We start from the raw sequence: 57,671 nt of genomic DNA on the forward strand, positions 1-57,671 counted from the left end.
GTCGCTTAGCGATCAGGTTGTGCTGGGCGTTCATCGCCGCGCCAAATATCTGCTGATTGAATTAACCACCGGGTGGATCATTGTTCATCTGGGCATGTCCGGCAGTCTGCGTATCCTGCCTGAGTTCATTGAGCCGGGTAAGCACGATCACGTTGATTTGGTCCTGGATAGTGGTAAGGTGCTGCGTTATACCGATCCGCGCCGCTTTGGCGCCTGGTTATGGTCCAACAATCCGCAAGAGAGCCCGGTGCTGGCGCATTTGGGACCGGAGCCGCTGAGTGATGATTTTTCCGGTAACTACCTGTATCAGAAGTCGCGAGGCAGGAAGACGCTGGTTAAGCCCTGGATTATGGATAATAAGGTCGTGGTCGGCGTAGGGAACATCTATGCCAGCGAGTCACTGTTTACGGCCGCAATCAGGCCGGACAGGGCTGCCGGTTCGTTGAGTGAAGCTGAAGCAATGCTGCTGGCGGACACCATTAAACGGGTTCTGTTGCGTTCAATTGAGCAAGGCGGGACAACATTGCGTGATTTCCTGCAATCGGATGGTAAACCGGGGTACTTTGCTCAGGAATTACAGGTTTATGGTCGTAGCGGCGAGCCTTGCCGGGTTTGCGGCACGCCGGTAGAGGTTGCGAAGCATGGACAGCGAAGCACGTTTTTCTGCCGCCGCTGCCAGCGTTGATTTCATTGCAATTGATACATAGAGTAGCCGGCAGAGTAAAATTTCTTTTTGATTATTACAGCCCGACTGTTCCAATTTATTGAGTATATATTCTAAATAATTCGAGTTGCGGGAAGGCGGCGGCACAGCGAATAAGCAACTTGAAGTATGACAAGCATAGAGAAGTAAAAGGGTAGATATATGCATCGTATATTGGTTATACGAATTGATTTTCTTGGCGATATGGTTTGTTCTACTTCACTTATTCATTCATTAAAACAGCGCTGGCCGATGGCTGAAATTCATGTTCTGGCGAATAAGTACAATGCACCGGCATTGGATAAAAATCCAGACGTTCATGCTGTTCATTATTATGTTTATAGTAAAAAATTTGAAAAAAACCGGCGGCCTGGCAGATTAAATGCGTTTATCGATCGTTTTAAGCTGATTTGTAAATTACGTAGCCTTAATTTCGATCTGCTGATAATACCTAATGGTGGTATGAATAAGAGTTCTATTCAATTCGCCAAGTTTCTGAATGTTAATGATTGCCGCTGGCACACGGAAGACAGTGGATTTGATGATAGAATTGAATCACACATTAATAAACGTGTAATGAAGCATGAAATTTTATCTGGCTATGAATTAGTTCCAGAGTTAGGGCAAGTAGAGATAAATAAGTTGAAATTATATGTCTATCCCGACCATTCATTACAAAACAAATGGATTAAAATTCTTGGGGAAAAGCATAACCCTCGAATTGGTTTATTCATATCGAATAAATCGGATGCCCGACGCTGGTCATGGAATAAATGGCATAACCTGTCGCTAAAATATGGTAAAGATATTGATTTTATTATTTTTTATGCGCCGGGAGGTCAACCCGCCGCCGAGCAGTTAAATGATATCAACGCTCGCTGTGTATCAACAGATACCGTGTCGGATTTGATAGCAGCGATGAGCCAATTGGATGTGATCGTATCAGCAGATAGTGCCCCGGTACATATTGGCGCGGCGCTACAAATACCGGTTATCGCTTTATTTGAATCAAGGCCGGAAAAATATTTACGTTGGTATCCATTGGGGGTTAAACATATTTTAATTCACGAAGGACCTCGGGTTGAGGATATTAGCGTGGAGTCAGTGAAAGGCGCCATAGACTTATTTCTCAAGGAGTTGCGCTAGCCTAATCGGCCTGTTTCAACTTCTTTTTTAGCGCGTCAGCATGGATCTGGGGAGAAAATGTGAGACATCATCGCCGTGACGAGCCAGGGATGATGAAATAAAGGACCATTCTTGCGAAGGCATACGAAACACGCTTTCTCGTGTCGGCATCAGATGGTGGTTATCCCTGACGAACCAGACGTGGATCGATAAAAAAGCTCTCTATTGTGACAGAGTTAAGTGCAAGGGCCGCGGCAGGATGGGTGATATTGAGTAGCGCATTCCATTCGCCGGTAATAGTGCTGGGAACCTGCAGCACCAGACCATTCGCCGGATTGCTGAGCCATTCGTCTCCAATGCGTTGCGTGGAGTGGGGCGCGGGGTCGGTCTGCCAGTCATCCGGCAGCGCATTGCCATCCAACGAAGAGACAAGCTCCTCGGGAACCCGAATTCTGAGCATACAGTATCCCTGGGCGATATCTTCGAGTTCGAGGTGCACCAGATTCTCCAAAACGCACAATGCCTTAGTGCTGCCCAGATAAACGCAACTCTTTCCTGGGGAATTCCAGCGTCCGCCGTAAATTCTCGCACCATACCCATCAAAGGCCGTTGCCGCATACCGCTGTTTTACCAATCGATAGAAGCTTAGCTCGGCCATTAACTGATGACACCGTACTCAATCTGACCGATAAGCGTCAGAACGGCTTCCGCCCCGGTTGGTGTGGAAAGCAGATCGGCAGGTTTTTTACCGCCAAGTCCCTTGGCGGGTTTATTCAGCCACGCCGCCATGCGTTCCGAATTACCGTTGAAAAGCTGACTGGCTGCGGCAATCGTCCGGGCGAGCAGGTAAATCCGGGCGCTTTGTTCTGGAGAAAATCGTTTCTCAGGGCTTTTTACCCGCCGGTTGTATGTGGTCCGGTCGATACCCGCCATACGGTAAAGTTGTTGCTCATCAAAATGTATAAGGTCCGCCATGTCTTTGAGTAGTGACACGTTCAACCCTTCCGTAATGCGCTCATGAGCATCCACGGCCATTTCTGGTAGGTTCAAATAAACCATCAGCGATTTTGGCGCATGTTCTGGTGATTTGGGCGTAAAAATGGAAGTCGTCATATTGCCCTCCTGTTCATATGAACAAAATTATAGCGCATATGAGTGGAAAATGAAGTGATGAATTTTCCTACGATTTTTGGCTAAGGGAATTGATGGCTAGTTATAGCGTGTTGTGAACGGGGATGAGGCATCAGTCCTGATGATGGGAAGACTGCGCTAGGGGAACGATGCCGGCGTTTACCAGCATACAAAGGCGGGAATGGCGTCACCATTTGCATAACGGAATCATTGGGGACTGAGATTCAGGCCAAGGCCAGTTTCTTTTTCAGCGCGGCAGCTATGGATTTGGGGAGAAAATGTGAGACATCACCGCCGTGACGAGCGACTTCCTTAACCAGGGATGATGAAATAAAGGACCACTCTTCCGAAGGCATAAGAAACACGCTTTCTAATGTCGGCATCAGATGGTGGTTCATTTTTGCGAGTTGAAGCTCGTACTCAAAATCAGAAACCGCGCGCAGTCCGCGAACCAGAATGTTGGCTTTTTGGCGTTGCGCGAAATGCACCATCAGTTCGCTGAAGCCGATCACTTCCACGTTTGGCAAGTGTTGCGTGACCCCTTTCGCCAGCGTCACGCGTTCGTCGAGCGTAAATAACGTATTTTTGCTGGGGCTGGCGGCAATCGCCAGCACCAGATGGTCGAACATGTGCGATGCGCGGCTAAGCAGATCCAGATGACCATTGGTTAGCGGATCAAAAGTACCGGGGTAAATGGCTTTGGTTGTCATGATGCTCCTCTGCTTCTGTGCTCAATACCACGGTCAATTAGTGAGTCCGGGGCGGCAGATAGGGTTCCAGTAATGAGAGTAACTTCTGCAGAGCCCCTTGATTTTGATGCAATACCTCAACGGCATGTCGGCCATAATAGCGGCGGTAGTCTTCATCGGCGAGCAGATTTCCAACTTCTTTGATCAACGATGCGGTATCGGTAACCGTAATCAGTCCGTCTGCTTGCTCAAGTTTGTTGCAGATATCTTTGAAGTTAAAAGTATGCGGCCCCATCAGCACGGGAATGGCGTGAGCGGCGGCCTCAAGCGGATTGTGTCCGCCTCGCTCGACCAGGCTGCCGCCGACAAATGCCAGATCGGCGATGCCGTATAACAACATGAGTTCGCCCATGGTGTCGCCAACAATCACCTGCGTGCCGGCAGACGGTGGTTCGCCGCTGCTGCGCAAGATATAGCTGAACCCCTGATTTTGCGTCAGCGCTTGCGTCGTAGCGAAACGTTCCGGGTGCCGAGGCACCAGGATCAGCAGCAGCTCGGGAAAGCTAGCCAGCAACTGACGATGAGCGGCTAAAATAATGGCCTCTTCGCCTTCGTGAGTGCTGGTTGCGATCCAGACCGGCCGGTGCGGCGCCCACTGACTTCGCAACGTCACGGCGCGGGCAGCCAGTTCCGGGGTAACGGAAATATCAAACTTAAGGCTGCCGGTGATTGCCAAACTTGAACGTTTAAGACCGAGATCGATAAAACGTTCGCCGTCTTCCTGGTTTTGCGCCGCGACCAAAGTGATGCGCCGCAACATATGGCGGGTCAAACGCCCTATCTTTTTGTAGCCGGCGGCTGAGCGCGCTGACAGTCGAGCATTGGCGATCACCAAAGGAATTTTACGCTGGTGGAGTTCCGCAATCAGATTCGGCCATAGCTCGGTCTCCATGATGATGACGACCTTGGGGCGAACCTGGTTAAAGAAGCGCTTCAAGGCGCAGGGTAAATCATAGGGCAGATAGACATGATAAACCGAGTCGCCGAATGCCGAGCGTACGCGTTCAGACCCGGTTGGCGTCATGGTGGTCACGGTGATCGGCAGGTTAGGGTAGCGATGGCGTAATGCCCGAACCAGAGGGATCGCCGCCAGTGTTTCGCCCACGGAGACGGAATGCAGCATGATGCCATCGGGTTTTACTTTTTCCGCACAGAATCCATAGCGCTCGCTCCAGCGTCTGCGATATGCGGGGGCTTTGCGACCGCGTAGCCACAGCCGAATCCATATCAGTGGCTGGATAAGGTACAAAAGAACGGTGTAAAGGGTTTGTAGCATGCGTTTTACTATTTTTGTTGGTGTTGAACGTAATATTATATAGCTGTGATTATATTTTAACAATTCTATATGGTTTGACGTTTTTAAGTGGGTGTTCAATAAAACTTTTTTATTCTGTCACCAATAATGCTTCTTTACGATCTTTATTTGAGAAATTATAGGTATTCTTTATATTTATTGACATAGTCATCTAGCCCGGATTCTTGATATTTTAAGATATCTCTGTTTAGCTGCTCAAATTTTTTTGAATAATAAGGACCCGCGGCGTGGAAACATTTTATTTTTTTTATTATACCGAATTTTTTACCGCGTTTTTTCATGGTTTGACATAAGAAATTATCCTCTCCATTCTGAAAATTAAATTTATTAAATATCTTAAATAAGAAAGGTGTTATTTTTACATCCTCTTTTTTGAAGCATGAACACCATCCTCCCGTCGGACCATTTTCAATAATCATTCCATCGCGTTCTATCTCGGTATAATATTCGGCTCCAGGTTTTGCTCCGTCAGTATGTTCATTCTGGATAACGTTTAAAGCGAGATAGCCATATTCTGGGAAATTTTCCATGTAATCGTCGAATATAGTGTCTAAATTATCTGGGAATTCTAAAACATCATCATCAACTTCAACAATATATTCCGCATCAGCTTTTGAAAAAAGTGTTATATATCCATTAAGTCCAGTATTTCTCTTATTAAATATGGTCTTAATAGAAATGTCATTTTTTTCTCTTTGAAATTCGTTTATGATGTCTTTTGTGTTATCAGTAGATGCATTATCCAATATTATTATTTCACAATTATTTTTATTTTTAATTGCTGCATGTAATTTGGTAAGACATAATTCTAACATTTTGGATCTATTCCATGTTAGGATCACGAATGACATTTTTTTCATCTTTCCCTCTATAGATATATATGCTGTGGTTTCTGTTTTTGGGGGATTAAAAATTATAATGCGCTACTGTTTTTTTAATTAGAGTGCGTAGGGTTTATATTGTTATGTATTTCCAGTTCTGAACGAGGATGCGTATTTTTTAATGTGAATTTAATAAGATTTTTGGTTCTATAGAAACTGTTCTTACCTCTAAAAAAGTCCCTCATGCAAACCCAAAGGGTACTTGCTTTTGATTTTTTCTGATATTCATTGCGTATGAAAAATTTAAAATAAAACATTTCCATTAGTCGGAATTTATTCTTTGCCTCTTCCGGATTGAATATAGCGAATGAGTGATAAATCGTATTGGCACAGTATATATTGAATGGTTGCTGAGCGTCTGACATCATATTAATGATCCTGAATAAATCACTGTCAATACCATAAAACGCCAGTTTTTCTTCAAAAACGTAGCCTCGGAATACCTCAATTTTTTTTACAGCTTTTTGAGATATGGCGAGACCGGACATAATAGAGTCGATTTTTGTATTGACCTTACCTTCCTGGATCATAATTTTCGAGTCCCCATATAGATGAGGATCTGTTTGCATCATTACCCCATTTTTTTCAGCAATTATTTGAGGAGCTATAATTTCTGCATTACTATGGCTGTTTATATTTTGATAGTAATCGATAGGTAAGTGAGAGTCTTGATCTAGTATTGTGATAAAATCAAACGATTTATTTTTGATAAAAAAGTTATATATTTTAGATAATGATATATTTCGTATATCCTGATATATATTTACTTTTATTTTCTTGTCGTCACATAAAGAAAAGAAACTTAAAATATCTTTTTCGTTAAGAAAATACGGACCGTTATTCCAAATGCAGATTTCCAAATTTATCCCATCAAGATGGCAATTCTTGATACTCTGTAATGTTTCGGATTCTTCTATTTTTGAGTTGTAAATAATTACAACAGATGTTATTTTCATGTATTAATTACCGTAAATTGCATTAATTATTGTTGTTCTGTTTTTCAATAAGGTATTTTATTCTGCTAACGATTCCTTTTATATATTTTCTTTTTTTCATTTCATGTTTTGACTTTTTTTTCCATTGAAGTGGCGTTATAGGCTCAGCAAGGGGAATATCGCACCATGTTGATTGATTATAAGCCTGAGTGAAAAATAGCGTTGAAGGATATTGTCCCCATTCACTCCACGGCTTAGTCGTACCCACATAATGAATAAATACGCTTTCATCATTGATGATTTTTTTATAGGCTTGATGTGTCTTATCTTTCAGTTCGCTTTTAATGCTATAGATGCAATTGAATTTACGAGGCAGAATAATGGTCTTTTCGTGGAGAAGCACATTAAGCGCATCCTGATCGGGATATTTAAGTGCTGTATTTTCTTTTATAAATGATAATGTCTTTTGCGTTAATTGATTGAATTCCCAGTTTTTTAAATGGGTAAACATAACGCCTGAATTGAAATAATGCTCTTTAATATCCGGCCTTCCCAAGCGAATCGAGCATTGCTCCTGTGTTTCGCTAATGTCAGGAACGATCGCACAGATGGAGGATTTAAAGTCGAGTTGTTGCAATTCAGAAAGATTGCCTTTGCACATCACATCAGCGTCTAAATATAATAGGGTATCAATGGTATCACTTAAATAATCAAAAGCGATAAGCCTGAAGTAAGCTGAGCACGGCCATCTGTTTTGAGGAAGGTCGTCTAACTGTTTTATGTTTACTTTATATATATAGATATTGACGTGGAATTTGCTCGCCATAGACTTGAATCTATGGATGATATCATCATCAATATAGTCAGTAAAAAAGTGAAAGGATAAGTGTATTTTATTGTTAATGATTATCGATGTTGCAGAAATTGCTGCGCCGAAAATGAAGTTTTTATCTATACCATAAGCAATATTAAAAAAAACACTGTCAGTCTTATCACCTATGATTTCTATTGTTCTTTCGATGATCTTATCTTTATTAAAATACATTTTCTTCTCTTAAATGTTATCGTGTAAATAACTTCTTTATGAAGTATTTAAGGTAACTGATAAACGATGATATGATTCTTTTCTTATGGAAGTAATGTTTGGCGCAATATCTGAGTTGATTCGTTGATATCGCTTTTTCCAGAGGAACGCACTTCCATGGTGAGTTATCCTTGGCGATATAAAAATAACGTGAGCTTGGATATTCCGCCCATTCATGCCAAGGCTTAGTCGGTCCTATATAATGAATAAATATGGTGCTATTATTTATAGGATGAGGATAGGTCTCACCGGATTTACATTTCAATTCATAGTTGATGCTGAACTGAGTATTATATTTTTTATCAAGAAATAAAATATGGCCAGGGAGTAGAATATTCAAAATATCCTGATCGGGATAGGAAATCTTGCCGGCAATATCTTTATCTGTCAGCATGAGCATCGTTTTCTTAGTGATATCGTTCCTGTGCCAGTTATCTACATTAATCAACAAAAAACCAGAGTTAAAATAACCGTCTTTGATTGCGGGAGTTTCCAGTCGACGGGCGCTTTTTTCCCACCAGGCGCTCTCACCCTCAGTAACCGCAGCAACAATATAATTATCTATATCCAGCGTGGCTAACTGCTGGAGAGAACCGTTGCAGACTATATCCGAATCCAGGTAGACGATTTTATTTAGCTGATTATAAAAATAATCAATGGCAATAAAGCGAAAATAGATGGCGTATGACCAGTTCTTGGTGCTCGGGAGACGCTTCAACCAGCTGCAGTTAACGACATATAGTGTAATCGACGTATTATATTGCTTTGCCAGCGCGTTGAATCGATCTCGGTTTTCTTGATCAAGCGTGTCTGTAAATACATGAAAAACCATAGACCGATCGCTATTCTTTAGGAGAATAGACGCAATCGAAACCGCACAGCCAAATAAGAAGTTTTTATCCGTGCCGAAAGCAATATTCAAGGCATTATTATCAGGATGTGAAGGCGAAAATGAGAAACTGACGATTTCTGTAATCACATCATCTTTTTTGAAATACATAACGAGTCCAGCTTACGATTATCGGATAGTCCGATGGTGAATAACGGCATCGATGTTTTCTTTCATCGTCTGGTAGTACGTCGCGTCGTAAAAATGGTGTATGGAGGCTTTTATTTGTTCTGCTGTCGGCATGGGCTCCTGACTAACGATGGTTTGCAACGCATCGCGCAGAGAAACCGTCGAATTAGGCGGATAGAGTTGTCCGTTAATACCATTCCTGATGATATCTCCGGGGCCGGACGGGCAGTCGCTGCTGATGCAATAGATGCCGTACGACATGGCTTCAAGTAACGTCATCGGGAGCCCTTCAAAAGCGGAACTCATGATAAAAGCGGAGACATTTTTGATATTGTTTTGAATATAGTCCCATGGCGCCGCCTGCCACCCATGCCAGTGAACGCGATCATCAATCCCTAGCTCTCGAGCGTACGCTTTACAGAGGGATGCATCGGAACCATCGCCGATAAAATGGCACGCCCAATTGCCCGTCAGACCGGAAAGCGCGTCAAGCATGTCTTTCAAACGTTTCTGGCCTTCAAATTTCAGGCGTCCCACATAGATAAAGACGGCTTTTTCTGTACTGGCAGGACGAGGAATTATGCTGCTTTGCGGCGTTACCGGATTAAAAATCACGGAGATGCGTTCTTCCGGCACGCCTCGCTGGATTAACTGCTGTTTTATTCCAGAGCTAATTGCCAGGTGATAATCAGCATGAAGCACCTGCTCCGCGTGTTTTTTGTGATCGAGTGAATAATGCAGCCACGATATAAGTGGAATGGTTTTCTGGCTATGTCGGATGGCCTGCGAAGCGATGCGACAGGAGGGCGAGTCGAATGCGATCACCACATCTGGCTTATTTTGCTTGATATAGCGGGCCAGCGCGAACGTATGGCTGAGTCGTCTCAGGAAAGAAATTTTGATTCCCGAACGATGGCAGACGCTATGTTTTCCCTGTAACCAGGTTTTATCCATACGATCATCCCGGCACAGAAAGTACAGCGTGTAATCGTTTTGTGTTTCGCTGTCGCTTGCTAAAAAACCGGTCACTTTTTTAAGTACGGTTTCAATACCGCCAAACCCGGAAACGGCTTCTCCAACAAAAAGTATATTCATAAAGTTAATCTGGCCGTGAATTACAATGCCTTGCGTTCCGTTCTCTCGCGTATTTTCTCTGCTTTAATACCAGCTTCCTGAAACAAACGTTGTTCCTGTTGCAAGGTGGTACGTAGTGATTGATGATCAAAATAGATCGTTAAGAACCAAAGTAGATCGCTTCTCGTTAAACCGATATTCAGCGATGAAAAATAGAGACCGATCAGATCCTTATTACGCCAGCGCAGTGGAACTTTGCTGCGGATTTGCGCCCGATGTAAATCAATCACCGAAATTTTCAGCTGAGTATCCGTGGGGTGATAAGGAAGATGAAGCAGGAAGTGGCAAATATAGCAATCGCGATGATTGACGCCGCCCGCGTGCATCTTTCTGACCATTTCCGCGACCCGTTGAATAAGGCGCCGTTTTTCTTTCACCGACGGCGGTTTTTTCAGCCAGTTTGCACAGTAATCTTCCAGGCTGATCGCCGGGTTGAGATCTTCCGTGATAATAAAGGAGTGGCGACGCAATGGGTTTAAACCGCGTTGACCAAAGCCAACACCCCTCAGGGTATCGACGCCCAGTTCAGCCAAGCGGTGAATAGCATGCCATTCGCGATCGGCGCCCAATACCGGTAGCCTGAGTGAAATCAGGTTTTTAAGCGCTTCTTTCAGCGTGGTGCCGCGATGTATTTTAATAAAATAAGCGCTATCGCCCACGGTAAAACGCAGCGTCCGGCGGCTTTCAAGCGCACGAAATACGTCGCCGTCGAGTTTATCGACTTCTTTAAAGGGATCGCTGTTTTTCCATAAGGAAGCGAAGGGTTCTTTTAATTCAATCATTGTTGCTCACCTGTGATAAGCGCAGCCGCTTTTTCCGGCAAGCTGTATAAATCTTCGGTATCTGCAAAATGCCGGGCGTTGGCCGCCCACTGCGCGCGTTCGTCAGGATGAGTCAGCGCGTGTTGTAATGCATTATTCAGATCTGCCTGGTGATAAGGTTCTTTAATCACCGCCCCGGCATTTGCCTGATGAATATAAAAGGCATAGCCGCAGACCTCGGTGACAATAACCGGCAGTCCGGCGGTGAGCGCCTCAAGTAACACGATGCCTGCCGCTTCCTGATAGGCGGGATGGATCAGCACATCGGCCGCGGCCATAAAATCAGGGATATCGTTACGACCGGAAAAGAAACGGACCTGTGAACCGATACCCAGTTGGCTAGCGATTTTCTGATAGCGTTCCGGCTTGTCCTGGCCAACGACCAGGAAAACGGTCTGCTTTCTGTCTGCCGCCGGCAGGCTGGCGATGGCATGAAGGCTGCGTTCAACGCCTTTGCGCTTGAAGTCGGAACCCACTTGCAGCACAACCCGGTTATCGTCAGGGATCTGTTGCTCAAGCCTGAATTTGGCTCTAATTTGTTCTGAGCCGGGGCCGTATTTACGATCGGGCGAAATACCCGGCGGCAGAATAATGAAACGTTCGTCCTGAGTACCGTAATGCTTTTTGAAGTCGTCAATCTGACGATGGGTTAACATCAGCATTTTAGTATGGTTACTGTGTTCAAAAACGGCTTTTTCAAAAGCGGCATAATGTTTGTAACGCGCTGTCAGGCGATAGAGAAAACCTTTTTCCTGCGCAACCTTTTCGGCATAGCAAACATCGGCGGCGTAGTAAAAGTCCAGTCCCGGCATTTTGTTGAAGCCAATAACCCGGTCGACCGGATTCTGCCGCATATGCTGCCGTATCCACTGATAATATTCTTTATTGCGCGCATGATTGGTATGTTTGCGCACCGGAACCTGAATCAACTCAAAATCGTCAACCAGCGGACCTTCCCATGATTGGGTATACACGCGGATATGATGTCCGCGCGCCTGGCAGGCCATTGCTATGCGTAAAAAATCCCGCTGCAATCCGCCGAACGGGAAATATTTGTATAAACAGAATGCGAGGATCATAGTGGCGTCCCGGATTGGTATGTATTTATTTCAGGTTGGGATGTCGCCATATTTTTAGATAGCATCTTCATTGTTGCTTTAGTGACGTCTTTGGCTGGAATACAGGATAGGTATTTATATTGTCTGTCAAGGTCGCTGCGTTGCGGCATGGTCTGGTAATCTCCAGCCCAAATAATGATTTTATTATCACTCCAGGGACGCCAAAACTGATGATCCGTTGCGCCAAACAGGCACACTATCGGCGTTTCCAGCGCAGCAGCCATATGCATAGGGGCGGAATCAACGCCGATAAACAGTTCCGCGTGGTCTATCAACGCCGCCAACTGAGGGAAAGAGGTTTTCCCGGCGAAATCGGTTATGGGAGGAGACTGACACAGATCGGCAATAGATTTTATACATTGCTGATCTTCTTTACCCGGACCCGAAGTCAGAATAACGTTCCATCCGCAGGATTGGATATGATCGATAACTTCAGCAAATTTATCATTATCCCAACATTTAAATATCTGACGTGCCGTCGGTTGTATCACGACATATTTTTTATCGGCATTTAGCTGGATAAGATGGTTATGTATTTCCTCCCAGTGTCGAACATCATAGGCCATCACCGTTTTTGTTTTTAGCGTTGTTATATTCAGCGGCTTTAGTATGGAAAGCGTCTGTTCAACCACATGAGAGCCTGCCGGATTGATGATTTCATCGAAACAGCTTGTCCATAAAAGAGATTGGCGATGAGGAAATTTCAAGCTTATTTTTCTGGGGGATTTTGCAAATCGCAATAGTTGTGCAATAGGCCATTGATCCGTCAGGTTAATAATCAGGTCGTAATGATTTTTTCTAAGAGAAAAAATCAACTTTAAAATATTCTTAATGGCGCTAACTGTCGATTTTTCTTTCCTTTTTATGCCATATAGGTGATGAATATCTTTATTCTCGGATAAAATAGGAATGGTATCTTCATACAACAATACATCGATTTTAGCGTCCGGATAGTTGGCTTTCAGCGTGCTGATCAACGGTGTGGTGAGCAGCATATCGCCGTGGAATCTGAGCTTTGTAACCAAAATCCTTCGGTGATTTTGATAAAGAGTATCCACAACAATTCCTTTATTTCGAATCTGCGGTGCTAGTTAAGGATTTTTCATTTTTACTTTTCGCTAGCACAATGCTAAGGCAATAGGTAAGAATCCATACGATAGATATGTTTTTTTCATAAAAAATAACATCACTCAAACCATAAATCATTAGTGATAATGATAGTGATATAACGGCATAATCTTTAATAAAAAATAAAGAAACATAAATTAATGAAACATAAAATATAAATAAGGCAACGCCACCAAAAATGCCTTTCAGGGAGAGTGTTTCAATGAATTCATTATGCAAATGAACCTCGGTATATTGCGATGCACCAGATAATGAACTATCTTTTTCAGTCTGTTGTTGAATACTAATAGCTCTTGATTCAGCTGATTGTCCCCATGGCGCATCCAGAAAACTTACAATACCTGTTTTGTACATAGCAATACGCGCGCCAACAGATGAGTGGCTATCTGATGAGTCATATCTTTTCAGATCTGAAAACATATTATTTGCTCTGGTATTAATTGTATTATGGCATAAAATTAGACAGGTAATACTGACTATTACGAATTTTTTGATTAAGTTGAAATCTATTTTCTTTTCATTTTTAATGAAAGGGTATAGTAATATTATGTTTAACAAAGGAAATGCCAATATTGCTGCCCGAGTTTCCGTGAGAATTATTAAAATAAAAAAGATAGCATAATTCAGCAGGAAAAGGTTAACCCTTTTTGCTGTTTTCTTTAAAAGAGTAGCCTGTGCGATAACAATTCCGATAAACGTCATCATGTAACCAGACGTTGTTGGTATGCCATCAGATAGCGTGAATCTTCCATTATCAGGGGTAAAATAAAAGTAAAGTAATAATATACTAGGAACTATATGTATTGCAGTGAATAATGGCTTGGTTATTTTATTCTTTGTGGATAATTGAATTGCAAGAAGGATATACATTGAACCCAGAAGTAATATTTTATCTACATTGTAATAAGCGCGATATACTCCCGACACATCGCTGTTATCTACCCTGTACATTAATTCCCAAATAAAATTCACAGCACACAATAATAACATGCTTAATGTTATTATTGTGTTCTTTATATTCATGTCATTTTTTTTGATGACAAAAATCAAATATACTGTAACAATTATTCCGAGATTATTGAATATTTTCACGGATAGTCTTGAGTTAAATATCATGAGGCTTAATGCAATAACGAATCCTATGTATATAAGAGTGGGTAATATATTTTTTGAAGCATTGGGTTGAATGTTTATCATGTTTTTTTATACTAATTTCGTTATTTTTAGGGACGTGTAAAAGAGAGACTCTGTATTTAGTCATGGGTAATTTATATGGATGAATAAAGCTGTTATTTTAGTTGAGCGCTGTCGTATTCCTGATTAGCCACGCTACCGCCCCTGGCTCGACAGCTACCAGTGGACTGAAGGACGTTATCATTAGACGGCATCGTATCTTGTTATATGCCATTCTATCCTGTCATAGTACTAAAACGGGCTCCTCTTCTATCCTGATAACTCATTCAATTTACTACTCTATATGTGGTTATTGCGTGGGTATGTCTGTGATGAGACTGACCGCTAACACGTGGCATTAGCGAACAACCACGGAAAATGGCCTTCGATCACCCGGTAGACAAGGCGTAACTCAGAGCATCGTCTAAAAAATTAGTCATGTGTTTTATTCAAATCGCCGGGAACAGAATTACTCACCACCTGATGCCGTTAATTCTATCATTTTCTCTAATTTTCGACGGACTTCCTCGGCAGTAATTGTGCTCATTTGATGGGTTTCAGACAGTTCCGCAATCTGATTTTTCCCATATCCGCCGATCAACCCCGGATCGGTCGGGCCATACAGCGTGATATTGGGGCGATCCAACGCTGCGGTTAAGTGGCTTAAACCGGTATCGACGGAAACGACGGCTTTTGCGCCGGCCAATACTTCCGCTACCTGTTGCAGCGTAAGACGGGGCAATACTTCAACATGGGGAAATCCTTCAGCCAGACGCAAGGCGCGCTGATGTTCATGTTCGGCCCCCCAGGGAAGCTTAATGCGCAATCCGCTGGACTGTAGCTGGGCGATCAATTCCCGCCAGTGTGCTTCCGGCCAGTGTTTTTCGTCACGGGTGGTGGCATGAAGAAATACCAGGTATTGATTGGCGTCGGCGGGCAACTGTGAAAGAAAACGCTGCGCAATCGCGTAATCTCCCCTTTCTGCCGGTTTCCCATATTGCAGACTGGCGGCAAAAAGCTCGCGTACGCGTTCAACCGCATGTTGCTGACGGCTGACGCGATGGCGATAGTTATAGAACCAGCTCGCCAGAGGTTCACGCGCGCTTTTGCAATCCAACCCATGCTTTTTGCCACGGGCAAGGCGGGTAACCAGCGCGGCGCTTTTTATCAGCCCCTGAGCGTCAATCACCGCATCATAATGCTTTTCCCGCAGCAACTGCTTAAAACGCGCGCGTTCCTGTCGCGTTTGGGCGCTGAACCAGCTTTTTCTCCAGCGGCGGAGGGCCACGGGGATCACCCGGGACACCGCCGGATGCCAACTGGGTATTTGTGCGAATCCCTCTTCCACCACCCAGTCGAATTGAACGCCGGACAGCGCGTGCATGGCATCGGTCAACGCAGGTAACGTATGCAGGACATCCCCCATGGAGGATGTTTTGATGACCAATACCCTCATGCGTTTTCTCCCGGCGCGGTCAGGTATTTTTCCAGCGCATTAAAAACCTGTTCAGGCTGGATGTCGATCAGGCTTTGATGGTATCCCTGTTCGGCATCGCCTTTACGTATCCGGTGATAACCGCTAATTAAGCGAATAACCTCCGCCTGATGTGACAAGGGCGGGGTGAAATCGGGGCTGCTGGGGCCGTAGAGCGCAATCAGCGGACGGTTGAGCGCGGCGGCAACGTGCATTAAGCCCGAGTCATTACTCACTACCGCATGACAGGCGGCAATCAGTACGACGGCCTGCTCCAGCGATGTTTGTCCGGCCAGGTTGGCGCAATATTGTTGCTCATGCTCCGGCAATGCCGAGCGGATATCATCGCCTGCCGGGCGGTCGTTGGCGGAACCAAACAAGGCGACCTGATAACCCCGATCAATCAGCATGTGCGCCAGCGCGGCGTAGTGATAATGCGGCCAGCGTTTGGCCGGGCCGAATTCTGCGCCGGGGCAGAAACCAATAACCGGGCGCGGACTCTTCAGCTTAAAAGTCGCCGTCATTGCGGCCATTTCTTCATCGCCGACCTGTAGCTGAGGCCAGAGTATAGGCTGAGGAAGATCCTGCGCGCGGTGAATGCGGTTGCCATCGTAAGCCAGAGCGACATAGCGCTGCACCATCAGCGGGAAGGCGATTTTATCCAGCACGCGGATGTCATTCAGCAGTCCGTAGCGCATCTCTCCACGCCAGCCTGTTCGCTGTGGGATGCGGGCGAAAAAAGGCACCAGCGCCGATTTAAATGAGTTGGGTAAAACATAGGCGCGGTCATAGCGGCCGCCGCGCAGAGAAACCCCGAGACGGCGGCGTTCCCCTAGCGCCAGCGCGCCGTGGCCCAATGGCATCGCCAATGCCTGGTTGACTTCCGGCATACGGGCCAAAAGGGGACGGCACCACGCAGGCGCCATCACGTCAATGATTGCTTCCGGATGCTCGGCTTTTAGCGTGCGATACAGGCTGTGCGACATCATCATATCGCCAACCCAGGAAGGACCGATGACTACGATCTTCATGATATTGATTTCATACCGTTTATCTATTCCTTACGGCGCACGCCAATAATATACCCGCTATTTTTCCAGTTGCAGGCGTGTCGGCTGTCTTCCCGCATCTTGAAATCTATTGGGCGTATAGGCTGCACGGGGATAACGATACCGGATTAAGCGGTACGGTTTAGCCAGGCCATATATTCAGCGACGCCTTCGGCAACGGTTTTAAACGGCTTGTCGTAACCTGCCGCGCGCAGTTTAGTCAGGTCCGCCTGTGTATATGCCTGATAACGGCCTTTTAGCTTTTCTGGGAATTCAATATATTCCACGCTGCCTTTTTTGTGGAACGCCAGCGTGGCGTCGGCAACGGCCTGGAAAGATTCAGCCCGGCCGGTGCCGCAGTTGAAGATGCCGGACACGCCTTTTTGCCAAAACCACAGATTGACGGCCGCGACGTCGCCGACGTATATGAAGTCCCGTTTGAAGTTTTCGCTGCCGGCAAACAGTTTCGGATTTTCACCCTGATTGATCTGTCTGTTCAGGTGAAAGGCGACGCTGGCCATGCTGCCTTTGTGTCCCTCACGCGGGCCGTAGACGTTGAAATAGCGGAAGCCGCAAATTTGCGACTCGGCCTGCGGCAGAATTTCACGCACGTATTGGTCGAACAGGAATTTAGAGTAGCCATAGACGTTCAGCGGCTGCTCATACTTGCGCTCTTCAATGAAGTTATTGTCACGACCGCCATAGGTCGCGGCGGAAGAGGCGTACAGGAACGGGATATTGCGATCGAGGCAATAGTGCAGCACCTCTTTGGAGTATTGATAGTTGTTATCCATCATATACTTGCCATCCCACTCGGTGGTCGATGAGCAGGCGCCTTCGTGGAAAATGGCATCAATATCGCCCAGATTGTCACCCGCTATGATATTGGCGATGAAATCTTCTTTATCCATGTAGTCTGTAATATCCAGATCCACCAGATTGACGAATTTCGTTCCATCTTTCAGGTTATCGACAACCAGGATATCCCGATAGCCAATGTCATTGAGCGCTTTCACGATATTGCTGCCGATGAAACCGGCGCCGCCAGTAACGATAATCATGGGATCTACCCTTGTTAATCTTGCCGGTGAGGCACCACGCCTCACGCTGTCTATGACCGCTATAATAGCATTTCATTTTACCGCAAGCAGCCCGGCGTTTATTTCTCCGGGATTTCTGCGATCGAGAAAGAAAAATAACGCGGCGATTTACCGTTTAATGTGATTTTTCTGCGGGCGCGACCCAGGTTTGCCAGCGGCGTTTTACGAAGATGACGGCTGCGCTGTCATGGATGTCGTCGCTGAGCAATTTGAATATCGTCGCGCTCGTCACGGGTGCGGGCGGATGTTTCACCATGCACTGCTTTATACCGGGGAAGGGTTTGACGCCACGGACAGGCGGTTGTGGCTTCGTCGCTTTCGGCGTCTCCGGAACGGGTAATGGTTCGTAGTGCTGCGTCGGTTCATTCAACAACTGGCTGGGGCGCACTAAAACAATATCGGATCCCAGCGTGGGCAGCATTTGTTGCAATACTTTAATGGTCGACGGATGCGGGTGACCAATCGCAATGGCGGAGCCGCTGCGTCGCGCTATCTGCACGGCCCGGTTAAACTGCTGGCGGATATCGGCTTCATTCTGCGAGTCATCCAGAAAAACTTTCCGCTTGATGACTTTTACGCCGGTGCCGACGGCGGCCCGGCTGGCCTGGCTACTGCCGATCGTCATACTGTCGAGAAAATAGAGGTGGTAGGCGCTCAACGCCTGCATGACTTTTTGCATGCCGGGAAGGCTGGAGGTCATCGCGCTGCCCATATGGTTATTCAACCCGACGGCGTAAGGCACATTGTTGACTGATTGGCGAATGATGCGCTGAATTTCTTCACTGCTCATATCAGGATGCAGGGTATCGCGCTCCAGCGGCTGCTTGCTGAGCGGCGCCATCGGCAGGTGGATCAGCACTTCACGCCCTTGATTATGCGCTTTGGTCGCCATTTCCCGGGCATAAGGCGCGTTAGGCAAAACCGCCACCGAAATGGCCGTAGGCATATTTAAAACCTGATTCTCATTATGAGGACGATAGCCGAAGTCATCAATCACGATGGATAGCTTACCGGCCGAGATAAACGAAGACAGCGACAATAGGCTGAAAAATAAAAATATTTTTGGTTTTATATGATACAAGACTATCTTCCCAACCAAGGTTGTGGGTTTACCGCCTGCCCTTGGCGGCGAATTTCAAAATAGAGCGCAGGCTGGCTTTGCCCGCCGCTGTTGCCTACCAGCGCGATGGGTTCGCCCGCTTTAACCTGGGCGCCAACGGCAACCAGCGCGCTTTGATTGTAGCCGTATAAACTCATGTCGCCTTTACCGTGCTGAACGACCACGACCAGGCCGTAGCCTTGCAGCCAGTCAGCCATTAGAACGGTGCCGTCGGCGATGGCTTTCACTTCGGTTCCTTCCGGCGCGGCGATAACCATCCCTTTCCAGCGTAACTCGCCTTGCAGCGATTCGCCAAAACGATGCTCGATTCGGCCGCGAACCGGCCAGAAAGCCTGTGCGGCAGGGCGTCCCAAACCGCCGGTACGGGCCATCAGCGACTGTTCGCTTTCCGTTGGCTTATAGCTGCCGCCGCTACGTTTGGCCTGCTGCTCTTTGGCCCGGACCTTGGCCGCTTCCCGCGCTTCGCGTTCAGCCCTGGCCCTGGCTTCGCGCTCGGCACGGGCGATTTGATCGCGCAGCCGGGTTTCATTCTGACGTAATTCGGTGAGCAACCGCTGATCTTTTGCCAGCGAGCTTTCAAGCGTCGTCAGCGTTTGCTTGCGATCGGACTGCGCCTGTTCCAGCGCTTGCTGTTGCTGCTGCTGGTTGGACAACAGGGTTTTCTGCTGATTTTGTTTCTGCTCCAGCAACTGTTTCTGGCTGGCCAGTTCGGTGCGCGTTTGCTGTAACTCATTGATGGATTTCTGCCGCGCTTCGTTCAGATAGCCGAAATAGGCGAGGATACGCTCGCTGCGCTGGCTCTCTTCTCCGCTCAGAATCAGCTGCAGCGCGCTGTGTTGTCCTTGACGAAATGCGGCGTCAAGCTGGCGTGACAGCATGTCCTGCTGCGTTTTTTGCTGTGACTGTAATTTGGCAATGGAGGCGGCGAGCGCGCTCAACTCTTTATTTAAGCTCGACAGCGTATTGCGTGTTTCACGCAGCTGGCGGCTTGATTGAGCGATCGACTGCTCCTGTTTCTTCAACTGCTGGAGCAGTGCGCTACGCTGTTGCTGCTGTTGCTGAACGCTTTTTTCTTTTGCTGCGATATCCTGTTGCAGGTTTTTGAGCTGTTGCTGATTATCAGCGGCCAGGCTGATATCGGAAAATAGCAAAGCGCCGACGCACAACGCGCAGGCGCACCGGGTGAACCGTTTGCGTAACGCCGGAAATGGAACATGGGCGCGGCGGGCGGTTCTCAACTGAACAGATAACGCTTTTTTACTCATAGCGAAGGATTATTCCACGATGAACAGCCGCTTACCAGTCGTCTAATTCCGGATTTCTATTTCTATCCGTGACAACGATACGATGACCTGGAATCTGCGGTAAAAGACATTCGATAATAGATAAATGGGAATGCGTGCGTGTATTCCCCTCATCCTGCAAATTGCGGCGGCGCTGATTTTATTGCCCGGCGTTTTTCCTGGACCCGCCCCCGGTTTACCGCGTTCTCCGCCGTCTGGTTTCCCGAAGCGCCGGGGAATTGATTCGGTTTCGCCTGACTGCATTTTGCAGTCTATTGAGTATAGAATGGTTGCATTACACAATCTGTGTGGTGATTTTACGTATCACGCCGCAGATTCAGTACGCGATGTTGGCTTACTGGCTGTAATTGCTGTATCGCGCAGGTATACTCAGGAACCTTATATTTTTGTCGCTTAACTGATTCGGGAGTCGTTATACCCCATGCAAGAGATTATACCATTCATTAGCAAGCACCCTATATTAAGTGTGGCCTGGGTTGCCCTGTTGGTTATTGTTATCGTGCTTACGGTGAAGAGTAAATTTTCGAAAGTGAAGGAAGTGGTTCGCGGTGAAGCGATCCAACTGATCAATAAAGAAGATGCCGTGATTGTCGATATCCGAAATCGTGATGATTATCGCCGCGGTCATATCGCCAACGCATTTAACCTGTTGCCCAACGATATTAAAAACGGCAGCGTGGGCGAACTGGAAAAGCATAAGGCGCAGCCGGTAATCGTCGTGTGCGCCAACGGCATGTCTTCGCGTGAAGCGGCGGCTAATCTGCTGAACGCGGGTTTTGAACGTGTAATGGTGCTGAAGGACGGTCTTGCCGGCTGGAGTGGCGAAAACCTGCCTTTGGTTCGCGGCAAGTAAACGGCAGTCCTCGGTAAATGACGGGTTCGCCGCAAACGGCTCTTGCAGGATAGCCTCAGGCAGGCTGATTGCAACGCCAAGATTACGTAATCTACTGGTGTCTACCTTCGCTGACGATGGAAGGCGTCAAAGAAATCCAACAAAAGGTATTATTTAACATGTCCGAACAAAACAACGTCGAAATGTCTTTCCAAATCCAGCGTATCTATACCAAGGATATCTCTTTTGAAGCGCCGAATGCGCCTCAGGTATTCCAGAAAGAGTGGCAGCCCGAAGTAAAATTGGATCTGGATACGGCATCCAGCCAACTGGCGGAAGATATTTATGAAGTCGTATTGCGCGTCACGGTAACCGCGTCTATGGACGAAGAGACGGCATTTCTGTGCGAAGTTCAGCAGGGCGGGATCTTCACCGTCGGCGGTATTGACGGAACGCAACTGGCCCACTGCCTGGGAGCCTATTGCCCGAATATCCTGTTCCCTTATGCGCGTGAGTGCATCACCAGCCTGGTTTCTCGTGGTACTTTCCCGCAATTGAATCTGGCTCCGGTCAATTTTGACGCGCTGTTTATGAACTATCTGCAACAGCAGGCGGAAAGCGCCGAGCCGAGTCAGGATGCCTGATGAACGCGTCTGACGCTTCAATGACCGTAATCGGTGCCGGTTCATACGGCACCGCATTGGCGATTACGCTGGCGCGTAATGGTCATCAGGTTGTGCTCTGGGGGCACGATCCCGACCATATTCATGCTTTGCAGGCCGCCCGCTGTAACCAGGCATTTCTTCCCGACGTCCCTTTTCCTGATTCGTTGCGGCTGGAAACCGATTTGCCGCGGGCATTAGCGGCCAGCCGCAATGTGCTGGTGGTGGTGCCCAGCCATGTGTTTGGCGACGTATTACGTCAGATCAAACCGCATCTGCGCGCGGACGCGCGGGTCGTCTGGGCGACCAAGGGGCTGGAAGCGGAAACCGGACGCCTGTTGCAGGATGTCGCGCGTGAAGCGTTGGGCGAAAAGATTCCGCTCGCGGTCGTATCCGGCCCTACTTTTGCCAAAGAACTGGCCGCCGGCCTGCCAACGGCGATTGCTCTGGCGTCAACCGACGGCGAATTTGCCGACGATCTTCAACGTTTGCTGCATTGCGGCAAAAGTTTCCGGGTGTACAGCAATCCTGATTTTATTGGCGTCCAGCTGGGCGGCGCGGTTAAGAACGTGATCGCGATTGGCGCCGGCATGTCTGACGGCATCGGTTTCGGCGCTAACGCCCGTACGGCATTGATCACCCGCGGCCTGGCGGAGATGACTCGGCTGGGCGTGGCGCTGGGCGCGGATCCCACCACCTTTATGGGAATGGCCGGATTAGGCGATCTTGTTTTGACCTGTACGGATAATCAATCCCGTAACCGGCGTTTCGGTATGATGCTGGGGCAGGGCATGGATGTTCAGCACGCGCAGGATAAAATTGGTCAGGTGGTTGAAGGGTACCGTAACACCAAAGAGGTGCTGGCGTTAGCGCAGCGTTATGGCGTTGAAATGCCGATTACCGAGCAAATATGGCAAGTTCTGTACTGTGGCAAAGATGCCCGGGAAGCCGCGCTAAGTTTGTTGGGACGCACCCGTAAAGATGAAAGCGCCAATTTATAAAACCCCTGTTTTTACTGCAATATCAATCATGTCGGTCTGATTTATCCACCCCATGTCCGGGATGGCCCTGACGGGCCGCCAACAGTAGCGCTTAAAAGCGTGAAGGGGAATGGGAATACGGTTAACGTTTGTGGTGTCTCGCTGATGTAGACTGGGGTTCTGACGTAACAGTATTGCAATTTTTACCGGGCTCCATTAATACGGATGGCCCGCGTGCTTTTGTTGCGCGCATGGGGTTGATGGCAAGTCAGTCGTATCTGGATGAGCGGTATTTCGGAGAGTGAAGCAATGTCGACAGAAGAGTTGGAGCAGGTCTGGAAAAATATTAAGGCTGAAGCGCGTAGTTTGGCGGATTGCGAACCTATGCTGGCCAGTTTTTTTCATGCAACATTGCTGAAACACGAAAACCTGGGAAGCGCCCTGAGCTATATGCTGGCTAACAAGCTGGCGAGCCCAATTATGCCGGCCATCGCTATCCGCGAAGTCGCTGAAGAGGCTTACCATGCCGATCCGCAGATGATCGTTTCCGCCGCGCGTGATATTCAGGCGGTCTGCCTGCGCGATCCCGCCGTTGATAAATACTCAACCCCTCTGCTTTACCTGAAAGGCTTTCATGCGTTACAGGCATACCGCATCGGTCACTGGCTTTGGTCTCGGGATCGTAAAGCGCTGGCGATCTTCTTCCAGAACCAGATTTCCGTCTCCTTTGGCGTCGATATCCACCCGGCGGCGACGATTGGTTGTGGGATCATGCTCGATCATGCCACGGGCATTGTGATCGGGGAAACCGCCGTGGTTGAGAATGACGTCTCTATCCTGCAGTCCGTCACGCTGGGCGGTACGGGTAAAACCACTGGCGATCGCCATCCTAAAATTCGGGAAGGGGTGATGATTGGCGCGGGCGCTAAGATACTGGGAAATATTGAGGTTGGCCGCGGCGCTAAAATTGGCGCCGGATCCGTCGTTTTACAGCCTATTCCGCCTCACACTACCGCCGCGGGCGTGCCTGCCCGCATCGTCGGCCGTCCGGAAACGGATAAACCATCAATGGACATGGATCAGTATTTCAACGGCGTGAATCGCGGCTTTGAGTATGGCGACGGTATTTAATATTGTCGGGCGGCGGATCAATAAAAACGGCGCATACCCGCATGAATTCCAGTGGCGGAACGCGGCAAACATTCAGGCAATTTAAAATAAGGGCAGGAAATGATAGACGTACTGGCGGCGTCTTGACGATTTGCCCACATTCACCGCTCGGCGCGCTTCGTCAGCACACTCATGATGTTTTTTACCGGTAAGAACTGTCTGAAACCTTTCCCCCCGTTGCCATTTATTTAACGGCCATTGCCGTTTGTTCCGGCATAATGGCGAACCTTTTTAGGGTTATGTCATCTGTGAAAACAGCATGAGTTGAACTATATATTTTGTTATCCCCTAAATATTTCAAGGCGCGGCAATGTGGTTAACGCGCCGGTAATGGAAATAATGACGGGTATCCGAATAGTGATATTAAAGTTGCTGAGAGTCTAATAATGTATTTAAAGCGTATTTTCGTCATCCTGAGTTTTGTTGTGTCATCCGCTATGCCGATTTTGACTCATGCAACGGACACCCAGAACAATGGCGGCGTGGTGAACGGCGGTACGAATGGCGGCAGTGCCGACGCTACGGCCGTACATGATGAAAGCTGGTGGCAGAGAAGTAAAAATAATCTGTCCAAAACATGGTCGGAATCACCGAACCATGACATCTACATTCCGGCGATTACCTGGCATAACCGCTGGACGTACGATAAAGAAAAGACGGATGAATATAATGAACGCCCGTGGGGCGCGGGTTACGGTGTATCGCGCTTAGATGAGGACGGTGACTGGCACTCGTTATATCTGATGGCGTTCAAGGACTCCCATAACAAATGGGAGCCGATTGGCGGTTACGGATTTGAGAAGCGCTGGCGTCCGACCAGCGATCAGGATTTCCAACTGGGGCTGGGATTTACCGCCGGCGTCACCATGCGCGATAACTGGAACTATATTCCGATTCCGGTATTGCTGCCGCTGGCCTCCATCAGCTACCAGAAGCTCTCCTTCCAGGCGACATATATTCCCGGTACGTACAACAACGGCAACGTCTTTTTTGCCTGGTTTAGATGGCAGATTTAAGATAGCCGATAAATTTCAAGATCCGCTCCGACGGTAGAAGAGATGGCGAACCCCTTTTGAACGATGCAAAAGGGGTTTTATTTTTTGGCCGCATATCCATAAGAATAATATCTCGCTGATAGGGTATTGCGATGAACACTTTGCCGGCCCAAGTGCAGTAAGAATGATTTTTGGCAATGCGATATTGTTTGTTCGCTATTTGTCCGAATGTAAACCATTTTGGTCGAAATTTATTCGCTATCCTCCGTTACAATAACGACTCTTTTTTCTGAGCGGTGGATATTGCAGTGCCATTACTTATCATCACCACAATATTGTGGGCTTTTTCATTCAGCCTGATTGGCGAATATCTGGCGGGCCATGTCGATAGCTGGTTTTCCGTATTGATGCGCGTCGGGCTGGCCGCGCTGGTCTTCTTGCCATTTTTACGCTGGCGGGGTTATGCGCCGCGCGTCATTTTACTCTATCTGCTGGTGGGCGCCTGCCAACTGGGAATTATGTACTTGTTTGTTTTTCAGGCGTATCTCTATCTTTCTGTCCCCGAATTTTTGCTGTTTACGGTTATGACGCCGCTGTACGTCACGCTGATCTACGATCTGCTGCGTCGTGAACGCCTGCGCTGGGGCTACATGTTCAGCGCGCTGCTGGCCGTTCTGGGCGCGGCGGTGATTCGTTACGACGGGGTCAGCCCGCATTTTCTGTGGGGATTGATGCTGGTTCAGGCGGCGAACATCTTCTTCGCCATCGGTCAGGTCGGCTATAAACGGCTGATGGAAGTGCACCCGATGCCGCAACACTGCGCCTTTTCATGGTTTTATCTGGGGGCGCTGGCGGTTTCGGTGGTGGCCTGGCTGCTATTCGGCAACGCCAGCCAATTACCCACGACCTCGTTGCAGTGGGGGGTGTTGGTCTGGCTGGGGGTTGTCGCTTCGGGACTGGGTTACTTTATGTGGAACTACGGCGCCACCCAGGTTGATGCCGGGACGCTGGGCATCATGAATAATTTCCACGTTCCCGCGGGGCTGCTGGTCAACCTGGCTATCTGGCAGGAAAAGGTGCATTGGCCGAGCTTTATCATCGGGGCGATTATCATTATGTCCTCGCTGTGGGTACACCGGCATTGGGTCGCGAAGCGTCCCGCACAAACGGCAGATGTTCACAAGCGTGCCGACGCGCCGAACGAATAAACGCGTCTATCACCGGTTGACGCTGCTCTCCGTCGCGCACGGCGGCGTACAACCGGCTCCACAGTCCTTCTCCCAGCGTCTTGGTCACAATCAGCCCCTGACGCTCGAAACTTTCCACCACCCAGTGCGGCAGGGCGGCGATCCCCATGCGCGCGCTGACCATCTGGATCAGCAACAGCGTATTATCGACGTTTTTCAACGCCGGGCTGACTCCGGCGGGTTGCAGAAAATGCCGCCAGATATCCAGCCGCTGGCGTTGCACCGGGTAAATCATCAACGTTTCCGCACGTAAATCTTCAGGTTCGATGACCTCTTTTTCGACCAGCGGATGCTCCGGCGCCAGCACCAGCCGGACTTCAAAATCAAACAGCGGCGCATAGTGCAACCCGCTGCGCGGCAGGATATCCGATGTCATCACCAGGTCCAGCTCTCCCTGCTGCAACGACGGTTGCGGATCAAACGTGACGCCGGATTTAAAGTCCATTGACACCTGCGGCCAGTTTTGATGAAACTCATCCAGCGCCGGCGTCAGCCATTGAATGCAGCTATGGCACTCAATCGCCAGCCGCAGCGTGGCCTGATGCGGTTCATTGCATGCCTGCAGCGCCTGCTGAATTTGCGGCAATACCTGCTCGGCCAACTGTAACAGGATCTCACCCTGGGGCGTAAAGCGCAGCGGCTGACTCTTGCGCACGAATAACCTGAACCCCAAACGTTGTTCCAGATCGCTGAACTGGTGTGATAACGCCGACTGGGTTTGATGAAGCGCCGCAGCGGCAGCGGCTAACGATCCCGTATTGCGCAGCGCCTGCAGCGTTCGCAGGTGTTTAAGTTCGATCATGAGAGTCCTTCACAGTGACAGTGAATAAATTGCGCTTGTGGGCAATACACTACCTGCGGATTATAGATGTGTAAACATCTGGACGGCTAAATGAGGATAAACGATGACGATTTTAAATCACACGCTGGGTTTTCCACGTGTTGGACTGCGGCGCGAGCTGAAAAAAGCGCAAGAAAGCTATTGGGCGGGTAATGCGACACAGGAAGCGTTGCTGGCCGTTGGACGCGAACTTCGCGCGCGCCACTGGCAGCAACAAAAGGATGCCGGCGTCGATCTGCTGCCGGTGGGCGATTTCGCCTGGTACGATCATGTGTTGACGACCAGCCTGCTGTTAGGGAACGTGCCGGCTCGTCATCAGAATGCCGATGGCTCCGTCGATCTGGATACGCTGTTTCGCATCGGCCGTGGTCGGGCGCCGAGCGGAGAGCCGGCCGCCGCCGCTGAAATGACCAAATGGTTCAATACCAACTACCACTACATGGTGCCGGAATTCACCAGAGGCCAGCAGTTCAAACTGACCTGGACGCAGTTGCTGGATGAAGTGGATGAAGCGCTGGCGCTGGGGCATCGGGTGAAACCCGTACTGCTGGGGCCGGTTACTTATTTGTGGCTGGGTAAGGTAAAAGGCGAGCCGTTCGATCGTCTGTCGCTGTTGCAGGACATTTTGCCGGTTTATCGGCAGGTGCTGGCCGAACTGGCGAAACGCGGCATCGAATGGGTGCAGATCGATGAACCGGCGCTGGCGCTGGAACTGCCGCAGGCGTGGCTGGCGGCATTCAAACCGGCATACGATGCGCTGCAAGGGCAGGTGAAACTGTTGCTGACCACCTATTTTGATAGCGTCGGCCAGAACCTGGATACCATTAAAGCGCTGCCGGTACAGGGGCTGCATGTCGATCTGGTGCATGGTAAAGACGATGCGGCATCGCTGAATGAGCAATTGCCTGCGGACTGGCTGCTATCGCTGGGGGTCATTAACGGGCGTAACGTATGGCGCGCCGATTTGAGTCAGTGGTTTGAACGTCTGCAACCGTTGCTCGGCAAGCGCCGCCTTTGGTTGGGCAGTTCCTGCTCGCTGCTGCATAGTCCGATCGATTTAAGCGTGGAAACGCGTCTGGATGATGAAGTAAAAAGCTGGTTTGCCTTTGCCATCCAGAAATGCGCGGAGCTCTCTTTGCTGTCTCAGGCGTTGAATGGCGGCGACGGTCAGGCGCTGGCGGCATACAGCGCGCCAATCCGCGCCCGCCGCACCTCCTCCAGAGTGAACAACCCGGCGGTGGCTCAGCGTTTAGCCGCCATCACCCCGCAGGATAGTCAGCGTCGGCAGCCCTATTCGCTGCGCGCCGAAGCACAGCGTCAACGCTTCGAACTGCCGGCATGGCCGACGACGACCATCGGATCTTTCCCGCAAACCACGGAAATCCGTAGTCTGCGTCTGGACTTCAAACAGGGGCGCCTTGACGGTAACCACTACCGCACGGGGATCTCCGAGCACATTAAACAGGCGGTGGCCGAGCAGGAGCGCTTGGGGTTGGATGTGCTGGTGCACGGCGAAGCCGAACGTAACGACATGGTGGAATATTTCGGCGAACATCTCGATGGGTTCGTCTTTACCCAGAATGGGTGGGTGCAGAGCTATGGTTCCCGCTGTGTGAAGCCGCCGGTGATCATCGGCGACGTCAGCCGGCCTAAAGCCATTACCGTTGAATGGGCGAAATACGCGCAGTCCCTGACCGACAAACCAATGAAAGGGATGTTGACCGGTCCGGTCACCATTCTGTGCTGGTCCTTCCCGCGTGAAGACGTTTCGCGTGAAGTCATCGCCAAACAGATTGCACTGGCGCTGCGTGATGAAGTAGCTGATTTGGAAAACGCCGGTATTGGGATTATCCAGATTGATGAGCCTGCTTTACGCGAAGGTTTGCCGCTGCGCCGCTCGGACTGGGACGCCTATCTGGCCTGGGCGGTGGAAGCGTTCCGTCTGAATGCGGCGGTTGCCCGCGACGATACGCAGATCCACACCCATATGTGTTACTGCGAGTTCAACGACATCATGGATTCCATCGCCGCGTTGGACGCGGATGTGATCACCATTGAAACTTCGCGTTCCGATATGGAGTTGCTGGAGTCGTTTGAAGAGTTTGAATATCCCAATGAGATCGGTCCGGGCGTGTATGACATTCATTCGCCAAACGTACCGAGCGTTGAGTGGATCGAAGCGCTATTGCTCAAGGCGGCGCAGCGCATTCCGGCTGAACGCCTATGGGTCAATCCGGACTGCGGTCTGAAAACCCGCGGCTGGCCGGAAACCCGTCAGGCGCTGGCCAACATGGTTCAGGCGGCCCGGCGGCTGCGTGAAGCGCGGTAAGATCAACCACTCAGGGAGGCGACAGCCTCTCTGAGCCGATTTTCAGCACACCGCGTATTTCTTAAACCACGCCAGCATCCGCTGCCAGCCATCCTGGGCCGATTCGGCATGATAACTGGGGCGATAGTCGGCATGGAAAGCATGCCCTGCATCCGGGTAGACGACGATCTCCGCGCTGGCATTGGCGGCCCGCAGCGCCTGGCGCATCTTATCTATCTGTTCCAGCGGAATGCTGCCGTCTTGGGCACCGTATAGCCCCAGAACCGGCGCATTGAGTTCCGTTGCGATATCAATCGGGTGTTGGGGATTATTTATCGTCTTGGATGCGGTAAATTTGCCATACCAGGCTACCGCCGCTTTCAACTGTGGATTATGGGCGGCGTAAAGCCAACTGATCCGGCCTCCCCAGCAGAAGCCGGTAATGGCAAGTTTACTGGCGTCCCCACCGTTTTTGATGGCCCAGTTCGCGCTGTGATCAAGATCCGACAGCACCTGAGCATCGGGAACCTTACTGACCAGTTCAGCGACAATCTGTTGAACATCATGGTATTGATGGGGATCGCCCTGACGGAAATAGAGTTCGGGAGCGATAGCCATATAGCCTTGTTTAGCCAGTCTGCGGCAAAGATCCTGAATATAATGGTGAACGCCGAAAATTTCCTGTACCACCAATACGATGGGAAACGGCTCGTTTTGGCCGGCGGGTTTGGCAAAATAAGCCGGTAATTGTTCCCCCTGAGACGGAACGGTTGTTTCGCCGGCAATGATGCCTGCCGTATCCGTATTGATGGCTGAAGAGGCCTGCACGGTTACCGCCGAAGTCAGTCCTCGCGGTATGTGCCTGAGGATCGTTTGCTCATCAGTAGTCATTGCGATCTCCTCGATTGGATTTGCCAATGTCATAGTCGTGTCAGGTTTCGCGCCTATGACAAATAGTATCAACGATTAAAGAATCTACAATAAAACAGGTTGAACAATCGTCAGCTGCGAAGATGAAGGACATTGAGCATGTTTTCTCATCAGACCATTGATGGGGAAAGTGAAATTCTGTCACTTTGTTTGGTGATGTGTGTCACATATATAATGCATTATTGTGCTTTGTTTCTTTTTTAAAAGTGATTAAGTTCACAAGATGTACGGTTGCAATACGATAAAGTCTTGGCTATAGCGGGTTTCTCTACGCGTTATTCTCCGTGGCGGCGGCTATACAATGTTTAAAAATGCGCCCGGTGTTTTTTTTGCTCTGATTACTCAACCCATTGCCTGGGAGGCACTTATGTCTAAATCTGATGTTTTCCATCTCGGCCTGAAAAAAAATGATTTACAGGGAGCGACGTTGGCGATTGTGCCCGGCGATCCTGCGCGGGTCGAAAAAATAGCCCGGCTGATGGATAACGCGGTTCATTTGGCGTCGCAGCGTGAATTCACCTCCTGGCGTGCCGAATTGGACGGAAAGGCGGTGATAGTGTGTTCCACCGGTATTGGCGGGCCGTCAACGTCGATTGCGGTAGAGGAACTGGCCCAACTTGGCATCCGTACCTTCCTGCGTGTAGGAACGACCGGCGCTATTCAACCGGATATCAGTGTGGGCGATGTGCTGGTCACCACGGCGGCGGTGCGTCTCGACGGCGCCAGCCTGCATTTCGCGCCGCTGGAATTCCCGGCGGTCGCTGATTTTGCCTGTACCACCGCGCTGGTCGACGCGGCGAAGGCCGCGGGTGCGGCGCTTCATATCGGCGTGACCGCGTCATCCGATACTTTTTATCCTGGGCAAGAGCGTTATGATACGTTTTCAGGCCGCGTAGTCCGCCGTTTCCAAGGTTCAATGGCGGAATGGCAAAGTATGGGCGTGCTGAATTACGAAATGGAGTCGGCCACGTTGCTGACGATGTGCGCCAGCCAGGGGCTGCGCGCCGGGATGATTGCGGGGGTTATTGTCAATCGCACCCAGCAGGAAACACCCGATGTCGAGACTATGAAACAGGCTGAAACGACGGTCGTTAAGGTGTTGTTGGATGCTACGCGACGGCTGCTGGCCGCAGCATAAATTCCGGCGCCGCGGTGATGACCGCATCACGAGCCGGTAAGCGTCGTTACCCCTCCATTTTTCGATTCGCCCGTTAAGAGATGACAATCGCAAGGAGATGTATGACCGAATCAACGTTACGCCATCCTTCCTTAGTTCCACTGGATGGCGGGATTAATTTTCGCGATCTGGGCGGGAATCGTGCTGTGGATGGACGGCTTATCCGCCACGGTAAGCTGTTCCGCTCCGGTTCGCTGGATAGGTTAAGCCCGGCAGACTGCGAGCACCTGGCCGGGGTGCCGGTTTCACAGGTGGTTGATTACCGGGATGATGACGAAATCGCGCTCAAACCCGATATTTTGTGGCCCGGTGCGACCTATCATGCTTTTCCGGCGAATCCTTTACGTCATGAAGTCACGGCGAATCTGGACTCTTTAGGCTCAGAGGTACTGTCCGCGTTTGATTCACGGGCATTTATGCTGAAGCTCTATAGCCTGTTGCCCTTCGATAATTCCGCATACCGCCAATTGGTGTCGTTGCTGCTTCAAGATGACGACGGGGCGCTGGTGCAGCATTGCGCGGTGGGTAAAGATCGCACCGGGATTGGTTCCGCACTGGTGATGTTTGCGTTGGGGGCTGATGAGCACACGGTAGTAGAAGACTATTTGCTGACTGAAACAACGCTGACGCCGTTCCGCCAGGAGCTATTGACTCACCTGTCGACAACGCTGAATGAGAAAGCGTTGACGCAGTTTGCCTATGTGCTGTCGGTACAGGAGGAGTTTATTGTAACGGCATTGCGGGCGATTAAGGCGCGCTATGGTTCGGTCGATGGCTGGCTGGATACGGAGTATGGACTGGACGACCAAGCCCGTCGTTTCCTGCAGGATAAATATCTGGCGTGATGATAAACGCGCCGCCGGGAGAGGCAATGAACAAGGCCGGTCATGGACCGGCCTATACTATGCCGCTTTCGCGTATTGCTTGGCGCGATTAGCCGGTGTTGCGCATACCGGCGGCCACGCCGGCGATAGTCACCATCAGCGCCAGCTCTACCTCCGGATCCGGATCTTCCTGCTGGCGGGAACGATGCAGCAGTTCAGCCTGCAGGACGTTCAGCGGGTCGGTATAAACGTTGCGTAGCGCGATCGATTCCGCAATCCACGGCAGATCTTCCATCAGATGGTCGTCGTTGGCGATCGTCAGCACCACATGGATATCGGCAGCTAACTGCTCACGCAGCTGTTTCCCCAGCGGCCATAGTTTTTTATCCACCAGACGTTGGTCATAGTATTCCGCCAGCCACAGGTCCGCTTTGGAAAACACCATTTCCAGCATGCCGATACGGGTGGAGAAAAACGGCCAGTTGCGACACATGGTTTCCAGGTGTTCCTGTTTGCCGTCGTCCACGACTTTTTGCAGTGCGGCGCCGGCGCCAAGCCAGGCGGGCAGCATCAGACGGTTCTGCGTCCAGGCGAAAATCCACGGAATGGCGCGCAGGCTTTCTACGCCGCCGGTAGGACGACGTTTCGCCGGGCGTGAGCCCAATGGCAATTTACCCAGTTCCAGTTCCGGCGTGGCGGAGCGGAAATAGGGCACAAAGTCAGGGTTTTCACGCACGTAACTGCGATACATATCGCAGGATACGCGAGACAATTCATCCATCACCGCTATCCATTCCGGCTTCGGCTCCGGCGGCGGCAGCAGGTTGGCCTCCAGAATAGCGCCGGTATAGAGCGCCAGGCTGCTGATGGTGACTTCCGGCAGACCGAACTTGAAGCGGATCATCTCACCCTGTTCGGTCACGCGCAGACCGCCCTTCAGGCTTCCCGGCGGCTGAGACAGCAGCGCCGCATGGGCGGGCGCGCCGCCGCGACCGATAGAACCGCCGCGACCGTGGAACAGCGTCAGCGCGATACCGGCTTTTTCGCAGGTTTTAATCAGCGCATCTTGCGCGCGGTATTGCGCCCAGGAGGCGGCCATGACGCCGGCGTCTTTCGCCGAGTCGGAATAGCCAATCATCACCATCTGTTTGCCCTGGATGACGCCGCGATACCAGTCGATGTTCAGCAACTGGGTCATGACGTCGTCGGCGTTGTTCAGGTCTTCCAGCGTTTCAAATAGCGGAACAACCGGCAACGTAAAAGGACAGCCCGCTTCTTTCAACAGCAAATGCACCGCCAGCACGTCTGAAGGCGTACGCGCCATGGAAATGACGTAGGCGGCGATCGAACCGGCGGGCGCTTTGGCGATGACTTTACAGGTGTCGATCACCTCTTGAGTCTCTGTGCTGGGTTGCCACTGACGCGGCAGCAGCGGACGTTTGGAGCTTAATTCGCGGATCAGGAAAGCCTGTTTGTCGGATTCGGGCCAGCTTCCATAGTCGCCTAAGCCCAGATAACGGGTTATTTCCGCCAGCGCATCGCTGTGATTGGTGCTTTCCTGACGAACGTCGATACGCACTAGCGGCACGCCGAAGCAGCGTACGCGGCGTAGCGTGTCCAGCAGTTGGCCGTTGGCGATGATGCCCATGCCGCAGGCGTGCAATGACTGGTAGCACGCGAACAGCGGATCCCATAATTGTTCATTGCGGGTCAGCAGATCTTTCGGCGGCAGCAGTTCTCCGCCTTTGAGGCGAGCGTCCAGATACGCCAGCGTGCTATTCAACTGGGCGCGTAATGATTTCATGATGGCGCGATACGGTTCCTGCACCTCGTCGCCGCCAGCCAGTTGGCGCAGTTCCGGCGTACATTCCGACATCGACAATTCCGATACCAGGAACTGAATGTCCTGCAAAAACAGATCGGCCGCTTTCCAACGGCTGAGCAATAGCACGCGGCGGGTCACTTCGGCCGTTACGTTCGGGTTGCCGTCACGGTCTCCGCCCATCCATGAGGTAAAGCGCACCGGCACGGCTTCCACGGGCAGGCGATAACCAAAAGACTTATCAAGCAGCTCATCCAACTCGCGTAAGAAAGCGGGCACGCCTTCCCACAGGCTGTTTTCAACAACGGCAAAACCCCATTTCGCTTCTTCTATCGGCGTCGGGCGGATTTTACGGATTTCGTCGGTATGCCAGGATTGGGCGATCAGCTGGCGCAGGCGGCGCATAATCTGGTTGCGTTCATAATCGGCCAAATCGTCATGATCGAGCTGCTTAAGACAGGTGTTTACCTCCACCAGTTTGTGGATCAGGGTTCGGCGGGTAATCTCGGTGGGATGCGCGGTCAATACCAGCTCAATGGAAAGCGATTCGACGGCATGGCGAATGTCTTTTTCCGTTAGACCCTTACTTTTTTTCAAGCGCTCGAAGGTATCGGAGAGTATCTCCGGGTTGCTGGCGGCTTCACCGTGCGGGGAAATGGTGTGATATTGCTCAGCGGTATTGGTCAAGTTGAGGAATTGGCTAAATGCGCGGGCTACCGGCAATAGCTCATCATTGGACAGGTTTTGTAGTGTGTTCAGCAGTTCCTGTCGGTGCTTTTCACTGCCCGCTCGGGAGGACTTTGATAATTTACGAATCCTTTCTACCTTATCAAGTATATTCTCACCCAGCGCTTCCTTGATAGTATCGCCAAGTAGCTTACCTAGCATGCTGACGTTACTTCGCATTGCTGAATATTGCTCTTTCATATTATACCCGGACCCATTCCTAAAATTTTTGTAAGTTTATTTCACCAGAAAGACGTACTGCGCTCCTTTCATCTAGCCACGACGAGGTTGATTCGTCAATTGACGATTCTTTGTTCTCGCTACTCTTTTATACCGCCGATCTTTTTACCTGCATTGATGTAGATTTGGCAATTTGTGAAATTTAATTACAGATAAGCCCACATTAGGGGAGCTTATCGGAAGGCGAGCCGGGCAGCCGCTGGTTGAGTTCGAACTTCCCGGAAAAATCAGTAGGTTGATGCTGGCTAGCCCCTTTTCAGCACGCATACTGGCCGCTCGTCGGCAGAGTGAGCCTATGCGCCCGGACATACGGAATAAACGCGAATATCGGCTGAGCGACATGCGCAAAATCGCGGCGGACGTCCGTTTGCCGGAGGGATCGACACGCTGTCGGCATTAAACGTCATGCCGACGATTAAGGGGAAACCGCCCGGCGATTGCGCGAGCGTTAGTTGCAGAAATGCCGCACCAACTGGGCGATCAGATCGCGGGTTGGCGTAATAAAGGCGGTATCGAGGAACTCGTCCGGCTGATGCGCTTGCTCGATAGAGCCAGGGCCCAGAACCAGCGTCGGGCAGAGTTCTTGGATAAACGGCGCTTCGGTGCAGTAATTGACGACTTCCGTTTGCGTACCCAATAGTTTTTCCACTACCGCGACTAAACGATGGTCTGCCGGACATTCGTAACCGGGGATCGGCGGATGCAGTTCGCTGATGGTCAAACGGCCCGGCCAGCGCTGACTGACCGGCGCCAGCGTTTCCGACAGCACTCCGTTCAGGTCGCCGAGCGTCAGCCCCGGCAGCGGACGGATATCCATGTGCAGTTCACAGCAGGCGCAAATTCGGTTCGGCGCATCGCCGCCGTGGATATGGCCCAGATTCATGGTCGGATAGGGGATGGCGAACGCCGCATTGTGATAGCGCTCCTGCAACGTCTTGCGCAGCACCAGCAGATGGGAGATCGCATCGTGCATCAATTCGATAGCGTTAACGCCGCGCGACGGATCGCTGGAATGCCCGGATTGGCCCTGAATACGGATGGCGCTGGACATATGTCCTTTATGGGCGCGCACCGGGTGCAGCGATGTCGGTTCGCCGATAATGGCGCAGTCCGGTCTGACCTGGGTGGAGGCGGCAAAATATTTGGCGCCGGCCATGGTGGTCTCTTCATCCGCGGTGGCAAGAATATAAAGCGGTTTGGTCAGTTTGGTTGGGTCGATGTCGCGCAGCGTATCAACAATAAAGGCAAAGAAGCCTTTCATGTCGGCCGTTCCCAGGCCGTACAGCTTATTATCATGTTCGGTCAGCGTGAAGGGATCGCGCGTCCAGCGCCCGTCATCGAAAGGTACGGTGTCCGTATGTCCCGCCAGCAGTAAGCCGCCTTTGCCTTCCCCGATTCGGGCCAGCATATTGAATTTATTTCGGGTGCCGGGTACTGGCTGAACGTCGACGTGAAAGCCCAAATCCGTGAACCAGCCGGACAGCAGATTGATTAATGCCTGATTACTTTGATCGAGCGTACTGTCGGTCGCGCTGATGGACGGCGTTGCGATCAACGCCCGGTATAGCTCAATAAAAGGGGGTAAATTCATCTTCACAGTTGACAGCCTCTGGTTAGGATAGTATCAATATTCATGCATTTATTTTGAATAAAAATACAGTAACGCTAAGTGAAAGGAAACCTTAAGATACCTTTGGCGATGAATTCATCATGTCGCATAGCTTCGCGGATGAGCCGCGTTATGATGCCGCCCGTCCGTCGATGAGTAAGTAAGGTTCACCGATCTCATGCCGAATAGGTTGATTGCTGGCGCAGGCGGTTATTCCGGCGCTGAATTAGCGCGTTATCTTAACCGCCGCCCGCAAATGAACATAACCGCTTTAGCCGTTTCAACGCAAAGTGTAGATGCGGGAACATTGATTTGCGCTTCGCATCCGCGCTTGCAAGGCATTATCGACCGGCCGTGTGCGTCATCGATGGGGTTTTTCTGGCAATGAGTGACAAAGTCGGTCACGATCTGGCATCGGATTTACAGGCCCGTCGCCTGTCGATTGCCGCTGGCGCAATGTATGAATATTCGTTTGGATTTCCTGGAAACACAGTCTTTACTTTGATTACCATTTACCATTCTGAGGCGCGAAGAGAACAATGAATCCGTTAATTATCAAGCTAGGTGGCGTTTTACTGGATAGCGAAGAAGCGTTGGAACGCCTCTTTACGGCGCTGGTGACCTATCGCCGGCAACATCAGCGCCCGCTTGTGATTGTGCACGGCGGCGGATGCCTGGTTGACGATCTGATGAAAAAACTGTCGTTGCCGGTGGTGAAGAAAAACGGCCTGCGTGTGACTCCCGCCGATCAGATTGACATTATTACCGGCGCGTTGGCCGGCTCGGCGAATAAAACGCTGTTGTCGTGGGCGAAAAAGCACGGTATTAGCGCCGTCGGCCTGTGCCTGGCGGACGGCGGCAGCACCAAGGTAACGCAGTTGGACGAAGCGCTGGGCTATGTCGGCAGAGCCGAAGCGGGTTCTCCGGCGTTGCTGAACACGCTGTTATCCGCGGGATATCTGCCGGTCGTCAGCTCCATCGGCATGACCGAACAGGGCGATTTGATGAATGTGAACGCCGATCAGGCCGCCACGGCGCTGGCGGAAACGCTGGGGGCGGATTTAATTCTGCTTTCAGATGTGAGCGGTATTCTGGACGGGAAAGGTCAGCGCATTGCGGAAATGACGGCAGGAAAAGCGGAGCAGCTGATCGCGCAGGGCATCATCACCGATGGGATGATTGTTAAGGTTAATGCGGCGCTGGACGCGGCGCGTACGCTGGGCCGTCCGGTGGATATCGCCAGTTGGCGTCATGCCGATCAACTGTCCGCGCTGTTCAACGGCGTGGCTATCGGTACGCGTATTTTGGCGTAAGCGGTTTCGAGGTATGGCATGATGCCATATCCATATTTATTTGAATGTTGGGAGTAAGGTTATGGCTTTGTGGGGCGGACGGTTCAGTCAGGCGGCGGATCAACGGTTTAAACAGTTTAATGACTCGCTGCGGTTTGATTACCGTCTGGCAGAGCAGGACATCATCGGCTCTATTGGCTGGTCAAAAGCATTGGTTACCGTCAACGTGCTCAGCGAGCAGGAACAGCAGCAACTGGAACAGGCGTTGAATGCGCTGTTGGCTGAAGTTCAGGCCGATCCTGAAATGATTCTGCAAAGTGATGCCGAAGATATTCATAGCTGGGTCGAGCAGCGGCTGATCGAGAAAGTCGGCGATCTGGGGAAAAAGCTGCATACCGGGCGTAGCCGTAACGACCAGGTGGCGACCGGTCTGAAACTGTGGTGCAAAACGCAAATTGCCGAACTGCAGTTGGCGGTGCGTCAGTTGCGTCAGGCGCTGGTGGTCACGGCGGAAGCGAACCAGGATGCCGTCATGCCGGGTTACACCCATTTACAACGCGCCCAGCCGGTGACGTTCGCTCATTGGTGTCTGGCTTATCATGAGATGCTGGTGCGCGACGAAAGCCGCCTGGAAGATACGCTGAAGCGTCTGGACGTTAGCCCGCTGGGCTGCGGGGCGCTGGCCGGTACGGCTTATCCTATCGACCGCGAGCAACTGGCCGGGTGGCTGGGTTTTGCTTGCGCCACGCGCAACAGCCTGGACACGGTATCCGATCGCGATCACGTGCTGGAACTGCTGTCCGATGCCGCTATCGGTATGGTGCACCTGTCGCGTTTCGCTGAAGATTTGATTTTCTTTAACAGCGGCGAAGCGGCGTTTGTCGAGCTTTCCGATCGCGTGACTTCCGGCTCGTCGTTAATGCCGCAGAAAAAGAATCCTGACGCGTTGGAATTGATTCGCGGCAAATGCGGCCGCGTTCAGGGCGCGCTGAGCGGCATGATGGTGACGCTGAAAGGGTTGCCGCTGGCGTACAACAAGGATATGCAGGAAGACAAAGAAGGCCTATTTGATGCGCTGGATACCTGGCACGACTGCCTGATGATGGCCGCGCTGGTGCTGGAAGGCATTCAGGTCAAACGCCCCCGCTGCCGGGAAGCCGCCGAGCAGGGCTATGCCAATGCGACGGAACTGGCGGATTATCTGGTTGCTAAAGGCGTGCCGTTCCGTGAGGCGCATCATATCGTCGGCGAAGCGGTTGTCGAAGCCATTCGTCAGGGGAAAGCGCTGGAAGCGCTGTCGCTGCCTGAGCTACGGAAGTTCAGCGCCGTTATCGCCGATGACGTTTACCCGATTCTGTCTCTGCAATCCTGTCTGGATAAACGTGCGGCGCAGGGCGGCGTGTCGCCTCAGCAGGTGGCGAAAGCCATCAGTGATGCCAAACAGCGTCTGAGCTGACAAATCTGCCTGGAGCAGATTTGAACGCCGCTTGCGGCGGCCTCGAAGAGGCGAGGCCCAAGGATGGGCCGAGTAACAATACCAACGCATAGGCGACTTGAAGTATGACGCGTGTTCCGGTCTTCATTGATTTGCCTGGTAAATCTGAATCACGCCCGCATTTTCCGCTTTTTTTCACCGCGTTTCCCCCTAAATCCTTTCATCGACGGAATTGCTTCTGGACATCCATACAGTATCAATTTAACGTGACGGACAGCAGTGGTGGCCAGCGGAGGCACAGTGGATATCAGCATGGTTTATGGATTGGGCGGCGGCCTGGCCGGTTTATTGGCCGGTTGGCTCATCGTCAGCCTGTCGTTTCAGCGGCGGCAGTCCCGTCATGAAACGGAACAACGTTTACTTGAACAGTCGTCACGGCAAACTCAGCAACTTCTCAGTGAATGTCAGCAGGACAAAAAACAGTTTGAGCAGCAGTTACGTGACAATGAGCTGGAGTTGCGTAACGTTCACGGCCAACTGGCCGCCAGCCAGGAGAAGCAACGGCAACTGATACAGCTGCGCGAGGAGTGCGTTCAGTTGAATCAGGAGCTGCGCGCGCTGCGGGAGGTGAATACCGCGCAGGAAGCCGAACTGCGGGAAGTCACCATCAGGCTGGAAGAGACACGCATGGCCGCCGAAGAGAAACAGCGCCTACTGATGAACAGCGAGCAGCGGTTGACCACGCAGTTTGAAAATCTGGCCAACCGGATTTTTGAGCACAGCGGCCGTAAAGTGGACGAACAGAATAAACAGAGCCTGGATCGTTTGTTGATGCCGCTGCGCGAACAGCTTGATGGATTCCGGCGCCAGGTTCAGGATAGCTTTGGCGCCGAAGCGCGTGAACGCCACACGCTGACGCATGAAATTCGTAATCTGCAACAGCTCAATGCCCAGATGGCCCGGGAAGCGATTAACCTGACCAAGGCCCTGAAAGGGGACAATAAAACGCAGGGAAACTGGGGCGAAGTGGTGCTCAGCCGCGTGCTGGAAGCCTCCGGGCTGCGCGAAGGGTATGAGTATGAGACTCAGGTCAGCGTGCAGACCGGCGCAAACAATCGTATGCAGCCTGACGTGATCGTTCGTCTGCCGCAGGGCAAGGATGTGGTCATTGACGCCAAAATGTCGCTGGTGGCCTATGAACGCTATTTTAACAGCGAAGATGACGCCGAACGCTTAGCCGCCCTGAACGAGCATCTGCTCTCTGTGCGGGGGCATATTCGTCTGCTGGGGAGCAAAGACTATCAGCAGTTGCCGGGGCTGCGTTCGCTGGATTATGTCCTGATGTTCATTCCCGTGGAGCCTGCGTTTCTGGTGGCCATCGATCGTCAGCCTGAGTTGATCAACGAAGCGCTGAAGCACAATATTATGTTGGTTAGCCCCACAACGTTGCTGGTGGCGCTGCGTACTATCAATAACCTGTGGCGTTATGAGCAGCAGAGCCGCAATGCCCAGCAGATCGCTGAACGGGCCGCGCGGCTGTACGATAAGCTGCGTCTGTTCGTTGATGATATGGAATCTTTGGGGCAAAGCCTTGATAAATCTCAGGCTAGCTATCGCCAGGCGATGAATAAACTATCTTCCGGGCGTGGTAATCTGATTGGTCAGGCGGAAGGATTCCGCGCTTTGGGCGTAGAGGTAAAACGCCCGATCAGCCCCACGCTGGCCGAGCGGGCGACCGAGCACGAGCAAAACGCCGGGGATGCGCTGACCGGGTCTTCCCTATCGGCGGATACCGGCGCAGACTCGTCAAGCCCGGTTTCGGAAAAGCGATAGGCGTCTCTGTTTCGCCGGATGAATAATCGCGCTGTCCGGCGGGGGTTGTCGCATTAGGCGGTGGGCTTTTTATACGGGTCTGTTACACTCTCCCCATTAACAGATAGACTCGATGTTTGACTAAATAGTAGGCGGATAAGATGGCAGATGAGCAGGAGAAAACAACCGACTTTGGTTTTCGCACTGTCGCCAAGGATGAAAAAGAAGTCATGGTGGCCGACGTTTTTCATTCCGTAGCAGCAAAATATGATCTGATGAATGACCTGATGTCTTTCGGCATCCATCGTATCTGGAAAAGATTCACCATTGAGTGCAGCGGCGTGCGGCGTGGACAACGCGTTCTGGATGTCGCGGGCGGAACCGGCGACCTGACGGCCAAATTCTCCCGCATTGTGGGTGATGAAGGGGAAGTGGTTTTAGCCGATATCAATGCCTCCATGCTGAAGGTCGGCCGTGAGAAGTTACGCAACAAAGGCATTATCAACAATGTCAGCTATGTGCAGGCGAATGCCGAAGAGCTGCCATTCCCGGATGATTTCTTTGACTGCATCACCATCTCTTTCGGTTTGCGTAACGTCACTGATAAAAACAAAGCGTTGCGTTCCATGTACCGGGTGCTGAAGCCGGGCGGTCGGCTGTTGGTGCTGGAATTCTCCAAGCCGGTACTGAAGCCGTTAAGTAAAATTTACGACGTCTATTCGTTCCATGTTCTGCCGAGAATCGGCGAAATGGTGGCGCGCGATGCCGGGAGTTATCGCTATCTGGCGGAGTCAATCCGCATGCATCCCGATCAGGAAACGCTGAAAGGGATGATGGCCGATGCCGGTTTTGATAGCGTGAATTATTTCAATCTTACCGGTGGGATTGTCGCGCTACATCGTGGTTTTAAATTCTGATTGGAAATGCCAATGCTGATAACGTCTGTGCTGACAGCCACGCTGGAAACGGCGTTGAATCAGCTACTGTTTCGTGACCGCAGTATGAAGGCGGCGCGTCAGCGCCTGTATGGAAAAACGCTGCAAATCGAACTGGCTGAACTGGATGTGCCGCTGGTGCTTATCTTTAACGAGCACCGTCTTGACGTGGTAAGCCAATGGGAAGATCGTGCCGATTGCCAACTGAAAACGCGTTTAGCGGTACTGATGAAGCTACGTGACCGGCAGCACCTTTCCTCCCTGATGCGCAGCGGCGATTTGATCATAGAAGGCGATATCCAGGTTGCGCAGCAGTTCATCGGGCTGCTTGATTTAGCCGAGTTTGATCCGGCGGAGTGGCTGGCCCCTTATGTGGGGGATATCGTCGCCCAAGGGGTAAGCCAAACGGCGCAAAAAACGCTGGGCGTATTTAATCGCATTTTGTGCAGACAGCAGCAGGCGCTGTCCGAAACGCTGACGGAAGAGTGGCGTTTGGCGCCGGGTAAACTGGAAAATGCCTGGTTCCAGGATGAGGTCGCCGCATTGGAGAAATCAACGGAGAACCTGGCTGAACGGCTGGCGAAGTTGGAGATCCCACGATGATGCCCGGTGAACTGCTTCGACTTTACAACATCGTCCGTGTTTTACTGAGCTACGGTCTGGATGAGCTCATTCCCAAAATGCGCTTAACGATCCCGCTTCGCTTTGGCCGCCGTTTGCTGTTTTGGTTGCCGAATCGACATAGCGATTTGCCGCTGGGCGTTCGCCTGCGTTTAGCGTTGCAGGAGCTTGGTCCGGTATGGATTAAATTCGGCCAGATGATGTCGACACGGCGAGATTTATTCCCGCCGGCAATCGCCGATCAATTGGCGATGCTGCAAGATCGGGTTGACCCCTTCGACGGCATGCTGGCGCGCAGGCAAATCGAGCTGTCGATGGGCGGCGTTCCCCTGGAGGAGTGGTTTGACGATTTCGACGTGAAGCCGCTTGCATCGGCATCCATCGCTCAGGTGCATACCGCGCGCCTAAAGGCTACCGGCAAAGAGATCGTTATTAAGGTCATCCGGCCTGATATTTTACCGGTGATCAAAGCCGATATCCGATTGATGAAACGTCTGGCCGGCTGGCTGCCGAGGCTGTTGCCGGATGGACGACGCCTGCGCCCGCGGGAGGTCGTACACGAATATGAGAAAACGCTGCTTGATGAACTGAATCTGCTGCGTGAAGCGGCAAATGCGATTCAACTGCGCCGCAATTTTGAAAATAGCCGCATGCTGTACATTCCTGAGGTGTATCCGGATTACTGTAGCGAGGGTATGCTGGTGATGGAGCGTATCTATGGCATCCCCGTTTCCGACGTGGAAACGTTGAAGGCCAATGGAACCAACATGCAGTTGCTGGCGGAGCGTGGGGTGCAGGTCTTCTTTACGCAGGTGTTCCGCGACAGCTTCTTTCATGCGGATATGCATCCCGGTAATATCTTCATTAATGATCAACACCCGGAAGATCCGCAGTACATCGGCATTGATTGCGGGATAGTCGGTTCGCTGAATAAAGAAGATAAACGCTATCTGGCGGAAAACTTTATTGCGTTCTTCAATCGTGATTACCGCAAAGTGGCTGAGTTGCACGTGGATTCAGGCTGGGTGCCCGCGGATACCAATGTCGAAGATTTTGAGTTCGCTATTCGTACCGTGTGTGAGCCCATTTTTGAAAAGCCGTTAGCGGAAATTTCATTTGGTCATGTATTATTGAACCTCTTTAATACGGCTCGCCGTTTTAATATGGAAGTTCAGCCCCAGCTCGTTCTTTTGCAAAAAACACTGTTGTATATTGAAGGGATAGGACGCCAGTTGTATCCGCAGTTGGATCTCTGGAAAACGGCAAAACCGTTTTTGGAGAATTGGTTAAAAGAACAGGTTGGTTTGCCGGCCATGATCCGGGCCTTGAAAGAAAAAGCGCCGTTCTGGGCAGAAAAACTGCCGGATATTCCCGAACTGTTTTATGACGGTTTACGCCAGCACAGAATATTGCGGCAAAGCGTGGATAAACTCGCGGATGAGCTGCGAACGCAGCATGTCCGGCAAGGGCAATCCCGATATTTGCTGGGAATTGGTGCAACGTTGTTGATAAGTGGTACGGTGTTACTGGTTAGCCACGTTGAGGCGGATGTTATACCTTCTGGTCTGATGGCCGCGGGAATTGTTGCCTGGATTATCGGCTGGCGGCGAACTCGTTGAAACAGATCATAATACATAGCAGGATTATCTTCTATAATGATGGGATAATCTTGGTGACCCCCCTTTTTGATAGAGGTAAACGTTATGGGTGGTATTAGTATTTGGAACTTGTTGATTATCGCGGTAATCGTCGTATTACTGTTTGGCACCAACAAGCTGAGAACATTGGGCTCGGATCTGGGCGCATCCATCAAAGGTTTCAAAAAGGCGATGGGGGATGATCAACCGTCCGCTGCTGATAAAACTCAGCAGGATGCTGATTTCGCGACTAAGTCTCTAGCAGAGCAACAGCCTGAAGTTAAGAAGGATGAAACAAAGAGCCAGCATAAAGAGCAGGTATAATCTGTGTTCGATATCGGGTTTAGTGAACTGTTATTGGTCTTGGTTATTGGTCTGGTTGTTCTTGGGCCAGAACGTTTGCCGGTAGCGGTAAGGACAGTGGCAGGATGGATTAGGACGCTGCGTTCGCTGGCATCTACGGTTCAGAATGAGCTGTCGCAGGAACTGAAGCTGCAGGAATTGCAGGACAGCCTTAAGAAAGTGGAAAAAGCCAGCCTGCAAAATTTGTCGCCAGAGCTGAAAGCATCCATGGATGAGCTTAAAGAAGCGGCGGAGGCAATGAAGCGTAGTTATGCTGAAAAATCATCACCCAAGGATGAAGGAAATAGTGCGGAACAGCCGCCTAATCAACCATTAAGCGATCCCGAGGCCGTTCACGATGGCGTGATTGACGTGGAAAAAGCGCCGCCATCGACGGTGACTGATCCTGAGCCCGAACCTGAGGATAACCGGATTGCGCCCGCTCCGGTTTCGGACAACAAAATCAAACCTGAGAAGCCTGCTGTTGTTTCCGCCCGTCAACCAAGTGATGATCGTTAGTTTATGGCCGCTGAAGATACCCAACCGCTGATTAGTCATCTGATCGAACTGCGTAAGCGGTTGCTGAACAGTATTATTTGTGTGCTGGTGGTGTTTGTGGCATTGGTTTACTTTGCTAATGACATCTACCAGCTGGTTTCTGCCCCGCTGATTGAAAAGCTTCCCGCAGGCGCCAGCATGATCGCTACCGATGTAGCGTCGCCGTTTTTCACGCCGATAAAGCTCACCATGATTGTGTCGGTGTTTGTGTCGGCACCGTTGGTGCTGTATCAGGTTTGGGCATTTGTCGCGCCGGCGCTGTACAAACATGAGCGCCGGTTGATGATGCCTCTGTTGATTTCCAGCAGTCTGCTGTTTTATGCCGGTATGGCGTTTGCCTATTTTGTGGTGTTCCCGCTGGCATTCGGCTTTTTTGCTAAAACGGCGCCCCAGGGCGTGTTGATCGCGACCGATATCAACAACTATCTGGATTTCGTCATGGCGCTGTTTATGGCGTTCGGTATTTCGTTCGAAGTGCCTATCGCGATTGTATTACTGTGCTGGAGTGGCGTGGTAACTCCGGAAGACCTGAAAAAGAAACGGCCTTATATGCTGGTCGGGGCGTTTGTCGTCGGTATGCTGCTGACGCCGCCGGATGTTTTCTCGCAGACGTTGCTGGCCCTTCCCATGTATATGTTGTTTGAGATCGGGGTATTCTTTTCCCGGTTTTATGTAGGTAAAGGTCGTCAGGCGAAAGCAGAAGAGCCTTTGCCGTAGTCATCTGCGGATACGTCATCAAATGTTTGATATCGGGGTCAATTTAACCAGTTCTCAGTTTGCGAAAGACCGGGAGCGGGTTGTCGCTCGCGCAAAGCAGGCTGGCGTTAGCGGGATGTTGGTGACGGGAACCAATATTCAGGAGAGCCGTCGGGCTCTGGCGTTGACGGCGGAATATCCCGATTACTGCTGGGCAACGGCAGGGGTTCACCCGCATGACGCCAGCCAGTGGGATGCATCGGCAGCCGAGCAGCTTTACAGCTTGGCGCAATCCGATGCCGTGGTCGCCATCGGCGAATGCGGGCTTGATTTTAACCGCAACTTTTCATCCCCAGAGCAGCAGGAACGGGCATTCAGCGCCCAACTGGCGTTGGCTGCAGAGCTATCAATGCCCGTATTCCTGCACTGTCGTGAGGCTCATTCCCGTTTTATCGCTCTACTGACTCCCTGGTTGGACAAATTGCCGGCGGCGGTGGTGCACTGTTTTACCGGCGACCGCCGCGAACTTGATGAATGCCTGGCCTTAGGGCTGATGATTGGTATCACCGGTTGGGTTTGTGATGAACGCCGGGGGCTTGCGCTACGTTCGTTGTTAAAACATATTCCATGCGATCGGCTGCTATTGGAAACCGACGCGCCCTATTTACTCCCTCGGGATTTAAGTCCTAAACCGGCCTCCCGCCGTAACGAATCTTGTTTTCTCCCCCATATTGTCAGTCAGATCGCCGCCTGGCGTGAAGAAGATGCAGTCTGGCTGGGGCGGAAAACAGAGGAAAATGCCCGCCGGGTTTTCCGGTTGGCTTGATTCAGGGGGAATAGTTATATGGGCGATGCTTTTCCCGGTGCGTTCCCCGGCCCAAGATACGTTCGGCGTGCCGATCTGTGCCGTTACTGCGATTACATCTTCTGGAATTGGCGGTTATCAATGCTCTGGCGAACCTGCTTATTCAGCAAATTCAGTAATAACATTGAACGGGTTTCCCCATCCGGTTCTGTGTAGATAGCCTGCAGACCGGTAAAAATCCCATCCGTAATCATCACTTCATCACCCGGCTGCGGGGTTTGCGGATCGGTAATGCCCTCAGGCGGATATTGCAACAGATCATTGATCACCTGTTGGGGGATCGTGGCGGGGCAATTACCGAAGCGCACGAAATTACTCACCCCGCGCGTGGCGCTGATGGTGGTTGTATGGATACACTCAGGATCGAACTCTACAAACAGATAGTTCGGAAACAGGGGTTCACAAACCTCGGTACGTTTGCCGCGTATGATTTTATCCAGCGTAATCATTGGGCTAAGGCAAGCAACATTCTGGCGTTCTAAATGCTCTTTCGCCCGCAGTAATTGACCACGCTTGCAATATAGTAAGTACCAGGCTTCCATAAAATTTGCAGAGTAATTGTTCCAGCGGATAATCATATCAAAAGCGGGCCTGAATAAACAATTTACGTAAGAAGTTTCTGGTGTCGCGATTGCCTGGAAGGTGACGATAGGCGTCCGCCATAATTAGACTGCACTAAGAAGCGACAGGTCGCTGAAGAGACTTTATAATAGCCAGTTCCACAGACAGCCCCGATGATCAGCATGAAATATCGTGACTTACGCGAATTCCTCTCGCTGCTGGAAGAGAGGGGTGAATTAAAACGTATTAGCCAGCCTATCGATCCCTATCTTGAAATGACGGAAATCGCCGACCGTACCTTGCGTGCGGAGGGCCCGGCTCTGTTGTTTGAAAACCCGAAAGGTTACAGCATGCCGGTGCTGTGTAATTTGTTCGGCACGGCAAAACGCGTGGCGATGGGTATGGGGCAGGAGGACGTCAGCGCATTGCGCGACGTCGGTAAGCTGCTGGCTTTTCTTAAAGAGCCGGAGCCGCCGAAAGGATTTCGCGATCTGGTGGATAAAATGCCTAAATTCCGCCAGGTGCTGAATATGCCGACGAAACGGCTCTCTTCGGCTCCTTGCCAGGAACAGATATGGCAGGGCGAAGAGGTCGACTTGGGCCGGATACCGGTAATGCACTGCTGGCCGGAAGATGCCGCGCCGCTGGTCACCTGGGGATTGACGGTGACCCGGGGGCCGGACAAAGAACGTCAGAATCTGGGGATTTATCGCCAGCAGCTGTTGGGCAAAAACAAATTGATTATGCGCTGGCTGTCGCATCGCGGCGGCGCGCTGGATTTTCAAGAATGGAGCCAGGAAAATCCGGGGCTGCGCTTCCCGGTGTCTGTTGCGCTGGGGGCCGATCCCGCAACGATTCTGGCGGCGGTCACGCCCGTGCCTGATTCATTGTCTGAATATGCTTTTGCCGGCTTGCTGCGCGGCCATAAAACCGAAGTCGTGAAATGTCTGTCTAACGATCTGGAAGTCCCTGCCAGTGCGGAAATAGTACTGGAAGGCTATATCGAACCCGGTGAAACGGCGCCGGAGGGGCCTTACGGCGATCACACCGGTTACTACAATGAAGTCGATCGTTTCCCTGTTTTTACGGTGACGCACATAACACAGCGGCGTGATGCGATTTATCACTCCACTTATACCGGCCGCCCGCCGGATGAGCCGGCCGTATTGGGAGTGGCGCTCAACGAGGTCTTCGTTCCTATTCTGCAAAAGCAATTTCCTGAGATTGTCGACTTTTATTTGCCGCCTGAGGGTTGCTCTTACCGTCTGGCGATCGTTACCATGAAGAAGCAATATCCTGGTCACGCCAAACGCGTCATGATGGGCGTGTGGTCTTTTTTGCGGCAGTTTATGTATACCAAATTTGTTATTGTTTGTGACGATGACATTAATGCCCGTGACTGGAAAGATGTTATCTGGGCGATCACTACGCGGATGGATCCGGCACGAGATACCGTATTAGTGGAAAATACGCCGATAGACTATTTGGATTTTGCCTCACCGGTTTCCGGTTTAGGTTCCAAAATGGGGCTGGATGCCACCAATAAATGGCCGGGCGAAACACAACGCGAGTGGGGACATCCGATTAAAAAAGATCCTCAGGTGTGCGCGCGCGTTGATGCCATATGGGATGAACTTGCCATTTTCAGTGACAGAGAACCCCGGCGTTAACCTGCTGTTGCTCTGTTCCCAGTTTTGCTTTGATGACCCTACAGAGGGAATGCATGACGACATTGAGCTGTAAAGTGACTTTGGTAGAAGCCATAACCGATACGGTTTATCGGGTTCGTTTATTACCTGAGGCGCCTTTTTCTTTCCGTGCCGGTCAGTATCTGATGGTCGTGATGGATGAGCGGGATAAACGTCCTTTTTCTATGGCATCCACGCCGATGGATACAGATTTTATTGAGCTGCATATTGGCGCGTCTGAGTTGAATCTTTACGCCATGGCGGTAATGGAACGTATCCTGCAGGAGAGAACGCTTACGGTGGATATTCCGCATGGCGAAGCGTGGTTGCGCGAAGAGAGTGACCGTCCGCTGGTGTTGATTGCCGGCGGTACGGGCTTCTCGTATGTCCGATCGATTTTGCTGACGGCGCTGGCTCAACAGCCGGAGCGCGATGTCTCGATCTATTGGGGGGGCAGGGAAAACAAGCACCTTTACGACCTCGGCGAATTGGAAGCGCTTGCGACTCAGTATCCCAATTTGCAGGTGATCCCGGTGGTTGAACAACCGGAAGAGGGCTGGCGCGGCAGAACCGGCACCGTATTAAGCGCGGTATTGCAGGATTACGGTTCATTAGCCGAGCAAGATATATATATTGCCGGTCGTTTTGAAATGGCGAAAATTGCGCGTGAACGTTTCTGTAATGAACGTGGCGCGCTGGCGACGCATATGTTCAGTGACGCTTTCTCGTTTATCTGAAGCCGTTATGGAAAAAAGCTCCGCGTGATAGCCCGCGCGGTCCTGCGCTAAAGGTTACCGGCGATCAAATACCGTGGCGATCCCCTGTCCCAGCCCGATGCATATGGTCGCCGCGTCTATTATCTTTCCTCGTGTATTGCGTCGTCCGCACCCAGTCAGCGCGGCCGTCGCACTGTTCCGCCAAATCCCCGCATTCAACAAGTATCTCCTGGTACGAACAGATGGCTGAGTCATGTCTTTCGTGTTAATTAATTGAAAAAAAAGTTAATGCTGCCCGTAAGATCACCAAGTACCCGACGCTGCCGTTGAGTCACGGCTGTGTTAAAATGGATAAACAGTGCAGTGACAAACAGGGATATCTATGGAAAAGCTGGCTTCTCTATATCACCATCATTTGGCTACGTTGCAACAACGCACACAGACTATTCTGGCGCGCCACCAGCTTGACGCATTATTGATTCACTCCGGTGAGTTATTAACGGTATTTCTGGACGATCACGACTATCCCTTTAAAGTTAATCCGCAGTTTAAAGCCTGGGTGCCGGTCACTCAGGTGCCGAATTGCTGGTTATGGGTTGACGGCGTCAATCCGCCGAAACTCTGGTTCTATTCTCCGGTGGATTATTGGCATAACGTCGCGCCTGTTCCGGAAAGTTTCTGGACTGATGAGGTGGAAATCTCGGTTTTGCGTAATGCCGATGATATCGGGCGATTACTCCCGTCGCCGCGTCAGCGCGTCGCCTATCTCGGCTATGCCCCGCAGCGGGCGTCGGCTTTGGGTATCGCCGCCGAAAATATTAATCCTCAGGGGGTGCTGGATTACCTGCATTATCATCGCGCTTATAAAACCGACTATGAGTTGGCCTGTATGCGCGAAGCTCAGAAAACCGCGGTTGTCGGCCATCGCGCCGCCCATGAGGCTTTTCTGTCCGGCATGAGCGAGTTCGATATTAATCTGGCTTACCTGACCGCCACCGGCCACCGGGATACCGATGTGCCTTATGACAACATCGTGGCGCTGAATGAGCATGCGGCGGTATTGCATTATACCCAGCTGGATCATCAGGTTCCGTCAGATGTGCGTAGTTTTCTGATTGATGCCGGCACTGAATATAATGGCTATGCGGCCGATCTGACCCGCACCTACTCCTCGCAAAGCGATAACGCGTTTGCTGCATTGGTAAAAGATCTGAATCAGGAGCAACTGGCCCTCATTGATACGATTCAGGCCGGCGTGCGCTATACCGATTATCATCTTCAAATGCATCAGCGCGTCGCCAAGCTGTTGAAGTCTCATCAACTGGTTCATGGGATCAGCGAAGAGGCCATGGTGGAGAGCGGCTTGACCGGGCCGTTCCTGCCGCATGGATTGGGGCACTTCCTCGGGTTGCAGGTGCATGATGTCGCCGGTTTTATGCAGGATGACCGCGGTACCCATCTAGCCGCTCCGTCCCAGCATCCTTATTTGCGTTGTACGCGGATACTGGAACCCGGGATGGTATTGACCATTGAGCCCGGTATCTATTTTATCGACTCGCTGTTGGAACCTTGGCGTACAGGTCAATTCAGTCAGCATTTTGACTGGCAGAAAATTGATGCGCTAAAACCTTTTGGCGGCATCCGTATCGAAGATAATATCGTTATCCATGAGCAGCGGGTTGAAAATATGACGCGCGATCAGAAGCTGTCCTGATGCAGGCCTATCCGGTACCCGCGGCGCCAGTCAGTGTGAGTGAAGAGATTAAGAAAAGCCGTTTTATTACTCTGCTGGCGGCGACGAGTGGCATTGACGCGGCGAAAGATTTTGTTCAGCGGATCAGAGCACAGCATCCCACGGCGAGACATCATTGCTGGGCATGCGTTGCCGGCGCGCCGGACGATTCCCAACAGCTTGGCTTTTCTGATGACGGCGAGCCTTCCGGCACCGCCGGTAAACCCATGCTGTCGCAGTTGATGGGCAGCGGTATCGGCGAAATTACCGCGGTTGTTGTGCGTTATTATGGCGGGATTCAATTAGGCACCGGAGGGCTGGTCAAGGCTTATGGCGGCGGTGTCCAGCAAGCGCTAAAGCTGATATCGCTGCAAGAGAAGGTATTACAGAAAGAATATGGCTTGCGGTGTGATTACGCACTATTACCCCAGGTTGAATCGCTGATCTATCAGCTCGGTGGACAGATACTGCACAGTGACTATGGCGCGGAAGTGACGTTGAGTCTGTCTATTCCCCTTAGGGACGTGGATGAGGCGACAATGAAATTGCGTGATATCAGCCGCGGTTCATTGCATTTATTGCCAGTTTCACAATAATTCCAACGCTGTTTTATGAATCATTTAAGGAATTCTTTGCAATGCATTTGCGCGCCATAACCCGTATTGTGGGTCTGCTGGTTATCCTTTTTTCCGGGACAATGTTTATCCCAGGATTGGTGGCCTTGATCTATCGTGATGGTGCCGGGCGGGCTTTTACTCAAACCTTTCTGGTCGCACTGGTTATCGGTATTGTGCTTTGGCTACCGAACCGAAAACAAAAGCATGAACTGAAATCACGGGAAGGATTCCTGATCGTCGTACTATTCTGGACGGTGCTGGGTAGCGTCGGGGCGCTTCCTTTTCTGTTCGCGGAACATCCTAACCTCGGTCTGACCGACGCTTTTTTTGAGTCCTTCTCCGGGTTAACCACGACCGGCGCCACAACGCTGGTGGGGTTGGACTCGCTACCAAAAGCGATTCTGTTCTATCGACAAATGCTGCAATGGTTCGGCGGGATGGGGATCATCGTTCTGGCCGTGGCTATCCTGCCTATTCTGGGCGTCGGCGGAATGCAGCTCTATCGTGCTGAAATGCCGGGGCCGCTGAAAGATAATAAAATGCGGCCCAGAATCGCCGATACGGCGAAAACGCTATGGCTGATCTATGTTCTGCTTACCATCGCGTGCGCGGTTTCGCTCTGGCTGGCGGGGATGCCCGTTTTTGATGCTATCAGCCATAGTTTCTCAACGGTCTCGGTCGGCGGCTTTTCTACTCATGACGCCAGCATCGGCTATTTTAACAACCCGATGATTAACACCATCATTGCGGTATTCCTGTTGATTTCCGGCTGTAACTTCGGCTTGCACTTCACGGTGTTGAGCGGTCGCAGTATCAAGGTTTACTGGCGCGATCCCGAATTCCGCATGTTCATCTTCGTGCAGATGTCGCTGATCGTGGTGTGTACCGTAATGTTGTGGTTTCACAACGTCTATGCCAGTGGCATGCAAACGCTAAACCAGGCCTTTTTCCAGGTTGTATCGATGGCGACAACCGCGGGATTCACCACGGATAGTATTGCCTCCTGGCCGCTTTTTTTACCGGTACTGCTGCTGTGCTCCGCATTTATTGGCGGGTGCGCCGGTTCAACCGGAGGCGGTTTGAAAGTTATTCGCATCTTGCTACTTTTTCTGCAAGGTTCGCGTGAATTGAAAAGGCTGGTTCATCCTAATGCAGTATACACCATCAAATTAGGCAATCGCGCGCTGCCAGAGCGGATATTAGAAGCCGTTTGGGGCTTCTTCTCTGCCTATGCGTTAGTCTTCATTGTCAGTATGCTGGCCGTTATCGCGACAGGTGTGGATGATTTTTCCGCTTTTGCCGCTGTCGCCGCTACGCTGAATAATTTAGGGCCCGGGTTGGGCGTTGTGGCGGACAATTTCACCTCGATGAATGATGCGGCAAAGTGGATATTGATTTTGACGATGCTGTTCGGACGTTTGGAAGTGTTTACTCTTTTAGTCTTGTTTACGCCGACATTCTGGCGGGAATAAAACGGACGGAATAGTGTAATGAAAGCTTTGATATTATTTTCCAGTAAGGATGGGCAAACGAGAGAGATAGCCTCTTATATCGCCAGCTTACTAAAAGGCACGTTGGAGTGTGATGTCATCAGCTTGTTAAGCGCGAATGACATCGATTTGGCTAAATACGATCGGATCCTGATTGGCGCGTCTGTACGCTATGGCCGTTTTAATCCGGCGGTAAATAAGTTTATCCAGCGGCATCTGACGCGCTTACGGCAGGTGCCCAGCGCGTTCTTCTCCGTAAATCTTACGGCGCGTAAACCAGAAAAACGTTCGTTACAAACTAACGCCTATACGCGTAAATTTCTGTTGAACTCGCCGTGGGAACCAGACCTGTGCGGTGTGTTTGCGGGAGCGCTACGTTATCCACGCTATCGGTGGTTCGATCGCATTATGATCCAACTGATTATGCATATGACCGGTGGTGAAACGGATAGTAGTAAAGAAGTGGAATACACAGATTGGGAACAGGTAACACGTTTCGCCCATGAGTTTGGGCAATTAACGCTTAAAAAGAGCACATAGCGCTGTCTTTCCCGGCGAGTTGCCGAAAAAAAACGCACTCGGTCGTTTTTTTGTAATTAGCGCTTGTCAGCCGCCGAGAAGTCCCTATAATGCGCTCCCACTGACCCGGCAACAGCGCTTGCGCGGTTGTGCGACAAGTCGGAAGTCAGGCAATAATCACTTGACTTCACAGCGGAAAAGCATAGTATATGCCGCCCGCGCCACAGGTTAATGTGGCACTGCTCTTTAACAATTTAATCAGACAATCTGTGTGGGCACTCACAAGACCGTATCGGCAACGATATAAAAAGTCTTGAAGAGTGACTGACAGTAAATTCATTACGAATAAACAGTTACTAATTCTTTGAGCACAGCTATTAACTTAGCGAATCAAACAAATCTTAAATTGAAGAGTTTGATCATGGCTCAGATTGAACGCTGGCGGCAGGCCTAACACATGCAAGTCGAGCGGCAGCGGGAAGAAGCTTGCTTCTTTGCCGGCGAGCGGCGGACGGGTGAGTAAAGTCTGGGGATCTGCCTGATGGAGGGGGATAACTACTGGAAACGGTAGCTAATACCGCATAACGTCGCAAGACCAAAGTGGGGGACCTTAGGGCCTCACACCATCGGATGAACCCAGATGGGATTAGCTAGTAGGCGGGGTAAGGGCCCACCTAGGCGACGATCCCTAGCTGGTCTGAGAGGATGACCAGCCACACTGGAACTGAGACACGGTCCAGACTCCTACGGGAGGCAGCAGTGGGGAATATTGCACAATGGGGGAAACCCTGATGCAGCCATGCCGCGTGTATGAAGAAGGCCTTCGGGTTGTAAAGTACTTTCAGCGGGGAGGAAGGGGATAGGGTTAATAACCTTATTCATTGACGTTACCCGCAGAAGAAGCACCGGCTAACTCCGTGCCAGCAGCCGCGGTAATACGGAGGGTGCAAGCGTTAATCGGAATGACTGGGCGTAAAGCGCACGCAGGCGGTCTGTTAAGTTGGATGTGAAATCCCCGGGCTTAACCTGGGAACTGCATTCAAGACTGGCAGGCTAGAGTCTCGTAGAGGGGGGTAGAATTCCAGGTGTAGCGGTGAAATGCGTAGAGATCTGGAGGAATACCGGTGGCGAAGGCGGCCCCCTGGACGAAGACTGACGCTCAGGTGCGAAAGCGTGGGGAGCAAACAGGATTAGATACCCTGGTAGTCCACGCCGTAAACGATGTCGACTTGGAGGCTGTGGTCTTGAACCGTGGCTTCCGGAGCTAACGCGTTAAGTCGACCGCCTGGGGAGTACGGCCGCAAGGTTAAAACTCAAATGAATTGACGGGGGCCCGCACAAGCGGTGGAGCATGTGGTTTAATTCGATGCAACGCGAAGAACCTTACCTACTCTTGACATCCAGAGAAGTTTGCAGAGATGCGAATGTGCCTTCGGGAGCTCTGAGACAGGTGCTGCATGGCTGTCGTCAGCTCGTGTTGTGAAATGTTGGGTTAAGTCCCGCAACGAGCGCAACCCTTATCCTTTGTTGCCAGCGATTCGGTCGGGAACTCAAAGGAGACTGCCGGTGATAAACCGGAGGAAGGTGGGGATGACGTCAAGTCATCATGGCCCTTACGAGTAGGGCTACACACGTGCTACAATGGCGCATACAAAGAGAAGCGACCTCGCGAGAGTAAGCGGACCTCATAAAGTGCGTCGTAGTCCGGATTGGAGTCTGCAACTCGACTCCATGAAGTCGGAATCGCTAGTAATCGTAGATCAGAATGCTACGGTGAATACGTTCCCGGGCCTTGTACACACCGCCCGTCACACCATGGGAGTGGGTTGCAAAAGAAGTAGGTAGCTTAACCTTAGGGAGGGCGCTTACCACTTTGTGATTCATGACTGGGGTGAAGTCGTAACAAGGTAACCGTAGGGGAACCTGCGGTTGGATCACCTCCTTACCAAAAGCCTGATATAGGTAATGTGCAGTGTCCACAACAGATTGTCTGATGAAAATAACGAGCAGAAATACCTTAATAGGCTTGTAGCTCAGGTGGTTAGAGCGCACCCCTGATAAGGGTGAGGTCGGTGGTTCAAGTCCACTCAGGCCTACCAAATTCTTTCCCATGCTGCGTTGTGAAATGACTCGCATACTAGAGTATGCTTCGCCATTCCACGCCTTGCCTGGAAACGAATTAACTCTTCTATGAGTGGTACTAAAGGTAGCTGTAAGTGTCAGTAATGGGGCTATAGCTCAGCTGGGAGAGCGCCTGCTTTGCACGCAGGAGGTCTGCGGTTCGATCCCGCATAGCTCCACCATATAAAGACTTCAGAGCGTATTGGTAACAGTATGCTGTGAAGTATTATGCTCTTTAACAATCTGGAACAAGCTGAAATTTGAAACGATGCGGCTAAACATATCTCTCCGTGCAGTACTGAGATGTGATTTGGCTGTATCAGAGTCTCTCAAATAATCGCAGCGCGAAAGTGACTTGATGTATCAAAGACACCTTCGGGTTGTGAGGTTAAGCGACTAAGCGTACACGGTGGATGCCTAGGCAGTCAGAGGCGATGAAGGGCGTGCTAATCTGCGAAAAGCGTCGGTAAGGTGATATGAACCGTTACAACCGACGATACCCGAATGGGGAAACCCAGTGTGTTTCGACACACTATCATCACATGAATACATAGTGTGATGAGGCGAACCGGGGGAACTGAAACATCTCAGTACCCCGAGGAAAAGAAATCAACCGAGATTCCCCCAGTAGCGGCGAGCGAACGGGGAGGAGCCCAGAGTCTGCATCAGCTTGTGTGTCAGTGGAAGCGTCTGGAAAGTCGCACAACAAAGGGTGAGAGTCCCGTACACGAAGATGCACAGGTTGTGAGCTCGATGAGTAGGGCGGGACACGAGATATCCTGTCTGAAGATGGGGGGACCATCCTCCAAGGCTAAATACTCCTGACTGACCGATAGTGAACCAGTACCGTGAGGGAAAGGCGAAAAGAACCCCGGCGAGGGGAGTGAAATAGAACCTGAAACCGTGTACGTACAAGCAGTGGGAGCCTTGATTAATCAGGGTGACTGCGTACCTTTTGTATAATGGGTCAGCGACTTATATTCTGTAGCAAGGTTAACCGAATAGGGGAGCCGCAGGGAAACCGAGTCTTAACTGGGCGTTAAGTTGCAGGGTATAGACCCGAAACCCGGTGATCTAGCCATGGGCAGGTTGAAGGTTGGGTAACACTAACTGGAGGACCGAACCGACTAATGTTGAAAAATTAGCGGATGACTTGTGGCTGGGGGTGAAAGGCCAATCAAACCGGGAGATAGCTGGTTCTCCCCGAAAGCTATTTAGGTAGCGCCTCGTGAATTCATCTTCGGGGGTAGAGCACTGTTTCGACTAGGGGGTCATCCCGACTTACCAACTCGATGCAAACTGCGAATAC

Annotated in this window: 50 protein-coding genes, 2 tRNA genes, 2 rRNA genes and 2 pseudogenes (2 of these 56 only partly in view); 32 read left to right on the forward strand and 24 right to left on the reverse strand. The window is 50.9% G+C overall.

Annotated elements, in window-relative coordinates; translation table 11 throughout:
• Both mutM and ACN28R_RS19885 read left to right on the forward strand, forming a co-directional pair.
• Positions 1-685: the 3' portion of a bifunctional DNA-formamidopyrimidine glycosylase/DNA-(apurinic or apyrimidinic site) lyase gene (gene mutM / locus ACN28R_RS19880; RefSeq protein WP_048637010.1), read on the forward strand. Its footprint begins 125 nt before the window's first position; only the last 685 of its 810 coding nucleotides appear in the window; the start codon falls outside the window, past its left edge; it ends in the stop codon at positions 683-685.
• A gap of 180 nt (positions 686-865) precedes the next feature.
• Positions 866-1,849 carry a glycosyltransferase family 9 protein gene (locus ACN28R_RS19885; protein WP_048637011.1) on the forward strand — a complete coding sequence of 328 codons (984 nt, stop codon included), beginning with the start codon at positions 866-868 and terminating at the stop codon, positions 1,847-1,849.
• Between the two features lie 27 nt (positions 1,850-1,876).
• Here ACN28R_RS19885 and coaD (ACN28R_RS19890) read toward each other — a convergent pair.
• From coaD (ACN28R_RS19890) to envC, 19 genes and pseudogenes are all read right to left on the reverse strand, one after another.
• Positions 1,877-2,011 (reverse strand): annotated as a pseudogene (gene coaD, locus ACN28R_RS19890) (pantetheine-phosphate adenylyltransferase); the annotation flags it as partial.
• Positions 2,010-2,486 (reverse strand): RES family NAD+ phosphorylase, encoded by a 477-nt coding sequence (locus ACN28R_RS19895; RefSeq protein ID WP_048637012.1) that lies wholly within the window; start codon positions 2,484-2,486, stop codon positions 2,010-2,012. The gene ACN28R_RS19895 and the pseudogene coaD (ACN28R_RS19890), both read right to left, overlap by 2 nt.
• The gene (gene parS, locus ACN28R_RS19900) at positions 2,486-2,941 is read right to left on the reverse strand and encodes a type II RES/Xre toxin-antitoxin system antitoxin (protein ID WP_095835303.1); all 456 of its coding nucleotides are present in this window, start codon (positions 2,939-2,941) and stop codon (positions 2,486-2,488) included. Before parS ends, ACN28R_RS19895 begins: the two co-directional genes overlap by 1 nt.
• A gap of 242 nt (positions 2,942-3,183) precedes the next feature.
• Complete coding sequence (gene coaD, locus ACN28R_RS19905; RefSeq protein WP_095835304.1) at positions 3,184-3,669, reverse strand: pantetheine-phosphate adenylyltransferase; 486 nt, start codon at positions 3,667-3,669, stop codon at positions 3,184-3,186.
• 37 nt (positions 3,670-3,706) lie between these two features.
• Positions 3,707-4,984 carry a lipid IV(A) 3-deoxy-D-manno-octulosonic acid transferase gene (gene waaA, locus ACN28R_RS19910; RefSeq protein WP_095835305.1) on the reverse strand — a complete coding sequence of 426 codons (1,278 nt, stop codon included), beginning with the start codon at positions 4,982-4,984 and terminating at the stop codon, positions 3,707-3,709.
• A gap of 155 nt (positions 4,985-5,139) precedes the next feature.
• Complete coding sequence (locus ACN28R_RS19915) at positions 5,140-5,883, reverse strand: glycosyltransferase (RefSeq protein ID WP_095835306.1); 744 nt, start codon at positions 5,881-5,883, stop codon at positions 5,140-5,142.
• 74 nt (positions 5,884-5,957) lie between these two features.
• Complete coding sequence (locus tag ACN28R_RS19920) at positions 5,958-6,860, reverse strand: glycosyltransferase family protein (protein WP_095835307.1); 903 nt, start codon at positions 6,858-6,860, stop codon at positions 5,958-5,960.
• A gap of 22 nt (positions 6,861-6,882) precedes the next feature.
• Positions 6,883-7,884 (reverse strand): glycosyltransferase family 8 protein, encoded by a 1,002-nt coding sequence (locus ACN28R_RS19925; protein ID WP_095835308.1) that lies wholly within the window; start codon positions 7,882-7,884, stop codon positions 6,883-6,885.
• Between the two features lie 16 nt (positions 7,885-7,900).
• Positions 7,901-8,923, reverse strand: coding sequence for a lipopolysaccharide 3-alpha-galactosyltransferase (gene waaO / locus ACN28R_RS19930; protein ID WP_095835309.1), 1,023 nt, complete (start codon positions 8,921-8,923; stop codon positions 7,901-7,903).
• A gap of 18 nt (positions 8,924-8,941) precedes the next feature.
• Entirely contained in the window at positions 8,942-10,036 is a 1,095-nt protein-coding gene (waaB, locus tag ACN28R_RS19935) for a lipopolysaccharide 1,6-galactosyltransferase (protein WP_048637019.1), read from the reverse strand.
• Positions 10,037-10,056: 20 nt separating this feature from the next.
• Positions 10,057-10,857, reverse strand: a complete 801-nt coding sequence (gene rfaP / locus ACN28R_RS19940; RefSeq protein WP_048637020.1) for a lipopolysaccharide core heptose(I) kinase RfaP — start codon at positions 10,855-10,857, stop codon at positions 10,057-10,059.
• Positions 10,854-11,975, reverse strand: a complete 1,122-nt coding sequence (locus ACN28R_RS19945) for a glycosyltransferase family 4 protein (RefSeq protein WP_095835310.1) — start codon at positions 11,973-11,975, stop codon at positions 10,854-10,856. The genes rfaP and ACN28R_RS19945 overlap by 4 nt, the downstream gene beginning before the upstream one ends.
• The gene (gene rfaQ / locus ACN28R_RS19950) at positions 11,972-13,072 is read right to left on the reverse strand and encodes a lipopolysaccharide core heptosyltransferase RfaQ (RefSeq protein ID WP_095835311.1); all 1,101 of its coding nucleotides are present in this window, start codon (positions 13,070-13,072) and stop codon (positions 11,972-11,974) included. Before rfaQ ends, ACN28R_RS19945 begins: the two co-directional genes overlap by 4 nt.
• Before the next feature lie 10 nt (positions 13,073-13,082).
• Positions 13,083-14,165: an O-antigen ligase family protein gene (locus tag ACN28R_RS19955; RefSeq protein ID WP_236840156.1), complete on the reverse strand. Its 1,083-nt coding sequence runs from the start codon at positions 14,163-14,165 to the stop codon at positions 13,083-13,085.
• A gap of 619 nt (positions 14,166-14,784) precedes the next feature.
• The gene (gene rfaC / locus ACN28R_RS19960) at positions 14,785-15,771 is read right to left on the reverse strand and encodes a lipopolysaccharide heptosyltransferase RfaC (protein ID WP_095835313.1); all 987 of its coding nucleotides are present in this window, start codon (positions 15,769-15,771) and stop codon (positions 14,785-14,787) included.
• Positions 15,768-16,820 carry an ADP-heptose--LPS heptosyltransferase RfaF gene (rfaF, locus tag ACN28R_RS19965; RefSeq protein ID WP_095835314.1) on the reverse strand — a complete coding sequence of 351 codons (1,053 nt, stop codon included), beginning with the start codon at positions 16,818-16,820 and terminating at the stop codon, positions 15,768-15,770. The genes rfaC and rfaF overlap by 4 nt, the downstream gene beginning before the upstream one ends.
• Before the next feature lie 146 nt (positions 16,821-16,966).
• The gene (rfaD, locus tag ACN28R_RS19970; protein WP_048637026.1) at positions 16,967-17,899 is read right to left on the reverse strand and encodes an ADP-glyceromanno-heptose 6-epimerase; all 933 of its coding nucleotides are present in this window, start codon (positions 17,897-17,899) and stop codon (positions 16,967-16,969) included.
• Positions 17,900-18,053: 154 nt separating this feature from the next.
• A complete protein-coding gene (locus ACN28R_RS19975; protein ID WP_048637027.1) occupies positions 18,054-19,019 on the reverse strand; it encodes a divergent polysaccharide deacetylase family protein in 966 nt (321 codons plus the stop codon).
• Between the two features lie 2 nt (positions 19,020-19,021).
• Positions 19,022-20,323 carry a murein hydrolase activator EnvC gene (gene envC, locus ACN28R_RS19980; protein WP_095835315.1) on the reverse strand — a complete coding sequence of 434 codons (1,302 nt, stop codon included), beginning with the start codon at positions 20,321-20,323 and terminating at the stop codon, positions 19,022-19,024.
• Between the two features lie 460 nt (positions 20,324-20,783).
• Between envC and ACN28R_RS19985 the strand changes: the two genes are divergently transcribed.
• The 6 genes from ACN28R_RS19985 to ACN28R_RS20010 all read left to right on the forward strand — a co-directional run bounded on the left by ACN28R_RS19985 (position 20,784) and on the right by ACN28R_RS20010 (position 26,209).
• The gene (locus ACN28R_RS19985) at positions 20,784-21,215 is read left to right on the forward strand and encodes a rhodanese-like domain-containing protein (protein ID WP_048637029.1); all 432 of its coding nucleotides are present in this window, start codon (positions 20,784-20,786) and stop codon (positions 21,213-21,215) included.
• A 158-nt stretch (positions 21,216-21,373) separates the two neighbouring features.
• Positions 21,374-21,838 carry a protein-export chaperone SecB gene (gene secB / locus ACN28R_RS19990; RefSeq protein WP_048639743.1) on the forward strand — a complete coding sequence of 155 codons (465 nt, stop codon included), beginning with the start codon at positions 21,374-21,376 and terminating at the stop codon, positions 21,836-21,838.
• Positions 21,838-22,857 (forward strand): NAD(P)H-dependent glycerol-3-phosphate dehydrogenase, encoded by a 1,020-nt coding sequence (gene gpsA, locus ACN28R_RS19995; RefSeq protein ID WP_048637030.1) that lies wholly within the window; start codon positions 21,838-21,840, stop codon positions 22,855-22,857. The genes secB and gpsA overlap by 1 nt, the downstream gene beginning before the upstream one ends.
• A gap of 288 nt (positions 22,858-23,145) precedes the next feature.
• The gene (gene cysE / locus ACN28R_RS20000; protein ID WP_095835316.1) at positions 23,146-23,967 is read left to right on the forward strand and encodes a serine O-acetyltransferase; all 822 of its coding nucleotides are present in this window, start codon (positions 23,146-23,148) and stop codon (positions 23,965-23,967) included.
• Between the two features lie 476 nt (positions 23,968-24,443).
• Positions 24,444-25,022 (forward strand): lipid IV(A) palmitoyltransferase PagP, encoded by a 579-nt coding sequence (gene pagP / locus ACN28R_RS20005; RefSeq protein WP_375153878.1) that lies wholly within the window; start codon positions 24,444-24,446, stop codon positions 25,020-25,022.
• Positions 25,023-25,309: 287 nt separating this feature from the next.
• Entirely contained in the window at positions 25,310-26,209 is a 900-nt protein-coding gene (locus tag ACN28R_RS20010) for a carboxylate/amino acid/amine transporter (protein ID WP_048637033.1), read from the forward strand.
• On the opposite strand, the gene metR is transcribed toward ACN28R_RS20010, so the two are convergent.
• A complete protein-coding gene (gene metR / locus ACN28R_RS20015; protein ID WP_048637034.1) occupies positions 26,115-27,050 on the reverse strand; it encodes an HTH-type transcriptional regulator MetR in 936 nt (311 codons plus the stop codon). The genes ACN28R_RS20010 and metR overlap by 95 nt on opposite strands.
• A gap of 103 nt (positions 27,051-27,153) precedes the next feature.
• On the opposite strand from metR, the gene metE reads away from it, so the two are divergent.
• The gene (gene metE, locus ACN28R_RS20020) at positions 27,154-29,418 is read left to right on the forward strand and encodes a 5-methyltetrahydropteroyltriglutamate--homocysteine S-methyltransferase (protein WP_048637035.1); all 2,265 of its coding nucleotides are present in this window, start codon (positions 27,154-27,156) and stop codon (positions 29,416-29,418) included.
• Positions 29,419-29,460: 42 nt separating this feature from the next.
• On the opposite strand, the gene ACN28R_RS20025 is transcribed toward metE, so the two are convergent.
• Positions 29,461-30,288 (reverse strand): dienelactone hydrolase family protein, encoded by an 828-nt coding sequence (locus tag ACN28R_RS20025; RefSeq protein WP_048637036.1) that lies wholly within the window; start codon positions 30,286-30,288, stop codon positions 29,461-29,463.
• A 406-nt stretch (positions 30,289-30,694) separates the two neighbouring features.
• Between ACN28R_RS20025 and udp the strand changes: the two genes are divergently transcribed.
• Positions 30,695-31,465, forward strand: a complete 771-nt coding sequence (gene udp / locus ACN28R_RS20030; protein ID WP_048639744.1) for a uridine phosphorylase — start codon at positions 30,695-30,697, stop codon at positions 31,463-31,465.
• A gap of 101 nt (positions 31,466-31,566) precedes the next feature.
• Positions 31,567-32,349 (forward strand): tyrosine-protein phosphatase, encoded by a 783-nt coding sequence (locus ACN28R_RS20035; protein WP_048637037.1) that lies wholly within the window; start codon positions 31,567-31,569, stop codon positions 32,347-32,349.
• A gap of 88 nt (positions 32,350-32,437) precedes the next feature.
• Here ACN28R_RS20035 and ppc read toward each other — a convergent pair whose 3' ends face one another.
• Positions 32,438-35,077, reverse strand: coding sequence for a phosphoenolpyruvate carboxylase (ppc, locus tag ACN28R_RS20040; RefSeq protein ID WP_048637038.1), 2,640 nt, complete (start codon positions 35,075-35,077; stop codon positions 32,438-32,440).
• Between the two features lie 487 nt (positions 35,078-35,564).
• Positions 35,565-36,713 carry an acetylornithine deacetylase gene (gene argE, locus ACN28R_RS20045; RefSeq protein ID WP_095835317.1) on the reverse strand — a complete coding sequence of 383 codons (1,149 nt, stop codon included), beginning with the start codon at positions 36,711-36,713 and terminating at the stop codon, positions 35,565-35,567.
• Between the two features lie 190 nt (positions 36,714-36,903).
• On the opposite strand from argE, the pseudogene ACN28R_RS20050 reads away from it, so the two are divergent.
• From ACN28R_RS20050 to tatD, 11 genes and pseudogenes are all read left to right on the forward strand, one after another.
• Positions 36,904-37,154 (forward strand): annotated as a pseudogene (locus tag ACN28R_RS20050) (N-acetyl-gamma-glutamyl-phosphate reductase); the annotation flags it as partial.
• 110 nt (positions 37,155-37,264) lie between these two features.
• On the forward strand, positions 37,265-38,038 hold the full coding sequence (gene argB, locus ACN28R_RS20055; RefSeq protein WP_048637040.1) for an acetylglutamate kinase: 774 nt from the start codon (positions 37,265-37,267) through the stop codon (positions 38,036-38,038).
• 61 nt (positions 38,039-38,099) lie between these two features.
• Positions 38,100-39,473 (forward strand): argininosuccinate lyase, encoded by a 1,374-nt coding sequence (argH, locus tag ACN28R_RS20060; protein WP_095835318.1) that lies wholly within the window; start codon positions 38,100-38,102, stop codon positions 39,471-39,473.
• Positions 39,474-39,752: 279 nt separating this feature from the next.
• Entirely contained in the window at positions 39,753-41,285 is a 1,533-nt protein-coding gene (gene rmuC, locus ACN28R_RS20065; protein ID WP_048637042.1) for a DNA recombination protein RmuC, read from the forward strand.
• 140 nt (positions 41,286-41,425) lie between these two features.
• Positions 41,426-42,181 carry a bifunctional demethylmenaquinone methyltransferase/2-methoxy-6-polyprenyl-1,4-benzoquinol methylase UbiE gene (gene ubiE, locus ACN28R_RS20070; RefSeq protein WP_048637043.1) on the forward strand — a complete coding sequence of 252 codons (756 nt, stop codon included), beginning with the start codon at positions 41,426-41,428 and terminating at the stop codon, positions 42,179-42,181.
• 12 nt (positions 42,182-42,193) lie between these two features.
• Positions 42,194-42,802, forward strand: coding sequence for a ubiquinone biosynthesis protein UbiJ (gene ubiJ, locus ACN28R_RS20075; RefSeq protein WP_095835319.1), 609 nt, complete (start codon positions 42,194-42,196; stop codon positions 42,800-42,802).
• Positions 42,799-44,439, forward strand: coding sequence for a ubiquinone biosynthesis regulatory protein kinase UbiB (gene ubiB, locus ACN28R_RS20080; RefSeq protein WP_048637045.1), 1,641 nt, complete (start codon positions 42,799-42,801; stop codon positions 44,437-44,439). The genes ubiJ and ubiB overlap by 4 nt, the downstream gene beginning before the upstream one ends.
• 84 nt (positions 44,440-44,523) lie before the next feature.
• On the forward strand, positions 44,524-44,781 hold the full coding sequence (tatA, locus tag ACN28R_RS20085; protein WP_048637046.1) for a Sec-independent protein translocase subunit TatA: 258 nt from the start codon (positions 44,524-44,526) through the stop codon (positions 44,779-44,781).
• Positions 44,782-44,784: 3 nt separating this feature from the next.
• The gene (tatB, locus tag ACN28R_RS20090) at positions 44,785-45,318 is read left to right on the forward strand and encodes a Sec-independent protein translocase protein TatB (protein ID WP_095835320.1); all 534 of its coding nucleotides are present in this window, start codon (positions 44,785-44,787) and stop codon (positions 45,316-45,318) included.
• Between the two features lie 3 nt (positions 45,319-45,321).
• A complete protein-coding gene (tatC, locus tag ACN28R_RS20095) occupies positions 45,322-46,074 on the forward strand; it encodes a Sec-independent protein translocase subunit TatC (protein WP_048637048.1) in 753 nt (250 codons plus the stop codon).
• Between the two features lie 22 nt (positions 46,075-46,096).
• Positions 46,097-46,879 (forward strand): 3'-5' ssDNA/RNA exonuclease TatD, encoded by a 783-nt coding sequence (tatD, locus tag ACN28R_RS20100; RefSeq protein WP_095835321.1) that lies wholly within the window; start codon positions 46,097-46,099, stop codon positions 46,877-46,879.
• 92 nt (positions 46,880-46,971) lie between these two features.
• Here tatD and rfaH read toward each other — a convergent pair whose 3' ends face one another.
• Complete coding sequence (gene rfaH / locus ACN28R_RS20105) at positions 46,972-47,460, reverse strand: transcription/translation regulatory transformer protein RfaH (protein ID WP_048639745.1); 489 nt, start codon at positions 47,458-47,460, stop codon at positions 46,972-46,974.
• A gap of 192 nt (positions 47,461-47,652) precedes the next feature.
• On the opposite strand from rfaH, the gene ubiD reads away from it, so the two are divergent.
• The 10 genes from ubiD to ACN28R_RS20155 all read left to right on the forward strand — a co-directional run.
• On the forward strand, positions 47,653-49,149 hold the full coding sequence (gene ubiD, locus ACN28R_RS20110; RefSeq protein WP_095835322.1) for a 4-hydroxy-3-polyprenylbenzoate decarboxylase: 1,497 nt from the start codon (positions 47,653-47,655) through the stop codon (positions 49,147-49,149).
• Between the two features lie 53 nt (positions 49,150-49,202).
• Entirely contained in the window at positions 49,203-49,904 is a 702-nt protein-coding gene (gene fre / locus ACN28R_RS20115; RefSeq protein WP_048637051.1) for an NAD(P)H-flavin reductase, read from the forward strand.
• 361 nt (positions 49,905-50,265) lie between these two features.
• Positions 50,266-51,597, forward strand: coding sequence for a Xaa-Pro dipeptidase (pepQ, locus tag ACN28R_RS20120; RefSeq protein WP_048637052.1), 1,332 nt, complete (start codon positions 50,266-50,268; stop codon positions 51,595-51,597).
• Positions 51,597-52,211 carry an IMPACT family protein gene (locus ACN28R_RS20125; RefSeq protein ID WP_048637053.1) on the forward strand — a complete coding sequence of 205 codons (615 nt, stop codon included), beginning with the start codon at positions 51,597-51,599 and terminating at the stop codon, positions 52,209-52,211. The genes pepQ and ACN28R_RS20125 overlap by 1 nt, the downstream gene beginning before the upstream one ends.
• 41 nt (positions 52,212-52,252) lie before the next feature.
• Positions 52,253-53,704: a Trk system potassium transporter TrkH gene (gene trkH, locus ACN28R_RS20130; protein ID WP_095835323.1), complete on the forward strand. Its 1,452-nt coding sequence runs from the start codon at positions 52,253-52,255 to the stop codon at positions 53,702-53,704.
• 18 nt (positions 53,705-53,722) lie between these two features.
• On the forward strand, positions 53,723-54,262 hold the full coding sequence (gene hemG, locus ACN28R_RS20135) for a menaquinone-dependent protoporphyrinogen IX dehydrogenase (protein WP_048637055.1): 540 nt from the start codon (positions 53,723-53,725) through the stop codon (positions 54,260-54,262).
• Between the two features lie 382 nt (positions 54,263-54,644).
• A 16S ribosomal RNA gene (locus tag ACN28R_RS20140) occupies positions 54,645-56,186 on the forward strand.
• A gap of 77 nt (positions 56,187-56,263) precedes the next feature.
• Positions 56,264-56,340: transfer RNA gene (locus tag ACN28R_RS20145), tRNA-Ile, on the forward strand.
• 128 nt (positions 56,341-56,468) lie between these two features.
• Positions 56,469-56,544 (forward strand) — tRNA-Ala (locus ACN28R_RS20150).
• 204 nt (positions 56,545-56,748) lie between these two features.
• Positions 56,749-57,671: ribosomal RNA gene (locus ACN28R_RS20155) — 23S ribosomal RNA — on the forward strand; it runs 2,074 nt beyond the window's last position.
• Together the 16S and 23S rRNA genes with 2 tRNA genes alongside form the textbook arrangement of a ribosomal RNA operon.

This window comes from Brenneria goodwinii (assembly GCF_002291445.1).
Classification (GTDB): Bacteria; Pseudomonadota; Gammaproteobacteria; order Enterobacterales; family Enterobacteriaceae; genus Brenneria; species Brenneria goodwinii.

Excerpts from the sequence above, each read along its gene's own strand:
- ACN28R_RS19885 (WP_048637011.1), top strand. The coding sequence starts at position 866 with ATGCATCGTATATTGGTTATACGAATTGATTTTCTTGGCGATATGGTT.
- ACN28R_RS19895 (WP_048637012.1), bottom strand. The coding sequence starts at position 2,486 with ATGGCCGAGCTAAGCTTCTATCGATTGGTAAAACAGCGGTATGCGGCA.
- parS (WP_095835303.1), bottom strand. The coding sequence starts at position 2,941 with ATGACGACTTCCATTTTTACGCCCAAATCACCAGAACATGCGCCAAAA.
- coaD (WP_095835304.1), bottom strand. The coding sequence starts at position 3,669 with ATGACAACCAAAGCCATTTACCCCGGTACTTTTGATCCGCTAACCAAT.
- waaA (WP_095835305.1), bottom strand. The coding sequence starts at position 4,984 with ATGCTACAAACCCTTTACACCGTTCTTTTGTACCTTATCCAGCCACTG.
- ACN28R_RS19915 (WP_095835306.1), bottom strand. The coding sequence starts at position 5,883 with ATGAAAAAAATGTCATTCGTGATCCTAACATGGAATAGATCCAAAATG.
- ACN28R_RS19920 (WP_095835307.1), bottom strand. The coding sequence starts at position 6,860 with ATGAAAATAACATCTGTTGTAATTATTTACAACTCAAAAATAGAAGAA.
- ACN28R_RS19925 (WP_095835308.1), bottom strand. The coding sequence starts at position 7,884 with ATGTATTTTAATAAAGATAAGATCATCGAAAGAACAATAGAAATCATA.
- waaO (WP_095835309.1), bottom strand. The coding sequence starts at position 8,923 with ATGTATTTCAAAAAAGATGATGTGATTACAGAAATCGTCAGTTTCTCA.
- waaB (WP_048637019.1), bottom strand. The coding sequence starts at position 10,036 with ATGAATATACTTTTTGTTGGAGAAGCCGTTTCCGGGTTTGGCGGTATT.
- rfaP (WP_048637020.1), bottom strand. The coding sequence starts at position 10,857 with ATGATTGAATTAAAAGAACCCTTCGCTTCCTTATGGAAAAACAGCGAT.
- ACN28R_RS19945 (WP_095835310.1), bottom strand. The coding sequence starts at position 11,975 with ATGATCCTCGCATTCTGTTTATACAAATATTTCCCGTTCGGCGGATTG.
- ACN28R_RS19955 (WP_236840156.1), bottom strand. The coding sequence starts at position 14,165 with ATGAATATAAAGAACACAATAATAACATTAAGCATGTTATTATTGTGT.
- rfaC (WP_095835313.1), bottom strand. The coding sequence starts at position 15,771 with ATGAGGGTATTGGTCATCAAAACATCCTCCATGGGGGATGTCCTGCAT.
- rfaF (WP_095835314.1), bottom strand. The coding sequence starts at position 16,820 with ATGAAGATCGTAGTCATCGGTCCTTCCTGGGTTGGCGATATGATGATG.
- rfaD (WP_048637026.1), bottom strand. The coding sequence starts at position 17,899 with ATGATTATCGTTACTGGCGGCGCCGGTTTCATCGGCAGCAATATCGTG.
- envC (WP_095835315.1), bottom strand. The coding sequence starts at position 20,323 with ATGAGTAAAAAAGCGTTATCTGTTCAGTTGAGAACCGCCCGCCGCGCC.
- ACN28R_RS19985 (WP_048637029.1), top strand. The coding sequence starts at position 20,784 with ATGCAAGAGATTATACCATTCATTAGCAAGCACCCTATATTAAGTGTG.
- secB (WP_048639743.1), top strand. The coding sequence starts at position 21,374 with ATGTCCGAACAAAACAACGTCGAAATGTCTTTCCAAATCCAGCGTATC.
- gpsA (WP_048637030.1), top strand. The coding sequence starts at position 21,838 with ATGAACGCGTCTGACGCTTCAATGACCGTAATCGGTGCCGGTTCATAC.
- cysE (WP_095835316.1), top strand. The coding sequence starts at position 23,146 with ATGTCGACAGAAGAGTTGGAGCAGGTCTGGAAAAATATTAAGGCTGAA.
- pagP (WP_375153878.1), top strand. The coding sequence starts at position 24,444 with ATGCCGATTTTGACTCATGCAACGGACACCCAGAACAATGGCGGCGTG.
- metR (WP_048637034.1), bottom strand. The coding sequence starts at position 27,050 with ATGATCGAACTTAAACACCTGCGAACGCTGCAGGCGCTGCGCAATACG.
- metE (WP_048637035.1), top strand. The coding sequence starts at position 27,154 with ATGACGATTTTAAATCACACGCTGGGTTTTCCACGTGTTGGACTGCGG.
- ACN28R_RS20025 (WP_048637036.1), bottom strand. The coding sequence starts at position 30,288 with ATGACTACTGATGAGCAAACGATCCTCAGGCACATACCGCGAGGACTG.
- udp (WP_048639744.1), top strand. The coding sequence starts at position 30,695 with ATGTCTAAATCTGATGTTTTCCATCTCGGCCTGAAAAAAAATGATTTA.
- ACN28R_RS20035 (WP_048637037.1), top strand. The coding sequence starts at position 31,567 with ATGACCGAATCAACGTTACGCCATCCTTCCTTAGTTCCACTGGATGGC.
- ppc (WP_048637038.1), bottom strand. The coding sequence starts at position 35,077 with ATGAAAGAGCAATATTCAGCAATGCGAAGTAACGTCAGCATGCTAGGT.
- argB (WP_048637040.1), top strand. The coding sequence starts at position 37,265 with ATGAATCCGTTAATTATCAAGCTAGGTGGCGTTTTACTGGATAGCGAA.
- argH (WP_095835318.1), top strand. The coding sequence starts at position 38,100 with ATGGCTTTGTGGGGCGGACGGTTCAGTCAGGCGGCGGATCAACGGTTT.
- ubiE (WP_048637043.1), top strand. The coding sequence starts at position 41,426 with ATGGCAGATGAGCAGGAGAAAACAACCGACTTTGGTTTTCGCACTGTC.
- ubiJ (WP_095835319.1), top strand. The coding sequence starts at position 42,194 with ATGCTGATAACGTCTGTGCTGACAGCCACGCTGGAAACGGCGTTGAAT.
- ubiB (WP_048637045.1), top strand. The coding sequence starts at position 42,799 with ATGATGCCCGGTGAACTGCTTCGACTTTACAACATCGTCCGTGTTTTA.
- tatA (WP_048637046.1), top strand. The coding sequence starts at position 44,524 with ATGGGTGGTATTAGTATTTGGAACTTGTTGATTATCGCGGTAATCGTC.
- tatC (WP_048637048.1), top strand. The coding sequence starts at position 45,322 with ATGGCCGCTGAAGATACCCAACCGCTGATTAGTCATCTGATCGAACTG.
- tatD (WP_095835321.1), top strand. The coding sequence starts at position 46,097 with ATGTTTGATATCGGGGTCAATTTAACCAGTTCTCAGTTTGCGAAAGAC.
- rfaH (WP_048639745.1), bottom strand. The coding sequence starts at position 47,460 with ATGGAAGCCTGGTACTTACTATATTGCAAGCGTGGTCAATTACTGCGG.
- ubiD (WP_095835322.1), top strand. The coding sequence starts at position 47,653 with ATGATCAGCATGAAATATCGTGACTTACGCGAATTCCTCTCGCTGCTG.
- fre (WP_048637051.1), top strand. The coding sequence starts at position 49,203 with ATGACGACATTGAGCTGTAAAGTGACTTTGGTAGAAGCCATAACCGAT.
- pepQ (WP_048637052.1), top strand. The coding sequence starts at position 50,266 with ATGGAAAAGCTGGCTTCTCTATATCACCATCATTTGGCTACGTTGCAA.
- ACN28R_RS20125 (WP_048637053.1), top strand. The coding sequence starts at position 51,597 with ATGCAGGCCTATCCGGTACCCGCGGCGCCAGTCAGTGTGAGTGAAGAG.
- trkH (WP_095835323.1), top strand. The coding sequence starts at position 52,253 with ATGCATTTGCGCGCCATAACCCGTATTGTGGGTCTGCTGGTTATCCTT.
- hemG (WP_048637055.1), top strand. The coding sequence starts at position 53,723 with ATGAAAGCTTTGATATTATTTTCCAGTAAGGATGGGCAAACGAGAGAG.